This is a genomic window from Bifidobacterium sp. W8114 (assembly GCF_016101165.1).
In the GTDB taxonomy this organism is placed as follows: domain Bacteria; phylum Actinomycetota; class Actinomycetes; order Actinomycetales; family Bifidobacteriaceae; genus Bombiscardovia; species Bombiscardovia asteroides.
In genome coordinates this window covers 288,358-339,437 of record NZ_JACFRA010000001.1, presented here as the reverse complement: position 1 = coordinate 339,437, position 51,080 = coordinate 288,358, and the positions used below count along the sequence as shown (strand labels likewise).

Annotated in this window: 33 protein-coding genes (2 of these 33 only partly in view); 19 read left to right on the top strand and 14 right to left on the bottom strand. The window is 57.6% G+C overall.

Annotated elements, in window-relative coordinates:
• The 7 genes from H3T89_RS01370 to H3T89_RS01345 form a co-directional block, all read left to right on the top strand.
• Nucleotides 1-3,595 carry the 3' portion of an RCC1 domain-containing protein gene (locus H3T89_RS01370; RefSeq protein WP_442859981.1) on the top strand. The gene continues 50 nt to the left of window position 1, outside the view, so the window shows 3,595 of its 3,645 coding nt (coding positions 51-3,645); its start codon lies beyond the left edge, outside the window; it ends in the stop codon at nucleotides 3,593-3,595.
• 485 nt (nucleotides 3,596-4,080) lie between these two features.
• Nucleotides 4,081-4,227 carry a hypothetical protein gene (locus tag H3T89_RS08850; RefSeq protein ID WP_232348371.1) on the top strand — a complete coding sequence of 49 codons (147 nt, stop codon included), beginning with the start codon at nucleotides 4,081-4,083 and terminating at the stop codon, nucleotides 4,225-4,227.
• Nucleotides 4,228-4,465: 238 nt separating this feature from the next.
• A complete protein-coding gene (locus tag H3T89_RS01365) occupies nucleotides 4,466-7,693 on the top strand; it encodes an RCC1 domain-containing protein (RefSeq protein ID WP_332461038.1) in 3,228 nt (1,075 codons plus the stop codon).
• Nucleotides 7,694-8,170: 477 nt separating this feature from the next.
• On the top strand, nucleotides 8,171-9,205 hold the full coding sequence (locus H3T89_RS01360; RefSeq protein ID WP_198216006.1) for a LacI family DNA-binding transcriptional regulator: 1,035 nt from the start codon (nucleotides 8,171-8,173) through the stop codon (nucleotides 9,203-9,205).
• Between the two features lie 54 nt (nucleotides 9,206-9,259).
• The gene (locus H3T89_RS01355; protein ID WP_198216005.1) at nucleotides 9,260-10,243 is read left to right on the top strand and encodes a ribokinase; all 984 of its coding nucleotides are present in this window, start codon (nucleotides 9,260-9,262) and stop codon (nucleotides 10,241-10,243) included.
• Nucleotides 10,244-10,646: 403 nt separating this feature from the next.
• Nucleotides 10,647-13,388, top strand: a complete 2,742-nt coding sequence (locus tag H3T89_RS01350; RefSeq protein WP_198216004.1) for a DUF7134 domain-containing protein — start codon at nucleotides 10,647-10,649, stop codon at nucleotides 13,386-13,388.
• Nucleotides 13,389-13,665: 277 nt separating this feature from the next.
• A complete protein-coding gene (locus H3T89_RS01345; RefSeq protein ID WP_198216003.1) occupies nucleotides 13,666-14,355 on the top strand; it encodes a response regulator in 690 nt (229 codons plus the stop codon).
• Between the two features lie 19 nt (nucleotides 14,356-14,374).
• Here the strand turns inward: H3T89_RS01345 and H3T89_RS01340 are convergent, their stop codons facing one another.
• The 5 genes from H3T89_RS01340 to H3T89_RS01320 form a co-directional block, all read right to left on the bottom strand.
• Complete coding sequence (locus H3T89_RS01340; RefSeq protein WP_198216002.1) at nucleotides 14,375-17,029, bottom strand: FtsX-like permease family protein; 2,655 nt, start codon at nucleotides 17,027-17,029, stop codon at nucleotides 14,375-14,377.
• Between the two features lie 31 nt (nucleotides 17,030-17,060).
• Entirely contained in the window at nucleotides 17,061-17,945 is an 885-nt protein-coding gene (locus H3T89_RS01335; protein WP_198216001.1) for an ABC transporter ATP-binding protein, read from the bottom strand.
• Between the two features lie 421 nt (nucleotides 17,946-18,366).
• A complete protein-coding gene (locus H3T89_RS01330; RefSeq protein ID WP_198216000.1) occupies nucleotides 18,367-21,060 on the bottom strand; it encodes an ABC transporter permease in 2,694 nt (897 codons plus the stop codon).
• 11 nt (nucleotides 21,061-21,071) lie between these two features.
• The gene (locus H3T89_RS01325; protein ID WP_015022017.1) at nucleotides 21,072-21,959 is read right to left on the bottom strand and encodes an ABC transporter ATP-binding protein; all 888 of its coding nucleotides are present in this window, start codon (nucleotides 21,957-21,959) and stop codon (nucleotides 21,072-21,074) included.
• A 192-nt stretch (nucleotides 21,960-22,151) separates the two neighbouring features.
• Nucleotides 22,152-23,471 (bottom strand): O-acetylhomoserine aminocarboxypropyltransferase/cysteine synthase family protein, encoded by a 1,320-nt coding sequence (locus tag H3T89_RS01320; RefSeq protein WP_198215999.1) that lies wholly within the window; start codon nucleotides 23,469-23,471, stop codon nucleotides 22,152-22,154.
• A gap of 287 nt (nucleotides 23,472-23,758) precedes the next feature.
• Here H3T89_RS01320 and H3T89_RS01315 point away from each other — a divergent pair, with 287 nt between their 5' ends.
• The 6 genes from H3T89_RS01315 (at nucleotide 23,759) to H3T89_RS01290 (ending at nucleotide 31,199) form a co-directional block, all read left to right on the top strand.
• Nucleotides 23,759-24,649: a pyridoxamine kinase gene (locus H3T89_RS01315; protein ID WP_110417332.1), complete on the top strand. Its 891-nt coding sequence runs from the start codon at nucleotides 23,759-23,761 to the stop codon at nucleotides 24,647-24,649.
• Between the two features lie 270 nt (nucleotides 24,650-24,919).
• Nucleotides 24,920-25,543 (top strand): TetR/AcrR family transcriptional regulator, encoded by a 624-nt coding sequence (locus H3T89_RS01310; RefSeq protein ID WP_198215998.1) that lies wholly within the window; start codon nucleotides 24,920-24,922, stop codon nucleotides 25,541-25,543.
• Between the two features lie 82 nt (nucleotides 25,544-25,625).
• A complete protein-coding gene (locus H3T89_RS01305; protein WP_198215997.1) occupies nucleotides 25,626-26,621 on the top strand; it encodes a DUF5692 family protein in 996 nt (331 codons plus the stop codon).
• A gap of 810 nt (nucleotides 26,622-27,431) precedes the next feature.
• Nucleotides 27,432-27,950 carry a YraN family protein gene (locus tag H3T89_RS01300; protein WP_198215996.1) on the top strand — a complete coding sequence of 173 codons (519 nt, stop codon included), beginning with the start codon at nucleotides 27,432-27,434 and terminating at the stop codon, nucleotides 27,948-27,950.
• Nucleotides 27,950-29,536: a YifB family Mg chelatase-like AAA ATPase gene (locus H3T89_RS01295; protein ID WP_198215995.1), complete on the top strand. Its 1,587-nt coding sequence runs from the start codon at nucleotides 27,950-27,952 to the stop codon at nucleotides 29,534-29,536. Before H3T89_RS01300 ends, H3T89_RS01295 begins: the two co-directional genes overlap by 1 nt.
• Nucleotide 29,537: 1 nt before the next feature.
• A complete protein-coding gene (locus H3T89_RS01290; RefSeq protein WP_198215994.1) occupies nucleotides 29,538-31,199 on the top strand; it encodes a DNA-processing protein DprA in 1,662 nt (553 codons plus the stop codon).
• Here the strand turns inward: H3T89_RS01290 and H3T89_RS01285 are convergent.
• Nucleotides 31,115-31,459 (bottom strand): MGMT family protein, encoded by a 345-nt coding sequence (locus tag H3T89_RS01285; protein WP_110417336.1) that lies wholly within the window; start codon nucleotides 31,457-31,459, stop codon nucleotides 31,115-31,117. The genes H3T89_RS01290 and H3T89_RS01285 overlap by 85 nt on opposite strands.
• A gap of 78 nt (nucleotides 31,460-31,537) precedes the next feature.
• Between H3T89_RS01285 and H3T89_RS01280 the strand changes: the two genes are divergently transcribed.
• The 3 genes from H3T89_RS01280 to H3T89_RS01270 all read left to right on the top strand — a co-directional run bounded on the left by H3T89_RS01280 (nucleotide 31,538) and on the right by H3T89_RS01270 (nucleotide 35,530).
• A complete protein-coding gene (locus tag H3T89_RS01280) occupies nucleotides 31,538-33,439 on the top strand; it encodes an FAD-dependent oxidoreductase (protein WP_198215993.1) in 1,902 nt (633 codons plus the stop codon).
• 128 nt (nucleotides 33,440-33,567) lie between these two features.
• Nucleotides 33,568-34,779, top strand: a complete 1,212-nt coding sequence (locus tag H3T89_RS01275; RefSeq protein WP_332461039.1) for a succinate dehydrogenase/fumarate reductase iron-sulfur subunit — start codon at nucleotides 33,568-33,570, stop codon at nucleotides 34,777-34,779.
• 73 nt (nucleotides 34,780-34,852) lie between these two features.
• Entirely contained in the window at nucleotides 34,853-35,530 is a 678-nt protein-coding gene (locus tag H3T89_RS01270; RefSeq protein WP_198215992.1) for an O-methyltransferase, read from the top strand.
• 18 nt (nucleotides 35,531-35,548) lie between these two features.
• On the opposite strand, the gene H3T89_RS01265 is transcribed toward H3T89_RS01270, so the two are convergent.
• The 6 genes from H3T89_RS01265 to H3T89_RS01240 all read right to left on the bottom strand — a co-directional run bounded on the left by H3T89_RS01265 (nucleotide 35,549) and on the right by H3T89_RS01240 (nucleotide 43,441).
• Nucleotides 35,549-36,316 carry a TIGR00730 family Rossman fold protein gene (locus H3T89_RS01265; RefSeq protein WP_198215991.1) on the bottom strand — a complete coding sequence of 256 codons (768 nt, stop codon included), beginning with the start codon at nucleotides 36,314-36,316 and terminating at the stop codon, nucleotides 35,549-35,551.
• Between the two features lie 323 nt (nucleotides 36,317-36,639).
• Complete coding sequence (locus H3T89_RS01260; protein WP_198215990.1) at nucleotides 36,640-37,395, bottom strand: ABC transporter permease; 756 nt, start codon at nucleotides 37,393-37,395, stop codon at nucleotides 36,640-36,642.
• A gap of 31 nt (nucleotides 37,396-37,426) precedes the next feature.
• On the bottom strand, nucleotides 37,427-38,341 hold the full coding sequence (locus H3T89_RS01255; protein ID WP_198215989.1) for an ABC transporter ATP-binding protein: 915 nt from the start codon (nucleotides 38,339-38,341) through the stop codon (nucleotides 37,427-37,429).
• A gap of 731 nt (nucleotides 38,342-39,072) precedes the next feature.
• Nucleotides 39,073-39,222: a hypothetical protein gene (locus tag H3T89_RS01250; protein ID WP_015022038.1), complete on the bottom strand. Its 150-nt coding sequence runs from the start codon at nucleotides 39,220-39,222 to the stop codon at nucleotides 39,073-39,075.
• A 442-nt stretch (nucleotides 39,223-39,664) separates the two neighbouring features.
• Entirely contained in the window at nucleotides 39,665-41,422 is a 1,758-nt protein-coding gene (locus tag H3T89_RS01245; protein ID WP_198215988.1) for an ABC transporter ATP-binding protein, read from the bottom strand.
• Nucleotides 41,423-43,441 carry an ABC transporter ATP-binding protein gene (locus H3T89_RS01240; RefSeq protein ID WP_198215987.1) on the bottom strand — a complete coding sequence of 673 codons (2,019 nt, stop codon included), beginning with the start codon at nucleotides 43,439-43,441 and terminating at the stop codon, nucleotides 41,423-41,425.
• A 175-nt stretch (nucleotides 43,442-43,616) separates the two neighbouring features.
• On the opposite strand from H3T89_RS01240, the gene H3T89_RS01235 reads away from it, so the two are divergent.
• Nucleotides 43,617-44,591 carry a helix-turn-helix domain-containing protein gene (locus tag H3T89_RS01235; protein ID WP_198203503.1) on the top strand — a complete coding sequence of 325 codons (975 nt, stop codon included), beginning with the start codon at nucleotides 43,617-43,619 and terminating at the stop codon, nucleotides 44,589-44,591.
• A gap of 997 nt (nucleotides 44,592-45,588) precedes the next feature.
• Here the strand turns inward: H3T89_RS01235 and H3T89_RS01230 are convergent.
• Both H3T89_RS01230 and H3T89_RS01225 read right to left on the bottom strand, forming a co-directional pair.
• Nucleotides 45,589-46,824, bottom strand: a complete 1,236-nt coding sequence (locus H3T89_RS01230; RefSeq protein WP_269749193.1) for an MFS transporter — start codon at nucleotides 46,822-46,824, stop codon at nucleotides 45,589-45,591.
• A 1,518-nt stretch (nucleotides 46,825-48,342) separates the two neighbouring features.
• Nucleotides 48,343-48,933, bottom strand: coding sequence for a helix-turn-helix transcriptional regulator (locus tag H3T89_RS01225; RefSeq protein ID WP_015022045.1), 591 nt, complete (start codon nucleotides 48,931-48,933; stop codon nucleotides 48,343-48,345).
• Between the two features lie 818 nt (nucleotides 48,934-49,751).
• Here H3T89_RS01225 and H3T89_RS01220 point away from each other — a divergent pair.
• On the top strand, nucleotides 49,752-50,207 hold the full coding sequence (locus H3T89_RS01220; protein WP_143740777.1) for a hypothetical protein: 456 nt from the start codon (nucleotides 49,752-49,754) through the stop codon (nucleotides 50,205-50,207).
• 155 nt (nucleotides 50,208-50,362) lie between these two features.
• On the top strand, nucleotides 50,363-51,080 hold the 5' portion of the coding sequence (locus tag H3T89_RS01215) for a nucleoside hydrolase (RefSeq protein ID WP_110417350.1). The gene runs 227 nt beyond the window's last position; 718 of the gene's 945 nt are visible here — the first part of the coding sequence; it begins with the start codon at nucleotides 50,363-50,365; its stop codon lies off the right edge, out of view.

Below are 51,080 nucleotides of genomic sequence, written 5' to 3'. Positions count from 1 at the left end.
CCCGCCCCCCCCCCCCCCCCGCCCCGCCCCCCCCCCCCCCCCCCCCCGCCCCCGCCCCCCCCCCCCCCCCCCCCCCCCCCCCCCCCCCCCCCCCCCCCCCCCCCCCCCCCCCCCCCCCCCCCGCCGTCAGACCCCTCGCGTAGCTAAGCAAACCACCGGCATTCTCCCGAGCAACGCAACCCGCACACCACTGCCCACACCGTCACCGCTGACACCTTCCTCGCCGTTAGGCACCACCACACCGAACCCGGACACCCCGTCATCGCAGACGGGCACGCCTGACGACACAGGATCCACTTCACCCAAGCCATCCGATAAGACGGATGATCAAACTTCGCATGTGGTGCGCTTCGACCCCGCCGACGGAAGCACACCCACACAGGCGAACGTGAAAACCGGCACCCTCGTCACCCTCCCCCCGCAACAGAACCCGCAGCGTCCCGGCTTCCGGTTCGACGGGTGGACACTAGACGGCCAGCCTTTCGACTTCCGGACCCCCATCCTGCAGGACACCACCCTGAAAGCCCAATGGGCCAAGGCGACGGACTGGACACTGAGCCCGGACCACGGACCCGCCACCGGCACTAGGCTGACCATCAGCCCGCCCGACAGGCAGGAACCTCAATTCGCCAGCGTCCAAGCCGCCGGAGAGCAGTTTATCGGCCTGACAGGCGACGGCCGCATCCACACCTGGACGCAGGACCACACACCCAGCCAAGTTGCTCTCCCCGCCCAGGCTCCCGACGGGTTCCGTTACCTGCAGGCCGCAGCCGGCAGCCACCTGCAGGCCGCGCTCGGATCCGACCAGCACATCTACACCTGGACCAGCGGACGAACAACGCCCACCATCCTCGACGCCAGCCAGAACACCAGGTTCACCAGCATCAGCATAAACGACGACCGGCTCCTGGCCGTGGACGAGAAAGGACAGGTCCACGCCTTCCAAAACAGCCAGGCCGACAGCCAGAATCAGAATCTGAAGCCCGCCGAACAGGTGACGCTCAGCCTGCCTGGAAAGACGCAGGCCGTCACCGCCGTCGCCTCCGGCAGCCAGGCTCTCATCGTGGACGCGGACGGCCAGGCCTGGACCTGGGAGACGAGCAACACCGGCAACATCAAACCTGAACCCATCAAACAGGACCCGGGAATGCGCACCGTCCAAGCCGCAGCCCTCGACCAAGGATTCCTCCTCCTGGACGCAGAAAGGCAGATCCATTACCTGGCCGACAACACGACCAGCATCTCAGCGGTCAGCCTGCCGGAAAGCAATAAAGCCAGCCGGATCAGCGCCAACGATAGCCAGGCCATCATCACCGACACAGACGGCCACCTCTGGGCCTGGAAGCCAGGCGAAACACCCATGCCCGCGGACAACGGGAGCAAGCAATACATACAGGCGGCCGAAGCCGACGGCAGAATCACCGCCATAGACGGGCAAGGCAACTTGTTCACATGGGGCCTGAACCCTCACAATGATCAGGGCAAGCCAGCAAGAATCGCCACTATCACAACGTTCACACTGGAATCAGCCAGCATGAGCGGCCAGGCATTGACGCTCAGCAAAACAGACGACACCTGGCAGGTAGAAGCTCCAGCCCACGAGCCCGGACAAGCCACCATCACTATCACCGGCAGACAAGACGGCCAGCCCTTCAGCAGCAGCCTCAAGTACACCGTCGACCAGCCGCTGTTAAGGGATATCCAACAGGATTCCACCCACACGGTCACCTTCGATACAGCCGGAGGAAGCCAGGCACCCCAACCCCAGCAAGTCGACTACCCCTACGGTAGGGTGAAGCGGCCCTCCCCCGACCCGAAGCGTGCTGGTTACCAGTTCTACGGATGGTTCATCGACAATGTCGCCTACGACTTCAGCAGGCCTGTAACCAAGGACCTCAGACTTACTGCCCATTGGTCGTCAAACAAGTGGACAATAAGCCCTGATACGGGTAGCCAAATCGGCGGTGAAACGACCACCATTACCCCACCAACCAATACAAATGGTATCAAGTTCAACCAGATCAGCAGCTCAAACACCGGTTCATTCTCACTGGCCGTGGGCAGCGACGGGAACGCATACGCCTGGGGAGACAACACGTATGGTCAGCTTGGCGACGGGACGGCCAAAAACTCCCGGTCTACGCCGGTGATGGTGAAGAAGCCTAATCAAGAGAGCTATCCGGACCTGCCGGCGGATTTCACCTACGTGCAGGTCAGCGCTGGAGGTCGGCATTCGCTGGCCTTGGGCAGTGATGGCTACGTGTACGCCTGGGGATACAACGGCTTCGGCCAACTCGGCAACAACACGAAAACGAATTCGTATGTTCCTGTGCGCATACGCGACCCCGCCACCCCCGCCGACACGAGCAAAGGGCTGCAATCCGTACAGGTCAGCGCCGGAGGCGATTTTTCGCTGGCTGTAGGCAACAACGGAAACGCCTACGCCTGGGGATGGAACTGGTATGGCCAACTCGGCAACAACACCAGCGGTTTCAGCGAGTATTCGCCTTTCCCGGTACTCGTGCGCACTCCCGACAGCCCTGCTGATGAGAGTATGGGGATGAAAGCCATACAAGTCAGCGCCGGTAACTTGCATTCGCTGGCTTTGGGCAGCAATGGATACGTGTACGCCTGGGGATGGAACAGCTATGGACAGCTTGGCGACAATACCAACGACATCTCTGAGGATTCACATTCGGCTTTCCCTGTGCGCGTGCGCGACCCCGGCAATCCCTTCGAAACGAGTACGGGGCTGAAAGCCATACAGATCAGCGCCGGATACGATCATTCGATGGCCGTGGGCAGCGACGGGTACGCATACGCCTGGGGATGGAACATCAAGGGCCAGCTCGGTAACAACACCACCAACGACAGCTACAGTGGGAATCCTTTTCCTGTGCGCGTGTGCGACCCCGCCAACCCCACTGATACGAGCAAAGGGCTGAAAGCCACACAGGTGAGCGCCGGATACTGGCATTCGCTGGCCGTGGGCAGCGACGGATACGCCTACGCCTGGGGATACAACTGGTATGGTCAGCTCGGTAACAACACGAAAACGGATTCGTATGTTCCTGTGCCCGTGCGTGACCCCGCCAACCCCACTGACACAAACAAAGGGCTGAAAGCCACACAGGTGAGCGCCGGATACTGGCATTCGCTGGCCGTGGGCAGCGACGGATATCTGTACGCCTGGGGAAACAACGGAAACGGTCGGCTCGGCGACGGCACCACCAACGGCAAGTTAGCTCCTGTGTCGGTGGTGTTCAACCTGCAGCCGGTGATCGCCGCAGCCAGGTTCGACGCCAGCCCCGGCACGCATCTGACTCCTGTCAGCAACAGCGCCACTGTACTCACGCCCGCACATCAGCCAGGCACGGTCACGGTCAGCGTGGACTACACGATGGGCGGCGCAGGAAACACGCTGACCGACACATCCCTCACCTACACATACACGCCTACAGGTGTGCTCCCCCAGGCCGGCGGTGAGGGCATTCTGCTGGCCCTGGCCACCGGCATGACCGGCATGGGCGGGATGCTGGCCTCCCACCGCCAAAGGAAAGAAACGAAGCGATTCCTACATACTTCACACGAGTAAGAAGGCTGGCAGGTGGGTCAACCCCCGTCCACCCGCCTCAACGGGGGCGCATGGAGGAAAGTGTCATACAAGGCTCAATCCCCAAGGAGCCGGCACTCCTCCTGCGCCCCACCACATTTCTGATGGCGGAAATACGAGCAAGCTGCTCTTTTCCTCGGCCTGAGACAGATATTGACGTGGCCAGACTCGCCAAGGTCACATGGCTCCAAGTCAGATCGGTTTCCGTACTTGCTTCACGGCTGGGCATAATTGTTTTGAACAACCGCATTCCCCCAACCTAGCGGGATCATCGTCACCTGGAGGCTATTGGCTTGTGTGTGTTGTCGGCGGGCTGGGTGGTAGGGTGAAAAGCGGGGGATGTCGAGAAGACGGCTGGCTTGCGCCATTGGCTCCTGCGATGTGATGCAGGGTTGGCGCTGGCAGGCAGAACTTGAGTAGGCAAGCGGTGTTGATACCGCTTGGTGTCTGGTGAAGGGGTTTTGGTGATGCATTTGGTTTCCCGTCTGCGTCGCATCCTGGCGATGATGATCGTCCTGCTGGGAATGCTTGCGGGCCTGGGCGTCGCATCCGCCCAGGCGGATGCTCCTGTCCTCACCGGGGGGGGGGGGTCGTCAGACCCCTCGCGTAGCTAAGCAAAACTCCGGCATTCTCCCCAGCAGCGCAACCAGCACGCCACCGCCCACACCATCACCGATACAATCCACCACACCGTTAAGCCCGACAGCAAGCCCAAACACCCCGTCATCGACGACGGAAACACCCGACAGCGCAGACTCCGCTACGGCCAAATCAACCAAAAAGGCGGATGATCAACCTTCACACACAGTGCGCTTCGACCCGAACAACGGCAGCACACCCACCCAGGCGAGCGTGAAGACCGGGACGCTCGCCTTCCCTCCGCAGCAGAATCCTCAACGTGATGGCTTCCGGTTCGACGGGTGGACACACGACAACCAGCCTTATGACTTCCGGACCCCCATCCTCCAGGACACCACCCTGAAAGCAGAGTGGACCAAGACCGCGGACTGGCGGCTGAGCCCGGAGCACGGGCCCGCCTCCGGCGCCCGGCTGACCATCAGCCCGCCCGACAGGCAGGAACCTCAATTCGCCAGCATCCAAGCCGCTGGAGACCGGTTCCTCGGCCTGGCCGGCGACGGCCGCATCCACACCTGGACGCAGGACAGCACACCCAAACAGGTTCCCTCCCCCGCCCAGGCTCCTGCCGGGTTCCGCTACCTGCAGGCCTCAGCAGGCAGCCGATCGCAGGCTGCTTTGGGATCCGACCAGCGGATATACACCTGGGCCAGCAGACAGCCCACGCCCGCCATCCTTGACGCCGATCGGAACATCAGGTTCACCAGCATCAGCATGAACGACGATCGGCTCCTGGCAGTGGACCAACAAGGACAAATCCACGCTTTCCGGACCAGCCAGGCCGACAGCCAGGGCCTGAACCCGAAATTCTTGGAGCAGGCCGCCATCAGCCTGCCCGGAAAGGCGCAGGCCGTCACCGCCGTCGCCTCCGCCAGCCGGACCCTCATCGTGGACGAGGACGGGCAGGCCTGGACCTGGGAGATGAGCAAGACAGGAAGCGGCAAGCCCGTCCGCGTCAAGCAGCAGCCGGAAACCCGTATCGTCCAGGCGCAGGCCCTCAACCAGGGGTTCCTCCTCCTGGACACGGACGGGCAGGCCCGGTACCTGGCTGGCAGCACGACAAGCATGACCCCAGTCAGCCTGCCGGACGGCGCGCAGGCCAGCCGGATCACCGCCAACAAGGACCAGGCCGCCATCACTGATGCGGACGGCCACGTCTGTACCTGGCAGCCCGGCAAGACCCCCAAACGCGCAGACAGCAGGAACCAAGCCTACGTGCAGGCCGCCGCTGCCGGCAACAGGATCAGCGCCATCAGCAGGCAGGGCGGCATGCTCACATGGAGCATGAACCCTCAAAACAACCCAGACAAGCCAGCAAGAGTCAGCACCGCCACAGCGCCCATCCTGGAATCAGCCAGCCTGGACGGCCAGCCGCTCAACCTCAGCAAGACCGGCAGCGCCTGGCGGGCTGAAGCTCCCGCCCGCAAGCCGGGACAAGCCGCCATCCTCATCACTGGCAGGCAGTACGGGCAGCCTTTCGCCAGGAGCCTTGCGTACACGGTCGACCAGCCGCCGGCACGGGCTGCGGAACCAGGATCCGCGTTCACGGTCCGCTTCGACACAGGCGGCGGAAACCCCAAACCAGCAGACCAGACTGTCCCCGCCCCGTACGGGAGGGCGAAACGCCCCTCCCCCGACCCTGAGCGGGAAGGCTTCCTGTTCGACGGATGGTTCATCGGCAATATCGCCTACGATTTCAGCAGACCCGTCGACAAGTACCTGACCCTGGCCGCCCACTGGACGCCGGCAAGCCGGAACAGCGGGTGGAGCATCAGCCCTGATAAGGGCAGCCAGCTGGGCAGGGAACCCACGACCATCACCCCGCCCGACAGCGCCAGCCGCGGCATCAGATTCAGCCAGATCAGCGGAGGAAGGGACTACACCTATGGTTTTTCCTTGGCGGTGGGCAGCGACGGGAACGCCTACGCCTGGGGATCCAACTACTATGGCCAGCTCGGCAACGGGACGAGAGACGACAAGCATGCGCCGGTCATGGTGAGAACGCCTGACCGCAAGGCGTACCCGGACCTGCCAGCGGATTTCACCTACCTGCAGGTCAGCGCCGGAGGCTCTCATTCACTGGCCCTGGGCAGCGACGGCAACGTTTACGCCTGGGGAAACAACAGCAATGGCCAGCTCGGCGACGGGACAACCAGCAGCTATCAGACTGCGCCGGTCAGGGTGAAGACGCCCGACCGCAGCACGTACCCGGACCTGCCGGCGGATTTCACCTACCTGCAGGTCAGCGCCGGATATTATCATTCCCTGGCCCTGGGCAGCGACGGCAACGTTTACGCCTGGGGATACAACGGCGATGGCCAGCTCGGCGACGGGACAACCACCGATCGGCATGCGCCGGTCAGGGTGAAGACGCCCGACCGCAGCACGTACCCGGACCTGCCGGCGGACTTCACCTACCTGCAGGTCAGCGCCGGAGGCTCTCATTCACTGGCCCTCGGCAGCGACGGCAACGTTTACGCCTGGGGATACAACTACTATGGCCAGCTCGGCGACGGGACAGGCAGCTACAGCCAGTCTGCGCCGGTCAGGGTGAAGACGCCCGACCGCAGCATGTATCCGGACCTGCCGGAGGATTTCACCTACCTGCAGGTCAGCGCCGGATACTGGCATTCGCTGGCCGTGGGCAGCGACGGCAACGTTTACGCCTGGGGACACAACGGCAATGGCCGGCTCGGCGACGGGACAACCGTCAGCTACCGGGCTGCGCCGGTCAGGGTGAGGACGCCCGACCGGAAAACCTACCCGGACCTGCCAGCGGACTTCACCTACCTGCAGGTCAGCGCCGGAGGCTCTCATTCACTGGCCCTCGGCAGCGACGGCAACGCCTGGGCATGGGGAGACAACCAGTATGGCCAGCTCGGCAACAACAGCAGCGGCAGCTATGCGAGTTCGTCTGTTCCTGTGCGCGTGCGCGACCCCGCCAGCCCCACCGACAGGAGCAAAGGACTGCAAGCCGCACAAGTAAGCGGCGGATGGAGTCATTCGCTGGCCGTGGGCAGCGACGGGAACGCCTGGGCATGGGGAGGCAACGGCTATGGCCGGCTCGGCGACGGCAGCACAGACAGCAAGTCGGCTCCTGTGCCGGTATCGTTCAACCTGGCTCTGGTGATCACCGGCGTCAGGTTCGACCAGACCGCCGCATCAGGGCTGACGCGCGGCGACGGCAATAGCGTGACCGTGACCACGCCCGCACACCAGCCGGGCACGGTCACCGTCAGCGTGGACTACACGCTGGGCGGCGCACCCCAAACGCCGGACACTAGCCTCAGGTACACGTACCTGCCAGCAGGCGTGCTCCCCCAGGCAGGCGGGCAGGGCATCCTGCTCGCCCTGGCCACCGGCATGACCGGCATGGGCGGGGTCCTCGCCTCACGCCGCCACCGGCAGGAGACACGCCGACTGCTTCACGCTTCGCACGAGTAAGAGCGGCCGGGCGGCGTATCAATCCCCCCGCCCCCGGCCCATCAAGGGGGAGCAGGGAGGACAAGTGCCACTTTAGGCTCAACCCCAAGAGAGCCGACACTTCCCTCCCGCGCCCCCACCACACTTCCGCAGGCAGAAGCCGAGGGCAGGCATGCACGCCCCCGTCCCCGCCCGGGAGAGGAGGAAACACGGCCAGACCGGCCAGAAGGCCTAACAGCCCCAAACCAGCCCGGCCGCTGTTCATCTCCCTACCCCAGCATAATCGCGCAAACAGCAGCTTCAGCCCCTAGCATTCAGCCACGCCCGCCTTCACCCACAGCCAAGCCTCGGCGGGCATGCAGTGAAAGTTGCGGTATCGTTACCGCACTGATATAACTGAAGGCTGTCAGAACCGTTCGCCTGCCCATGGCGGCGGTCAGGCAACCGCCGAGGTCGGCAGTCCGGCCCGGCGGCCGACCACTTCGACGAAAGGCCATGATGGCATACGCGACGATCAGGGATGTGGCCCAACGGGCCGGTGTCTCCGTATCGACGGTCTCCCGAGCCCTCAACGACTCCGGGCGCATCTCCCCCGCCACACGACAGCGCATCAACCAGGTCATCCACGACCTGCACTATGTGCCGGACTCCCGGGCCCGATCCATGCACTCCGCCCACTCGCGCACCATCGGCCTGCTCATCCCCGACATCCGCAACTCCTACTTCGCGGATCTGGCCTATCTGATTCAGGGCCAGCTGCTCAACCATGGCTTCCAGACCCTGATCTGCACCTCCACCCAGGGCGACCCCGGCGAGGATCGGGCCCAGGTGCGCAACCTGCTGGGCCAGCACATCGACGGAGCCATCATCGTGCCCGGGCCGCGTTCCTCGCGCACCCTGGAGGAACTGACCCGACGCGGACTGCCCCTGGTCTGCGTGGACCGTGCCGCCGAGGGTGCCGCCGGACGCGACGGGCGGACAATCCCCTACGTGGACGCCGACCCTAAGCCCGGTCTGCGGCAGGCCCTTGAGGATCTGCACGCCCAGGGCCACCGACGCATCACCCTGGTGCCCGGGCCACTCAAGGAATCGGCCACCTTCCGGGAACGTCTGGACGTATACCGGAACCTGCTGGCAAGCATAAAAGACATGGACGACCCCCTGGCCGACCAGGTTGACCCCGGCACCTTCGACCCCGACATGATCGACCTCTGGGCCCGGCAGGGAATCACCGGCGTGCTCTTCGGATCCTCCCTGGATGCCATACGCGCCATCAAAACGGCCCAGTCCCGGGGAATCAGCATCGGCGAGGACCTGTCCATGATCACCTTCGACGACCTGCCCGTCTTCCGCATCCTGACCCCGGCAGTTTCAACCATCTCCCAGCAGATCGACACCATGGGGACCCGCTGCGTGGACATGCTCCTGGCTCTGATGGCAGGCTCGCCCGTGCGGTCGGTCCGGCTACAGACCAGCTACCGCCACTGCGCCTCGGTGGGGCGCCCGCCCGCGCACACCGGCCAGGATCCCTGAACCTGTCACAGTGTGATTATCAAGGCGGACAAGCTCATCAAGGAACGGAGAAACATGATTAAAGATATGGCGGCGGCATCCGACCAGGTGCTCAAGGGACTGGATACCATCACAGGATCCATCTCGGTGGTCGGGTCCATGAATGCGGACTACACCGTCAACACCGACCGGCTGCCCAAGCCCGGCGAGACCATCAACGGCGGTCCCCTGCAGGTGCTGCCCGGGGGCAAGTCGGCCAACCAGGCGGCGACCGCGGCCCGCATCGGCGCCCAGGTCAGGCTCTTCGGGGCCGTGGGATCCGACTCCAACGCCGACTTCCTGCTGGGGCAGTTGGGCAACGCCGGGGTGGACGTCTCCCATGTGATGACCGTGCCGGGAGCCAGCGGAACCACAGTCATCACCGTGGATGCGCGCGGCGAGAACACCATCGTCTACTCCCCCGGCTCCAACGGCAAGGTGGATGTGGACTACGCCCATCGCTCCCGCCAGGCCCTGACCTCGGCCAAGGTGCTGGGCCTGTGCCTGGAGAGCCCCATCGAGACGGTCACCGAGGCCGCGCGCATGGGCCACGAGGCCGGCATGACCGTGCTGCTCAATGACTCCCCCTTCCGTGCCGACCTGCCCGCCGACCTGATCGCCAACTCGGATCTGATCCTGGTCAACGAGCATGAGATGGCTCAGCTGCTGGGCATCGACGAGCCCGAGGACGGCGACTGGCTGGGGGCCGACTGGGACCGGATCAACCAGACCATGCGGGACTTCGGCTTCTACCGGGCCATCGTCACTCTGGGCGGCGAGGGATCCATGGTGCTGGACCAGGGCCGGACCTACCGGATTCACGCCGTGCATGTGGACGCCGTGGACACCACCGGCTGCGGGGACGCCTTCATGGGCACCGTGCTGGCCGGCCTTGCCTCCGACATGACCCTGGTGCAGGCCGCCCAGCTGGCCTCCTACGTCTCCGCCTACGCCGCCACCGGGCAGGGGGCGCAGGCCTCCTACGGCACAGCCGAGCAGATTCGGCTGCGTTTCTCCTGAGATTGGGCGCTCGGGGGCGGACCATCAAAATCAAGCCATCGGGATTAGTCCACCGGGGTCTTATGACCGAGGTCCGTTGGTCGGGGTCCAACGATTAGGCAGGTGGACCGCTTTTGGCCCCTCCCCGGCTTTGTCAGGCCGACGAACCGTTGTGGAATGCACGACGGGGAGTCGGCCTGACTGGTATTTGAGTGAAGGAACGGCATTAAGCCCCTCGAGGTGGCTAAACCGATGATCAGTAACCACATCTGCAAAGCCACAATCCTTCGACCAATCATCAAGCACCCACCCCCGATTGTGACTGCTCCGAATCATCCACCTTGCGATAGCCAGGGACCATATTTGACCACATCATCCCTCGGACTGATGGCGCCTCCCATCACCCACGAATATTGTTGGTTCCATGAACACAGTCAGTCAAACAGCGCAGCGGCCGATCACCGGGTCCAACGGTCGAACGCTGCTGACTGACACTCTCCTGGCCATCCTTCTACTTCTACTGGTGAGCGGCCCCACCTCCGCTTCCGTTCCAATAGATGGAGCCCTGATCCCCTCGCAGAAAATCCAAATTCTGATCTGGACGATCCTGATCATAGCGCCTGTCATTATCCGTCGCCGATTCCCCGACCTGGCAGCCGGGCTCTTCATCGCTGTGGCTCTGGCTCAGCTCCTGTTGGGGCCTGCCATCATGCTCGCTGATGCAGTCTGCCTGGTAATGGTCTATTCCTGTCTGCTCTACGGACGCCCATCCCTGCGTCGACTCTACCTGACCTTGACCTGGGTCATGATGTCCTTAGCCTGCCTGGCCTTCACGTTGGTCAATTCGGGGTTTCTGCCTCCAGGCAGGACACGGCAGGACCGCACCTTCATGTCGCCGAGCTCATTTAAAGAGCTGACGATCAACTTCCTATTGAATTTTCTGTTCGATGGGCTTCTGCTGCTCGTCGCCATCATTGCCTCCTACTGGACGCAGACCAGGCGGGATGCCCTTGACGAGGCCCGGCAACGCAACCACGCCTTGGCCCTGCAGGCAGAACAAAGCGCGGCCCTGTCTGCAAGCGCTGAGCGGGCCCGCATGGCCCGTGATATGCACGATGTCGTCGCACACACCCTGTCCATTGTCATCGTGCAGGCCGATGCCGGCAGATATGCTGCCACTGCCGATGCGAACCTGGCCCTCAAGACCATGCGCACGATTGATCAAGAGGGCCGTCGCGCCCTACGTGAGCTGAGCTCGCTCTTCGGCAAACTCAGGGCTCCAACCAACCCGGCGGCCGAAACCAGCCAAAAAACAACGGATTTCCCCCCAAGTCAACACCAGTCTTCCCCAAAAATACTTGACCAATCTCAAGCAACTGCCCCAACGAGCTCTACTCGTCAATTTGCGAACGCGCATGATCGCAATTCAGTTGATGCAGAACTTGCTCAACCAAGACAAGCCAGCGGTCATCTTCCCACAATTAAAGAGACTCCAACTGTTAACACTGCCAAGGCCAACGTTGATACGGCCGGCAATGCACATACTTGGCCCTCGGCTGCCACCTCTTCAAGCAATCCACCGACCAGCTACGGATCATGGACAGACCTGATAGATGCGGCTCGACTCACTCAGCCAGAATCACAATTCAGTCGACGAGTCGAAGGCCGGCCCCAACCGCAAAGGTTGGATCGCAGCCGCGCCATAACTGTTTACCGGGTCCTGCAGGAAGCATTGACCAATGTTCGCAAGCATGCCGCTCCTGCTTCACACGTGTTGATTGATGAACGGTGGTTCACGGACGGTTTGAGCCTGACTATTGACGACTACCCGCTTGACCTTGCCACTACTCTTTCAGATTCTCAGCCGCAGATGGAACAACCTGAGCATTCAGGCTTCGGCCTTTTGGGAATGCGGGAACGACTGACGTCTCTGGGAGGCAACCTTCAGGCTGGTCCCAAACCAAATGGCGGTTACCACCTTCAGGTATGGATTCCTTTTGTCGCTCCGCCAAAATCCGACCCCGAAATGGGAATATACGCAAATCGACAAGCTCGATGGTCCCTGCGCTCGATTGTCTCCAAGCTCTTCACTTGGTTTCAACGCCATCCATTGACAGCCGACCTGGGTTTGGTAATCGGACTCGTGTTGGTAGGGAATCCAGGTCAAGCTCTTTCTATAGCACCTGTCACGCCCCAATATGATCCGGGCCGACCAGTAAGGATCATCGCCACGCTAGGTATCACTTTGCCTCTGATTGTGCGCAGAGTCCGTCCCGGCATTTGCGCCGCCCTAGTGGCTGCAGTTGCCGCCCTGCTGCTGCTCTTCTCGCCATGGCTGCCAGAGGCTGCGATCTGTTCCCCAATCGCCGTCTATTCGGCAGTGGTTTACGGTAAAGACACCACCAGGCGATGGGTTCCATTCGCGGTCATCACGGATGTGGTTTTATGGGCTGCCAGATGTGTGGCCAATAACCAAGGGTGTCCCAACGTTCTGTCATACATTACAGAACGACCAGCAGAATCACCTTTTTCTGCGTCCAATTTAACGCATTTCACAGTGATGGCCGCGCCGGCCTTGATCTGTCTGCTGACCATTCTGATTGCGTCGCACCAACGCACTCGTGGTTCGGTCCTTATTCTGCAGCAGGAACGCGAGCGCGCGCTAAGCCAGACCCTGCAGGAAAGCCAGGCTCTGGCCGCCAATCAGGAACGGGAACTTATCGGCGCCACCATGCAGGTAGAAGTAGCTGACACACTAAATACAGTCATTGCATCCACCACTAAAGCCATCGGCGTGTTGAACGATTATCAAGTCAAGGGAGTGAGCCCTCCCCCGGAACAGATAGCACAAGCCTTCGGCGACATTGCAAGTCAAGGACGCGAGGCCCTGGCTCGGATGCGGCAACTGCTAACAGTCCTGCGTCACAGTTCCAGCACCGACCCGCATTCAGACACCGAGACCATCCATGACCCGAACAAGAGTGTTAATTCAGATGGGAGCCACAAGGTTGAATCCACCCACAAAACCCCACCTATGACAGCTCTTCACCCAGCCAAACCCCTGCCAGTAGATCTTAACGATCAGGTTGACAACCCTTCGCAACATTCGCAACGGGACAAGAAACCGATGTATGTCCAATCGGACACCAGGCATGGGCATTCTTGATAATGAGCACTAATGAGCACAGCAGGTAATCAGCACAACCGAAGAATCAAGCACCCCACGAATCATGCATCCGAACATTAACCTGCCCCAGGAATCAATGACTAGGGTAAGTCGTTTAATTATTTGACAGTTACTCCGGCAACGGATATTCAGGCAACACTTACAGCGATTGCCTTAGACACAAATCAAAATCAGCCGTAATTCCTGGCAACACTCAACTCAGATAAAATCTGAATGGTAGCGGTGGCTACCATCTAACGGAAAGAAGCAGGCAATCATGGAACGGACCAAACACATCAGCGTTGCCATCGTGGATGACCAGAATCTGGTCCGGGCCGGCTTTGCCATGGTCATCGGCTCCCAGGATGACATGACCGTGGTTGGCCAAGGCGCAGACGGCGAACAGGCAGTGGATCTGGCCTCACGCCTGCAGCCCGATGTAATCCTCATGGATGTCCGCATGCCCGGCGTGGATGGTTTGACAGCCACCCGCCGAATCACTGCCTTGTCACCTGACCGACCGGAGTCCAGGGTCATTGTGCTGACCACCTTTGATCTTGACGAATACGTCATGGCTGCCATAAAAGCCGGCGCATCAGGATTTCTGCTCAAGGATACCGAGCCTGAAACCCTCCTGTCCTCCATCCGTACAGTTCACCGGGGCAATGCGATCATCGCTCCTTCGGCTACAAAACGCCTGATCGAACACATGGCCCATGACGTGCCTGCGGCCGGGTCCATGCCATCGGGATCGACCTACCGCGATCCCGAAGTGGACCTGCTCACTGATCGCGAGCTGCAGGTCCTGATTCACATAGCCCAAGGTCTGAGCAACCAGGAGATAGCCGACAATCTGGGGATCTCACTGCCCACAGTGAAAACTCATGTCACTCACATTCTCCAGAAGATCAATGCCCGCGACCGCGTCCAGGCGGTGGTCTTCGCTTACGAAAACCATCTGGTATGAACCTGGACGTCATGCAGCATCAATCGTCACCAAGAGCCTCAATGGGTGAAACCTTGACTGCCTCCCTGGCTGGCAGCACACTGGCTGCCACAGCAGCCAGCAAGGCCACTGGCAGTATCAGCACAAAAGCCGACCATGGCACGGTGAAAGTCACGGACCCTAAGGGCACAAAGACCTGGTAGGCTCCTATCCATCCGAAGAGCGTTCCTAGAACGATTCCAGCCAGACTGGCTCCCAGGGCTATCATGCAGGCCTCGACTCCCAAGGATCGACGAACCTGGACGCTGCTCATGCCGATTGCCCTGAGCGTGGCAGTCTCACGACGGCGTTCCAGCACCGACATCATCAAAGTGTTGGAAACCCCTATCAGGGCGATAATCACAGCAACGCCCAGCAACGCCACCATGATTGCCAACAAGGAATCGATTCTTTCGCTCCATGTCCTCATTTGCGTCAGCCCTCCGCTCATAGCCATGTCGTCATGCTCTCCTACAGCCTGACGTATGTCATCCAAGAGCAGTGCGGTATCGCGATCTCCCTGCGTCCTAATCCAGATTTCATGCGTCTTGGTGTCAATCCCAGCGACATTCCGGGAGTCCGTGATTGCATAGACGCCACTGGTATCCAGCCCGCCGAATCCGGCGAAGACCCCGGTCAATGTTCTTCTTGCATCTGCCTCCTTTTCACGTTCGTCGTCCGCCTGAGGATCAGCTATCGACAACTTCAGCTGACTTCCATCCCGGTAACCGGAATGCTTGGAAATCGTTCTGGTCGACACCAGTAGCGCATCCGACCTTTGCATATCTGGACCCAGATCGGCATGAAGCACTCGCCTGATCCGTGAAGCATCCAAGGCATAGACAGTCATGGAAGCTTGTGAGGGGCCTCCTGACTCGACCTTGGCATTAAATCGCTGCACCAGCTCTGCATCTGCAACACCTTCGACACGCTCAATGGCCCGCACATTTCTCTTGTTCAGCCCCTGACCAGATATTTCAATATCCACGGAATAACGCTGATCAATATCCTTGAACAAAGTACGTTTAGCGGTTACCGCACCCGTAGCCAAAGTGGAGACCAGAGTTACGCCAATCAGCAGAGCAACACCTGTGGCAGCGACTCGTGAGGGATTTCGAGCGATATTCGCCACTCCGACCCTGCAAGATGGTCCAATCTTGGACACAGGTTTACCCAAACAACGCAGAAGAGCCGGAATCCATCGCCGAGCCCCTACCAGCGCACTCAGAAAGATCAGCAAAACACCCAATACTGCGAGACCTAGCAATCGTTCCTGCTGATTACTGGTCTGGACTGTGTCGCCAGAGTTTGTCCGGACTAACTCCCCTACGCGCCAAGATGACCAGGTCACCAACGCCAGACCAATGACAGCCAGCAGGATACTGATTCGTAAACCGGTCCGATTCCTGCTGCCCTGCTCCTGATAATCCACTGGCTGCAGGGCTTCAAGCGGTCTGACTCTGATAGCCCTATGACTAGATCCAAAGGCAGCCACCAGGGTTGCCAAAACACCGAGCACAAACGGAACCAGGAGGGAGGAGAGTGTAAGCAGGAGTTCAAACTTCATGGTGCCCGAATGCAAACCAAGGCAACCGGCAAGGCCCATCAAGCCCATGGCCAGCAGGATGCCGATCAGGGACGATATGACGCCAAGAAGCAGGGCCTGCTGCAGCACGCCTACCCTGATTTGCCGTCGATCAGCACCAATAATCCTCAGCAGGGCCAGATACCTGCGCTGTCTGGCCACCATGATCTGGAAGGTGTTGGCAATCACCAAGGCAGCCACCACCATGGCCAGCAAACCAAAAGTCATGAGGAAAAGAGTTGTGATGTCCACACCATCACCGGTCTGCTCTCTGAGCAGCCTGTCCTCTATGGTACGACGATCCTCCAGCTGGTATCCCTTGGGAACGTATCGCCTGATATTTTGCAGAGTGTTCTGAAGCTCCTTGCCTTGGCCATCAACCTGCAGATAGACATTATTCACAGGAGGAGACTCCGGTCCAACTATTCCCGCCATACTCAGCAGACGCTCAATCCGAGAATCCCTCAGCACCACAGCTCCACCGAAGGCATCGTACTGTCGACCACGGCTCTTGCTGATGCCTGAGATGGTCAAGTCCACGGTTCCTTGGTCAACAAGGCGTTCTTTGCTTGCAGAATCCTGAGCACTATCGCTATCACTACCTGGCAGCATCAAGGTGGACAGATGGAGGCGCACCTTATCACCCAGGCCCGCCTGGAGCCTGTCGGAGACGGGATGCGGCAGCACAACCTGATCATCTGAATCCGGCCATTGCCCCCGGACCAGATCAACAGGCATGAGTTCCTGCCTGGCACTCACAATGGCCAGAATCCCCTTGCTGGATTGACCGTTCGCTTCCGTATCCACCAAGAGGCTGACATCAGGGCGCAGACCACGAACCCCCTGCAAGTTCGACAGTCCTTTGCCGTCAAACTCGTCGAACAGGATTGGCTTGTCCTGATCCTCTCTGGAGGCCACAACATAGTTGGCTTGACCAGCATCCACGCTGATCTCGCGACGCATGGAGGCTTTCGCCACGTTGCCAAAAAGGAGCGTCAGGCACATAAAGAGGGTGCCGATAACGATGGCCAGACCAGCCGGCATCATCATACGTGCATCGCGCTTCATCATCGTACGGGTTATCCGCCACACAGTGCACCCCCTAGTCCCGTACCTGGGAATCGCCTGCAGTGCCAGCCGACACTTGTTCAGCCAGAAGGTCATTCATGGCCTTCACTGTCGGATTCTGTCGGTCCGCGACTATCCGTCCGTCGGCAAAGACCAGCGCACGATCGGCGTAGGATGCGGCATAGGCATCATGCGTGACCATGATGACGGTCTGCCCCAGCTCGCGGACCGAATCCCGAAGGAAGCTGAGCACCTCGGTCGAGGAAGCCGTGTCCAGGTTTCCCGTAGGCTCGTCCGCAAAGACGATCGAAGGCTTGGTGATGAGGGCCCTGGCGATTGCCACTCGCTGCTGCTGGCCACCCGAGAGCTCGCTGGGCCGATGGTCCAGCCTCTCCGACAATCCCAGAGTCTCTACCAGCTGCTCCATCCATGAGGTGTCGGGCCGAACGTCGTCCAGTACCAGCGGCATGAGGATGTTCTGTTTGGCAGTGAACATAGGCAATAGGTTGAAGCTCTGGAAGATGAATCCCAGATGCCGTCTCCTGATAAGGGTCAGCTGACGGTCGTCCATTCGTGTCAGGTCGACTCGGCCGGCCTGATCAATCGATGGATGGTGACGATCTCCGCTCTTCGAATGCAGAAGATCAGCGCCCATATAGACATGACCTGAGGTGACAGTATCCAGACCAGCCAGAACGTGCATGAGCGTTGACTTGCCCGAACCTGAAGGACCCATGATGGCCGTGAACCGACCTTGTTCGAAATTCACGTCAATTCCACGCAGGGCATGGACGGCGTTCGATCCTTGCCCATAATCCTTGGTCAGCTGCCTGGCGCTGACGGCCGGCTGACCCACGATGCCTGGACCTGCTCTGTCGATCAACCCTTGTGAAGACGAATTATCCGCTTTGTTCTGCATGGTGCTCCTTATCCGCGAGGAAACCTTTCTCCCGTCAGCTTCCGACCCTATGCGGCCATCGGCTGCCGCGATATGCTCCCTGGGAGCGATGAAGATAATCATCCTTACGGATGAGTGCGCTGAAGAAGTCCTCCTGTTAGGCTGACACCATCCAACTCAACGCGGGGCTGCGGGAATGGACATCTGCGGAGATGAAGCGAATCATGTTCAGCACAAGAGACATGAGTCACAAGACATGCAACCATCGGACCAAGGAATTGAGGCTGTTGCCTAGATCTCCTTGATTGACTACAGGAATAACGAGCTTCCTTAGCTCAAGCTGAATCGTTTCCGAGCAGCATCAAGGAAATCATCACCCGGTAGAATGAGTCATTCATTCCCGACGCCGACCAAAGCATGCCAGGATGAAGGCTGCTTGCCGTCATTCCTCAGCAAGAGCCACGACCGGTGGGGTCCGGTTGACGCGCCTTGCGGGCAGAACACTTGCCAGAATCGCCGCTACGAGCGCCACCAGCAGAATCACCAGCCCGGTGGACCAGGGAATGGGGAAAGCCACCGTACCCAGAGAGGAGAATATCTCATAGGCTGCAGCCCAGCCGAAGAGCAGGCCCAGGACCATGCCAGACAAGGACGACCCCAGGGCTATCAGCCCTGATTCCACAGCCAGTGACCGTCTAATCTGCTTCCGGGTCATCCCAATGGCCCGCAGGGTGGCGGACTCCCGCCGGCGTTCCAGCACCGAAAGGGAAAGCGTATTGGCCACGCCGATCAGGGCGATGGCAACCGCCACCGCCAGAAGAGCCAGGATGATCATGAGCAGGCTGTCGATGGTCCGATCCCACTGCTGCTTCTCAGCCAACCCACCCTTGACGGAAACAGCCGAATACCCAGAAAGCGCGTCTTTCACCTTGTCCATGAATGCCGAGACTGTTGGCGAGCCATCGATCTTGGCCCAGATCTGCACCGTCTGAGGCTGAATGCCATTTAGCAAGGATGAGTCAGTCAGGCCATATATATTGTTGGCATCAATTCCCTGGAAAGGCGCATAGACACTGGTCACGAAGAGTCTTTGAGCCACCGATGCGGATCCGCCATGAGCGCCGCCTTGAATCGGGTTGAGTATATTGAGTCCCAGATTCCCGCCGTCATGAAAATCCTTCTGTTTGTCCATGAGGCTTTTTGGAAGAAGAAGGGCATCTTGTCCGGAAAGATCCTTGCCGACTTTGGCGTTCAGGAGACAATCGATCTTGTGTGGATCCAGAGCGAAAATAGTCATTCCCGCACCGTTCTCGCCACCTGATTTGACCATGGCGGCATATTGGGGCACCAGCTCGGCCTGCGCAACCCCGTCGATTCGACGAATGGCGTTCAGAGCCTCGGCATCCAAGCCATCAGCGCTGATCTGCAGATCGACCGAGTAGTGCTCATCCAGCATGTCGGCCATGGTCTGTTTGGCGCTGGCGGCGCCTGTGCTCAGAGTGGCAACCAGTGTCACACCAATCAAGAGGGCGGTACCCGTAGCCGCCACACGGGAGCGGTTCCGAGCGATGTTGGCCACAGCGATTGTGGACGAGGGCCCGATTCGAGAAACCAGGGACCCGACTCCCTTGAGCAGGAAAGGAATCCAACGATTTGCACTGAAAAGGATGCCCAGGAAGGCCAGGACAATGCCGATGACAGCCATAGCAGCAACAATGTTCGGCCCATCTCCGGATGGCTTGCTGGCCTTGTCTGCCGTAACATTGAGCCTGACCTGCCAGAGGGACCAGACCGTCATGGCGACGCCCAGCAGAATCATGGCCACGCTGACAAACAGACGTATCCTGCTCGTCCGCTTGTTCTCCAGAAGATCGGCAGGCCTCAACGCCTCCAAAGGACTGACCCTGGTGGCGGCCCAAGAGGAGCCAAGGGAGGCCAGGACCGTGACGACGATGCCGAAAACGAGAGGCACCAGGATAACCGCCGGAGTCAGCTTCAATTGGAAGTAGAGGGAACTTGTATGAGCCTTGGCTGCACCCAGAATGGCCATGATGCCGATGGCGGCGCCGACCCCGATAAGGGATGCCACAGCGCCCAGGATGATGGAACGCATCAGAACGCTGGCCCTTACCTGGCTCTTATTGGCGCCTATCGTCCTCAGGAGGGCCAGGTAGCGACGTTGCCGAGCGACTATGACCTGGAAGGTGTTGGCAATGACTGTGGCAGCCACAAACATGGCCAGGGTGCCAAAGACCAGAAGGAAGGTGGTGACGGGGTTTTGGGAACCGCCGAGCGCGGTCTTGACCAGTCGGTCCTCCATAGTGTGACGGTCCTCAAGGGAATAGCCGGAAGGCATGAGCTTGCGCAGAGAGGCCAGACTCCCATCAAGGTCGCTGCCCTGCCCGCCAACATTCAGGTAAACGTTCTGGGCATACAGGTTACCTATGCCACCAAGACCTGCTGTAACCATAAAGACATCTATGGTCTTGGGGGTCAGCACTATTGCGCCGCCCGACTCGCCAAATTCGCCGCCCTCGTTGCCCTGGTTCGAGCTGACGCCCGACAAGGTCAGGGGCTTCGATATGAACCTGCCCGCCACCTGGTCAGCGCCGGCCTGCCCTTTCGGCCCAAGGTCCTCGGCGACATACAGCATGTTGGGCGACAGGTTCAGATTCACCTTGTCGCCCAAGGAGAGCTTGAGCCTGGACACAGTCGGCCCGGGTAGGACCACTTGGTCATCGGCGCTGGGCCAGGTTCCCTTGGCAAGACCGACCGGCATCAGTGATGAATCCGCCATGGGAATGGCGATCACGCTCTCGCTTTTGATCGTGCCGGCGCGGACATCCGCCATGAGCTGCGTGTCTGATCTGACTGCGTGAACGCCTGGGACCTTTGCCAGCTCCTCGGTTTTGAAGTCCTTCACCCTTTTCTGGTCAGGATGGCTCCCTTCCGCGGGGATGATGGCGTAATTGGCCTGGGCAGCATCGGATGAGACCATCCACCGCATGGAAACGTCCATGGTGTTGCCGAAGAGGAAGGTCATGGCAATAAACAGTGTTCCGACAACAATGGCGATGCCGGCAGGAACCATCATGCCCAGGTCATGCCGCATCATTTTTCTGGCAACGAACCACACAAGCATTCCCCTCAGCGATGAGCAGCCGAGCCAGCTGTGGCTGCGGATCCCAAGACCTCCTCGGAGAGCAAGGCGTTCATGGAATCCACAGTGGGTCTGTCCTGGTCGGCCACGATGCGCCCATCCGCAAATACCAGAGCCCGGTCGGCAAAGGAGGCCGCAAAAACATCATGCGTGACCATAATGATGGTCTGCCCCAGCTCGCGGACCGAATCCCGCAGGAAGCTGAGCACCTCGGTCGAGGAGGCTGTGTCCAGGTTTCCCGTGGGCTCGTCTGCAAAGACGATGGAAGGTTTGGTGATGAGTGCCCTGGCAATGGCCACGCGCTGCTGTTGACCGCCAGAAAGCTCGCTGGGTCGGTGGCTCAGCCTCTCCTCCAAGCCCAGGGTCTTGGCCAGAACATCCAACCAGGCTGTGTCCGGCTTGGCCCCATCCAGGATCAGAGGCATGAGGATGTTCTGCTTGGCCGTAAACATGGGCAGGAGGTTAAAGCTCTGGAAAATGAAGCCCAGACTCTGGCGCCTCAAAAGAGTCAGCTGATTGTCGTTGAGCTTGGTCAGGTCGACCACTCCCCTCCGCCCTCCATGACGGCTGGTCCGCCTGCCCTTCACCCCGGCAGCATCGGCGTTCAGGTAGACGTGTCCGGAGGTAACGGTGTCCAAGCCGGCCAAGGTATGCATGAGAGTGGACTTGCCCGACCCGGAGGGACCCATGATGACCGTGAACCTGCCCCGCTCGAATTCGACGTCGACCCCCCGCAGGGCATGGACCAGGTTCTCCCCACTGCCATAGTCCTTGGTCAGTCCCTTGGCCTTGATGGCCACCTGAGCTATCTGCCTCGGTTTCCCCGCACCGGACGACGAATCAGAAGACGCCCTCGTCTTTGCTCCATGTTTCATGCCCCCATCTTACCCACCAGAACATTTCCGCCTGACCAGTCAGGTACTGTCTGCCACTGGAGAAGGAAGGGGAGGCATATACAAAAGTGCCCATCGAAACGTAATGAGGTTTCGACAGGCACCTTCTGTTTTCTCGCCTTCTCGGTCGTATATCACGCATATACGTGACCAGGAAGGAAGTATGATTGCCGGTTACTTGGCCAGACCGGACTCCTTCAATGCCTGGAAGGCACCCCTGAGGTCATCCAGAATGTCCTCGATGTTCTCCGTGCCGATGGAGAGCCGGATGGTGCCGGGATGGATGGCCTGATCCTCCAGCTCCTCCGGCGTCTCCTGGGAGTGGGTGGTCGATGCCGGATGGATGGCCAGGGACTTCACATCAGCCACGTTGGCCAGCAGGGAGAACAGATGCAGGTTGTTGATGAAGACCCTGGCCGCATCCTTGCCGCCCTTCAGATCGAAGGTGAAGATGGACCCGGCGCCGTTGGGGAAGTAGCGCTTGTAGAGCTCGTGGTCGGGGCGGCCCTCGATGGCCGGGTGGCTGACCGACTCCACCTCCGGCACGGTCTGCAGATAATCCACCACCTTTAGGGCGTTCTCAACGTGGCGCTCAACCCTCAGCGAGAGCGTCTCGGTCCCCTGCAGGAGGAGGAAGGCTGCAAAGGGCGAGATGACGGCGCCGGTGTCACGCAGGAGGATGGCGCGAATGCGGGTGACGAAGGCCGCAGCCCCCAGATCCTGGTAGAAGCGCAGACCGTGGTAGCTGGGGTCGGGTTCGGTCAAGGTGGGGAACTTGCCGGGCACTGCCGCCCAGTCGAACTGTCCGCCTTCCACGACGACCCCGCCCAGGGTGGTGCCATGGCCGCCGATGAACTTGGTGGCCGATTCCACGACGATGTCAGCTCCGTGCTCCAGCGGCCGGAACAGGTAAGGAGTGGCGAAGGTGTTGTCGACGATCACCGGCAGGTTGTGGTCATGGGCGATCTTGGAGATGGCCTCGAAGTCGGGCAGGTCGGCGTTGGGGTTGCCGAAGGTCTCGAAGAAGACCAGCTTGGTGTTCTCCTGGATGGCCGATTCGAAGTTGGACGGGTCCGAAGGGTCCACGAAGGTGGTCTCGACACCATCGCGGGGAAGGGTGTGCTTGAGCAGGTTGAAGGTGCCGCCATAGATGTTCTTGGAGGACACGATATGGTCCCCGGTCTGGGTGATGTTCCGGAAGGCATACTCCACGGCTGCCGCTCCCGAGGCCACGGCCAAACCGGCGGTACCGTTCTCCAGGGCGGCGATCCTGTCCTCGAAGACCCCCTGGGTGGAGTTGGTCAGACGGCCGTAGATGTTGCCCGGGTCCTTCAGCGCGAACCGGGCCTCGGCGTGGTCGAAGTCATGGAAGACGTAACTGGTGGTGGCGTAGATGGGCACGGCCCGGGAATCAGTGGCGGGGTCGGCCTGCTCCTGACCCACGTGGAGCTGAAGCGTCTCGAAATGGTACTTGTGCGGGTTCTGGTCGGTCATGTCGATTCCTATCTGTTTCTGATGAATGAAGTACCCGTGGGAGGTTCATCCTTGTCTGAGTTCTTGACTGTGACCATAAGCGGCCCAAGCCCACCAGTTCAAGCCAGAAAGGACTTTTCGATATCGTCCTTTTTTATAACAGCTTCCAAAAGGTTGAAAGCGGGCCTTTTTCATCTCGGTATTCCACACGCGGCGGTGCCCGTTTAACCCCTCCGCTGTAGAGTCGAGTAAGCAACGGAGAAGGCTCCGCTGCGAACAGCCTCAGCAGGCATGAAGGAGTTCGAAAGATGGCCGGACAGACTGACGATCAGAACAGGCTCTACCAGCGCGACAGCAAGTACATACCCCGAGTCGCCGCCGTGCATGACATGTGCGGGTATGGCAAGTGCTCGCTGACTGCCGCCATCCCCATCCTTTCGGCAGCCGGATGTGACGTGTGCCCGGTGCCCACAGCCCTGTTCAGCGCACACACCATGTTCAAGGACTACACCTTCCACGACACCACCGAGATGCTGCCGGGATACCTGGATGCCTGGCAGAAGGAGGGTGTCGAACTGGACGGGATTTACAGCGGGTTCCTGGGCAGCGCCGAGCAGGTAGATATCATTCAGCGCATGTATCGGGAATATCCCAAAGCCCTGCGGCTGGTCGACCCGGTCATGGGCGATGGCGGATCCATGTATCCCACCTACACCGAGGAGATGTGCCGGGCCGTGACCAATCTGGTCGATGGAGCCGACCTGCTCATGCCCAACTTGACCGAGGTCAGTCTGCTGACCGGCATCGACTACGAAGGCCAGGACCTCGACGATGCCCAGGTTGGCGAGCGTCTAGGTCGTCTGCTGGACATGGGCGCGAAAAACGTCATCATCAAGGGCATCGACCGGAAGGACGGCAAGCTGCGCAACTTCGTGGCCTCGGCAGATCACGGCGGAGTCAGCGGGCGCACCGAACTGATCCACGACAAGCTGCCCTTCATGATCCACGGAACCGGCGATGCCTTCGCCTCCAGCCTCTGCGGGGCGCTTTTTGCAGGACGAGGCCTGGCCGATGCCGCCCGGATCGCCGGCGAATTCGTCCGCTCGGCCATGCAGCATACACGCAACCAGCCTGACTATCAGCAACGCGGGGTCAGCTTCGAGCTGGACCTGGGCCTGCTGACCGGATTGGTCGGCTAAGGCGGTCGCCTGCACCTGAGGTCATGGCGTCATAAATATAAATCCATTAATCACAGGTTTCCATAGGACCCCGGAGCATTTTGCGCTTCGGGGTCTTCCTATAACCCCCGTCCTCAGCATGAGGTGAAACTCGGTATCTGCCTATAGATAGACATCCAGACGAAATTGACACTTTGTCAAAGTCGGTTTTATACTTGAGCTGTCAATGTTGACATAGTGTCAAAGTTCAGTTCCTGGGGTCGTCAGACTCCGGAAGGACAGGAAGTAACCATGCAGGCAGCAGCTACAGAAGACAAGTCAGCTTTCGCTCCGCGACCTTCACGCAAGAGGTCCAGGAAAAGCGACGAAATCGTCCAGGCTGTGATCGATATCTGCAGGAACAAGGGATTCTCCCACATCACCATCAAGGACATCGCCAAGCAGGTGGGGATGACCAGGTCCCTCTTCTACCACTACTTCCCCGACAAGGAGACCCTGGCCCAGGCCATGGTGGACAAGTCCGTCAACCAGGTTCTGGGCCGAATGGAGGAATGGAACAGGAAGCGGACACCCGGTGATGTCAAAGGAGCTTTGGAGACCGTCGTACAGGTGGCCCGGTCGATCATCGCCGACAACAGCCCGCTCCGACAGCAGATGATCCACTCGGGCAATGGAGGGCTCTACACGCGATTCGTGGACCAGGTCTCCACGGCCATAGCCGACTACTTCTGCCGGACGGCGGTTCAGGACTTCGCCAGGCACCACCAGGATCAACTGCCCATCGACCATGTGCGCGAAATGCTGATCGTCCTGATTTCCGGGTTCATCACCCTCCTTAGGGTGCAGCCGGACACCAGCGACGAAACCTTCATCCGCATGGCCGCCCAGACCCTCCACCTGGAGCCCTACCTGTAAGGCGACGGTGCCCTTCCCGACATCCGCTGCCAAGAACCAAACCAACGAACACCTGACACAGAACAGAAGAAAGGACATCGTCATGTTGTTCCAAGTCTACGGAGCCAATGCCCCCTACCAATGGTTGGGCTGGATTCTGGTCTTCGCATGCCTGATCGGTCTCAACGAAGTCGCCAGGCGGAGCAAGACGGGAGGCATCATCTGCTTCCTTGCCATTCCCGCTGCCCTGACCGCGTACTTCCTGACCATCTACGTCTCGGCGGCCTTCGGTGCCGATTGGGCGCTGCATAACCCAACCTACGTCCATATGACCAGCTGGTTCCACTATGCCAAGCTCTATGCCGCCACCGCCGGCTGCATCGGCTTCATGGCCCTCAAGTACGGGTGGGGCAAGATCGGCAAGTCCCACTGGTTCAAGTGCTTCCCCTTCATCATCGTCGCCATCAACATCCTGATCGCAGTGGTCTCCGACTTCGAATCCGCCTTGCGCGGATGGGGCGGAACCTGGGTGTCCACCGAGGGTATCACCCTGATGGGCGGCTGGCACAACATTTTCAATGGGGTGGCAGGCCTGATCAACATCTTCTGCATGACCGGAATCTTCGGCATCTATGCCTCCAAGGACCGTCGCGACATGCTCTGGCCCGACATGACCTGGGTCTTCATCATCTCCTACGACCTGTGGAACTTCTGCTACACCTACAACTGCCTGCCCAACCATGCCTGGTACTGCGGCCTGGCCCTCCTCCTGGCGCCCACCTTCGCCAACTTCCTCTGGAACAAGGGGGGCTGGATCCAGAACCGGGCCAACACCCTGGCCATCTGGTGCATGTTCGCTCAGGTCCTGCCCATGTTCCAGGATTACTCGGTCTTCTCAACCCAGTCGGTCAACAAGGCCGGGGTCAACCTGACGGTCTCCATCCTCTCCCTGGCCGCCAATGTGCTCGCACTGGGCTACATCCTGGTTCGTGCGCGCCGTCAGCACATCAACCCCTGGACCCGGGAGGTCTTCAAGGGCACCAGGGACTTCGATCAGGCCATTGCCCGTGCCGACATGAATGTGGTCACCGCGGCCTGATTCCTTCAACCGGTCCATTAGGCGCTAACCGGGTGTGACGTGGTTTCCAAGGGGCCGCGTCACACCCGTCTAATTCGCTTCAATCAGAGCATCTTTATCGACCAGAAATCCGATCGCTATCTAACCAGTTAGCCGTATTGTTCATAAGGCAATTCAACAAGAGGAGCACGGAAGGTGCTTCTCAGGAATCCACCGGTTGCGCCTCCTGGTCTCCTTCAATTCTTTTTAATGTCTGGTTCCCTCATCCAGCTGCAGGACAACAGCGGAAACCGTCACCGGCTCTTTTTGGCATGTTCGCTGAGTCCTTTGCCTGTTGCCCTGCTTCCCTCGCCTGCTCGCTTTTCCTTGGGCTGCTCGTTTCTGCTTCCTTGGTTTCTGCTTTCTCTCATTTCTATTTTCCATCATTTCTATTTTCATCTCTGTTTCAATATTTTTCTTTTTTGTATCCACCTCCCTTACTGATACAGAGATGAGTACAATCGATACAAGGTCAGCATCGGAAATTCACTCGTTCGTCCACCTTCTTGCTATCACAGGCTCGTTCGACCACATGCCTGGTTCGACTAGTCACCGACTTCCTTCCAGTGGTCTCCTGGAAACATGGACACACAAGCACTGACCAGACCAACCAATCACCACACAGTCATCAATGACGTGAACGAGAGAACTGATGCCGAGGCTATAATTGCAGACCCATCGATCGCACAGCCCATAAGCGCTCTGCCCGATTTCAAAGAATCCGCTGATGATCCAGAAAACGTGCAATCTTGGACAAATGAATCAGATACGAGCAACCATGAATCTATCGGCATGGAACTGGCAGATATTGAACGACAAATCAGGGCCGGTGACATCAACAGCCGAGAGCTCGGACGATTGGGTGAGGACTACGCCTGCCAGTGGTTGCGGCAACGGAACTGGAAAATCCTAGCCAGAAATTGGAGAAGCCGGTTCGGCGAGCTGGACATCATCGCCCTGGATTCCGAGTCAATTCTGGTATTCGTAGAGGTCAAGACCAGACGCACCGGTCGGTTCGGTTCCCCGGAACAGGCTGTCGGTCCGCGCAAGCAGACCCACCTGCGTCGCGCAGCAGTCCAATGGCTGATCAGCCACGACCGAGATCCCGGCGCACGACATCGTGGCACCCGTTTCGATGTCATCAGCCTGTCAGTCAAGTCCGACCCTGACAGCCACATGCATTGCGAGGGCGCCTATCCCCTCGCTTCCTATCAGACTTCCACCCAGGCTGTCAATGGCTCCAACCGTTCAAGCAGAGGCGGTTGGAATCCGGGATCAGTCTTTCTCAGACACACCAGGGAGGCCTTCTGATGCGTCTTGGATCTGCTGAATCCGTGGGATTGATAGGTCTCAAGGCCTTTCTCATCCACGTGCAGTCCTTCATCTCCCCAGGGCTGCCTTACTTCTCCATCATCGGCCTGCCGGATGCCTCCTTGTCGGAGTCACGCGAACGGGTCAAATCCGCCTGCTCAGCCTGTGGATTCCGGTGGCCGCAGACCAGGGTCACCGTCAACATGTCCCCTGCTTCAAAACCCAAGCATGGCTCCTCACATGATCTGGCCATTGCGACCAGTGTTCTGGAAGCCGGCGGGGCATTGCCGACGGAAGGCCTGAATCATACGGTCATCCTGGGCGAACTCAACCTGGACGGCACGATTCTGCCCATCAATGGTCTGCTGCCTATCCTGACGCAGGCCAGAGCCCAGGGAATCACACGGGCTTTCGTCCCTGCAGACAACCTTGACGAGGCCCGTCTGGTTCCAGATATCGAGGTCGTGGGACTATGTCACCTGGGTCAGCTTATCCAGGCCTTGGGCGGGCGAAGCAGGATCACCGTCCCCAAAGCAGACAGCCGCAAGAACGCCGACAAGTCAACGGCCATAACGAGTATGCACCCCAGTAACCCGGGTCATGAAGACTACTCCTCCACCAATTCCGACCCATCTCCGCCCAAGCCGGACATGGCTGACGTAATCGGCCAAGAGGAGACCAAGTGGGCCATGATGGTGGCAGCAGCCGGCGGTCATCACATGCTCATGGTCGGCCCTCCAGGAGCCGGCAAAAGCATGCTGGCTGAACGGCTTCCCGGCATCATGCCCGCCCTGGATGCTGTTCAACAGCTGGAAGTGGCCTCCATCCGATCCCTCTGTGGCACGCTGAGCCAGTATGGCATCACCGATGTGCCACCCTTTGAGGCCCCACATCATACGATCTCCATGGCTGCAATGGTCGGGGGCGGCGCCGGACTGGCCACCCCTGGTGCCATCACCCGTGCCCATCGCGGGGTCCTCTTTATGGACGAGGCTCCGGAATTTTCTCCACGGGTGATCCAATCCCTGCGCGAACCACTGGAGATCGGGCGTATCTTTCTGTCCCGGGCCAAGGGCAACACCACTTTCCCGGCTCGTTTCCAGCTGGTCATGGCTGCCAACCCCTGCCCCTGCGGATACGGATACGGCACCGGCGAGCGATGCACCTGCACAGCCCGCGAGCGCCTCCGTTACTGGAACAGACTGTCGGGACCCATCATGGACCGCATCGACATCCAGACCACAGTCCCGCCGGTGACCGACCCGGGATTCGATGACCACCGTCCACGCCAGCGCAGCGCTCAGATCCGCAAGCGTGTGACCCGCGCCCGCCAGACGGCAAAAGAGCGTTTTCGCAAGGAAGGTTGGATCTGCAACGCCCAGATCAGTGGCGAATGGCTGCGCCGGAACACATCAGCCAGGGCACGTTCGGTCGTTGATCAGGCCCTGCGCAGGCAACGGATCAGTCTGCGCGGTGCAGACCGGACCATGCGCCTGGCTTGGACTCTGGCAGACCTGGACGGGCGGACCAGCCCCGACGCCGACGATGTGACCACCGGCCTCCTACTCAGGACAAGGGCCGTCTAAGATGACCGGACCCTTGATGAAGACCATGCCCGACGGCCAGCCGCGATCGATGACCATGGTCGAAAGCGACTGGCTTGCCAGAACCGTGCTAACTCTGGCGGCAGATGGCCCCGATGCTTTTATGGTTGCCTGTCTTCTGGGCTCGGCCCGAGCGGCCGACTTGTGCCGAAACCTGATTGAACTTGAAGCGCCGAACACGTCGGAGAATGACGGCCCTCATGATGCAGCTCGCAAGAGACTGGATGAACGCTTTCTGAAGGGGACGGCTCGGTGGGGACGGCAAACGAGCCCTGAAGACCTCATCCGGTTCCACAAGATCAGCAACTCCTGGCGAAGACGCCTGACACCCTTACTGGCCATGGACACCGACCAGGTGCGAACCATGATGACCGGCGGAGGCCGATTCTGGGTGATGACCCCAGGCGATCCGTGTTGGCCAGGCCAAGTAGATGACCTGGCACGCCGCTCTGATTGGGCTCCTCCCCTCTGCCTGTGGGGACAAGGCAATCCTGGAACATTGACCAGCTGTGATCGTCCCTTGGCCGTGGTCGGGTCAAGAACATGTGACGAATATGGCCGATCCATCGCTCACCAAATAGCCAGACAGGCTGCCGGCGAAGGCCACCTGGTCGTCTCCGGCGGGGCCATGGGTACGGATGCCGCCGCCCACTGGGGAGCCCTTGCCGCTGATGGCGGACGTACGGTCGCCGTTTTTGCCGGAGGCTTGCTGCATATGGGTCCCAAACGCAACAGCCGTCTGTTCGAGAACATTGAGGCAGATGGCGGCGCACTGATCAGCGAGCTGCCGCCCGCCACAATCCCCGAGGCGCGTCGGTTCCTACTACGAAACCGGATCATCGCCGCTCTTGCCTCTACCATCGTAGTGGCGCAGGCACGGCACCGATCCGGTGCTCTGAACACAGCCAACTGGGGCGTGGAATTGGGTCGCCGAGTGCTGGCTGCTCCTGGTAGAATCGACCAGCCGGAAAACACCGGCTGCAACCGACTCATCCATGAGGGGAAAGCGGAGCTGCTCCTGTCGGCATCCGATATCCGAGACATCTGCCACCCTGCCCATGGACCGTTTCACCCTGGCAGGTCCGTCCGTCAAGAAGCCTCCACTTCAGTCAATACCGCCGAATCACGTGATAATCAAATGAACAGGCAGAGCAGGCAGCGCACACCGACGATTGACTCCAATCATCCGACGCAAACCATCCACGACGGTCAACTGCACTCAACTGTGCTCGAACAATCCCGGACCGGTAGAGACGGACCTCCAACCCACTCTCAGCACAGAGAGGATTCTTCAATTCCGCCATCAGATTTAGCGACTGACAATGAATGCAAAAAAGCGGATGACGAGCGCCTGACCAAGGAAGAGGCAACAGTTCTGGCAACGATCCGCAACTGTCAGCGTCGGAACGGTCCGCCCATGACGGGCCGGCTTCGCGCTGAACTGGCTGAGCAGGGACGTGGGCTCTCCGTCAGGCATTTGATGCAACTGCTGGGATCCCTGGAGATTCGTGGCCTGATCAAGCTGCAGGACGGATGCGTCGTGGCTGAGCACCCGAAGAGTCAGGCCTGCCAGCGACAACAATCCAAATCCACTACCCAGCCGTCGGCGCCAGCCGGATCATCGCCACGGGGAGGAACAAAATGAACACCCTCATCCTCCAGCAGCCGACGCTGACGTTCAGGACCGCCAAAGGCGAATCCCGGGGCCAGAGAACCATCACGGAAGACCACACGATGACAGGGAATCACCCCAGGTTCAGGATTGTCATGAAGCGCATAACCTACGAACCTGGCGTTGCGCGGATGTCCAGTCAGGGAGGCGACCTGGCCATAGGTGGCCACCTTGCCGCGAGGAATCCGCCTGACGACCTGATAAACCTGCTGGGAGAAGGAAAGCTCGGTCATGAAATCCATTCTGCCCGCCCAAGCAGACATGGACTTGACGGGACGCCACTATCAACGGGTCGTGACAGTATCAATGGTATGAATCCGCAGAAGGTCAAGAACCGCTATGATGCCGTCATCGTCGGAGCCGGAGCGGCCGGGCTGTCAACGGCTCTGGGACTGTATAGAGCTTTAGAGGACACAGAGAGCAAAAGCAGTTTAATGCCAAGGATCCTGGTCGTTTCCAAGCTGCAACCTCTACGCTCCCACACCGGCTCAGCAGAGGGCGGTATCGCGGCCAGCCTGGGCAATCAGGAAAAGGACGACTGGCATTGGCACTACTACGACACCATCAAGGGCAGCGACTGGCTGGCTGACCAGGACGCCGTGCGGATTCTGGCCGAGCAGGCCCCGGGCATCGTCATCGAACTGGAACATGACGGAGTGGCCTTTTCAAGAACTGAAGACGGTCACATCGCCCAGAGGAAGTTCGGAGGCCATACTGCGGATTATGGTGGCCATCCAGTCAGGAGAGCAGCCTATGCAGCCGACCGTATCGGCCACCAGATTTTGCACGCCCTTTGGCAGCAGTGTCTGCGTCAGGGAGTCGAGTTCGCTGAGGAATGGTATGTGACTGATCTGGTCGTTGACCCGCCCGCTGACGACGAATCCGGCGGCCATGCCCGAGGACTGATCGTCCTGGACACCCATGCCGGCAAGCTGCAGACCATCCAAGCCGACAATATCGTCCTGTGCACGGGCGGGGCCGGCCGACTCTTCCATACGACCTCCAACTCCTGGGATCTGACCGGTGACGGCATGGCGCTCGCCCTGCAGGCCGGCCTGCAGTTGGAGGATGTGGAGTTCATCCAATTTCACCCCACCGGCCTGGGCCACACTGGCATCCTCCTTTCGGAGGCCTCCCGGGCAGAAGGTGGCGTGCTCAAGAACAGTCAGGGACGAGCCTTCATGCAGGACTACGCGCCGGGGCACGGAGACCTTGCCGCCAGGGATGTGGTCAGCCGTTCCATCATGGCCGAGATTGATGCAGGTCACGGAGTGGCCGATCCATCGGACCCTGACGGACCTCATGATTGCGTCTGGCTGGACATGACCGGCATTGACGGCCAGCGCATGACTGCTCTGCTCCCCCAGGTCACCGAAACCATCCATCGCTACGCCCATCTGGATCCAACTGTGGATATGGTTCCGGTCAAACCCACCGCCCACTACACCATGGGAGGCATCCCCATCACCGATCGGGGCCGCGTCTATCGTTGGCGGGATGGCCGCCGTCGAATCGTCGACGGACTGTACGCTGCTGGGGAGTGCTCCTGTGTCAGCGTTCATGGAGCCAACCGGCTGGGCGGCAACTCACTGCTGGATGCCTGCCTCTTTGGCGCCAGAACCGGACAGACCATCGCCGCCGCCATGGCCGATTCCGACAAGCCAAACGACATGGCCGACGCACCTTCACTCACGCAGGTCCTGCAAAGGCGTCAGGCCTTCCTGGATGAGTTGCTGTCTAAAGCAAGTAAAACCGACCCCTCGGAACCAGCATTGGCTGACGACCAAGACGAAGAATCCAAGCCCGATGACGATGCTAACCTGAACAATCCTTATGGGCTGATGGATCGACTGGGACGGCTGATGGAGGAGGCCGTTGCCGTCCGATGCGATCAGGGCAGCATCGAAAAGGGTTTGCGCGGCCTGGATCAACTGGATGACGACGCCAGACAGCTACGTGCGCACAGCGGTACAGCAGTATTCAACCAGGAGGTGACCGCCATCATGGAGGTGGACAACCTGCTGACCCTGGCCCGGGCTGTGCTGAACGCCAGCCTGCGGCGTCAGGAATCCCGCGGTGCTCTGTACCGGAGCGATTATCCGCAGCGCGATGACGAACACTATCTGGCTCACACCATGATCGATGCCAAGGAAGACGTCTCCTGGCAGCCTGTTCATATCGTCGACATGCCTCCCAAGGGCCGCAACTATTGATGGACACTGAGCCCAATCTGTCCAGTCAGGCATATACTCGACACCTATCCTGATCAGTCAGGGATTAGGATGGAGTCCGCGCACATCAATGGGCATCGGGCCATATCCCGGCAAGGACAGGAGCAACCGTGACATCACAGTCCACCGGCTTAGACGGATTCAAGGAATCCGCACCGGACCGCGATCCTCGTCCGGTGACCTTCCGAATAGCCCGGTTTACCCCACGACCTCAATCAGAGCGTCCGGCACGAACCAACCCATTCGCAAAAAGCAACCCTTTCGCCGCAACGAGCAACCGACGGGCCCGAGGCCGTCGTTGGACGCAGGAGTATACGATCCGCATTGCCCCTCAACGCACTGTTCTGGATGCCCTTCTGCAGATCAAGCGAGAGGTGGATCCCACACTGAACTTCCGGTACTCCTGTGGACATGGCATGTGCGGGTCGGATGCCGTACTCATCAACGGCCGCCCGGATTTGCTCTGCACAGCCACCATCGCCGACTGCCTGTCTGCGTCCAAGACCATGCCGAACGCATACACCTCACCCGGTGTAGCCACTGGAAGCCTACAGGCTCAACAGCCTCCTGCCTTCCGTCACACTCGTGCAGCGACCCCCCAAAAGGCCGTATCCCCGTCGTCGTCGCATTCGGATTCGGTCTCTGACACAACAGCCACAGACTTCTCGGCCACAGATCCTACGGAAACTGCAACCGCTACAAAAGCTACAGACCTTACAGATCCACCACACCCGACTAAAACATCAGGCCATGCAGAATCTTCAGCAGTGGAGATTCGCCCGCTCCCCGGCTTCACCCCGCTCAGAGACCTTATAGTAGACACCGATGCCATGTTTGAGCAGATTCGACGCTTCAAGCCTTATCTGCTCCATGATGATTACTCTCCTGATAGCAACCAAAATCACACCGTATCCGGTCAGCAGCAATCCCATGATTCCGCCCAGGATCCGTTAGCCAAAGCAGCGAGCCAAGCAGCCCAATCAAAAGCGGCCGATACACAACCATCGTCGGAATACCGGCAAACCCCGGAGGAACTGTCCCGGTATGAACTGCTCAGCACCTGTATCGCCTGTGGGCTCTGCCAGGGCGCCTGTCCTATTTATGCGGGCGGTGAGGCCTTCGCCGGTCCAGCAGCCATGATTGCAGCGGCTCGATTCATCAACGATTCCCGCGACAGCCATCGGCAGGAACGTCTTGAGGCCATTGACCAGGTGGACGGAATCCAGGCATGCCAGTCCATACGGGCCTGCACCCGACCCTGCCCCAGAGGCATCGACGTGGGTGAAGAGATGTGGAAGCTGGTCGAAGCCGTCAAGGAGTAGTCAGACTCATGCATACACAGGGCGGCATGAACTGGCGACAGGCTTGTGCCCTCTAGTCGTTACCATGGTTAGCATGGACAAAACCTCGTACAACAACATCGCCAGAGGATGGGAATTCGCCGAGGCGAGCGCTCTGAATGTCGAATCCGACAAGTTGCAGACCTTGCGAAACAAGGCTTCGGAGACCGGATTCGCCCAATGTTCCCGGTCTCAAGGCGCCTTCCTGCAGTTCTTGGCTGGCCGGAACGCTCCGGCATCCATCATTCTGGTCGGCAACGGCTCCGTGGTCGAAGCCCTGCGCCTGATGACAGGCCTGCATGGTCATGGCCAGTTCACCGCCGTCGACTCCACAGCCCAAGGCACTTCTCTGGTCAAAAAAATATTCGCGGGAATGGAGAAAGCCCACCCCGGCATGAGGCTGCGGGCGGTCAACGCGGCTGCCCGAACCTACTTTCCCAGGCTCAACCCCAGCGACTACGACCTTATCGTCGTCTCGGGCAATGGGGACAACTACCAACAGGTTATGGACCAGGCCCCGCGCCTGCTCAAGGACCGGGGACAGCTGATCTTTACCGATGCCTTCGATCTGCTGGACGAGCCTGACAAGGGCGGCGTGCTCAACCCGGCCAATAGATCCGAGAAAACGACCACCTTACGCACCATCATGGAAGACATAAGCAAAGACGATGCCTGGGAATCCTGCCTGCTGCCCATCGGCACGGGCATGATCATGGCCACCCGCGCCCGCTGACTGCCGCTCGCCTAATTTTCAGGCACGGTGACGCAGGATAGCCTGGACAGCCTCTTCGGGATCATCAGTGCGGATGACCAGATCGGGGTCCAGATCAGAGATCATGCCCCGCTGCTTCACCGTGTCCGAAATCCAGTCGAAGAGCCCCTGCCAGTAGGCCCTGTCGAAGAGGACGATGGGCATGCTGGGTGCCTTATGGGTTTGGACCAGGGTCAGCACCTCGAACATCTCGTCCAGGGTGCCGAACCCACCGGGGCAGACGATGATGCCCGAGGAGTATTTCATGAACATCATCTTGCGCACGAAGAAGTAGCGGAAGGTGATGCCCAGATTCACCCAGCGGTTCAATCCCTGCTCCATGGGCAATTCGATGCCCAGGCCGACGGACTTGCCACCGACCTCAGCGGCGCCCTTGTTGGCCGCCTCCATGATGCCAGGCCCTCCCCCGGTAATGACTGCCATACCGGCCTTGGCCAAGTCGCCGCCCATCTTGCGAGCAGCAGTATAGTTGGGATCCTCCCTGCCGGTCCGTGCCGAACCGAAGATGGCGGCTGCCGGCCCCAGCTCCGCCAATGCACCGAACCCGTCGACGAACTCAGCCTGGATGCGCAGCACCCGCCAGGGATCCATATGCAGCCAGTCCGTGTCACCGCCCGATGAGAGCAAACCAGCATTGGCGTCCGCCTCAGGAATCATGGGCCCGCGCATGATGACCGGACCGCTGTGGTAGGTCCTGCCCAGGTCCGGGCCTTCGTCGTCATTGTGATTGTCAACCATATCCGCCATGTACGCATTCCTTCATCGGGCCCCAATCCGAAGGACCCGCTCGATCCTGTTCCGGCTCTCATGATAGCGGCCCCCGCCGCCCGGCTTACGGCAAGGCCAGATTTGTAGCAGAAGAGATCATGACAGCCGCTTACGGCAAAATGGACAAATAAAATCAGCTTGAGGGTATGGTGAAGTAGTTCCGGACATGGACAATGGCTGAGAGAAGAAACCTGGCTTGGCCCTCCAACCGTCTTAATGACTGGTGGCACAGACAACTTACAACCTACTTTAATAGTTCAACTTTCATACATGCTTAATAAATGACACTCTGTGTTCCAAACTCACTCCACATCCCATTTGAAACTACGAACCGCCAAAAATACAAGCACTGCAGTAACGGCAAGCACGATGGAGGTTGAAAGCGTGGCGCCCGTTTGCTGCAGAGGATTTTTTGATGCCCAGAAAATGAGATCTCCAAAGAGAGTCGACGGAATCCATCTGATAACATTCGTCAACCAATCCGGAAGGATGGCGAAGGGTATGGCCAGGCCACTGAGGAACAAAGCCAACAGTTGCACGAGAGCTCCCAAGTTGGTTGCCAACTGCGGTGACGAAAGCCAGCCACCCATTAAATACCCCAAGGCAAGAAACATGACCAGGCCCAATAAGGACACGACAAAAACTCGACCTACATCCCTAAAAGGAAGCAGATTCAGCAATACCGAAGCGCCTACTATGACAAGGATCTGCACGGTCGCCATAATGAGCCTTACAGCCAGATACGTCATCAAATAGTCTGTTTTTCGAATCGGTGTTGTTGAAAGTACCCGGAGGGCTCCTGATTGCCTGACTTCGGCCAAAGGACCTGCGGTCATGGTCAAAGCTGTACCGGTCACTGCCAGAAAGAGCGCCATGGGCATAACGAATGGGCTGAAGTCCGGAGCATCAGCCTGTCCTTTCATCATCTCGGACATGAGAAGGAACATTCCCGCCATGGCAAAAGGGAAAATTATGACAAAAATAAAGTATGAAGTGTTCCTGATTAGTTCACGAGTCTGTAGCGCCAACAGGGGGCGAAGATCCCGTTTTTGTGTCATCTGGAGTCCTACCAAAAATGAGTATCATCAACTATTCAAAATCATGCCCGGTCAACTTCACGAAGGCGTCATAAAGGCTGGGCTCGTTCATACGCAATTGGGAAACCGCAGGATTGCTCGACAGCACAGCAATAACAGGATCCGTATCGTCGGCACGTATTGAGATGGTTGTCTTATCAACGACTTCCGGTACTCCAAAAGTTCGAAGCACGCTTACAAGGTCCGATATTCCATCTGGCGTTACTTGGCAGGATATCAGCGTTCCATTGGCATGTCTCCTTATGAGTTCCTCCGGGCTGCCTTGGGCCACAGACCGACCATGATCTATCACCGCAACTTCGTGGCACAGAATCCTCGCCTCATCTAAATCATGTGTCGATAAGACAATCGTCGTACCTTCTTCAGCCAAAAACCGGAGCACCTTCCAAAGGTCGTCTCGAGCCATTACATCAAGACCAGTGGAAGGTTCGTCAAGTATGGCTAATTTCGTCCGCCCTATGATGCATAAACCAACGTTCAGTCGCTGTTTTTGTCCACCTGATAATTTCGCTACTTTGCGGAGCAGCAATTCGTCCAAGCCCATCCATTTTGCGACTTGATCCACGTCGCGCGGGTGATCATAAAGACTGGCCCAGAATGACAGTATCTCCCCCACTCTTTCCTGGGGAAAGATTGTGGACTCCTGGGGTTGAATACTCACCCGCCGATGGATCCACTGCGAGTAGGTCTGCGGATTTCTGCCGAATATGCTGACAGTTCCGGAAGTCGGTTTTCTCAAGCCGACAGCCATTTCTAGCGTTGTTGATTTTCCGGCACCGTTAGGGCCCAGCAGACCAAAGATGCCCCCTTCAGGGACGGTTAAATTAAGGTGATCAAGCGCCTTGATAACCCCTGCTGGCGTTTCATACTCTTTGACTAGATTGCCAAGTTCTATAGCAGCATTCATTGGTGCCACCCTTTATGGTAGGTACAGCGGTTCGTTAAAGTTTCATTGCATTGAGCGGCCAAACCTGCCAGACACTCTACAAAAACAATAGCACCAATGGTGATTGAAATATATCAGCATCAGAACCACTAGCAGTTATGACCTAATGTTCAAGTACCTGTCCACAAATCTAATGAGGAAAAGGTAACTCAACGCATTGACAAATCGAGCGAACCACCAGTATCTGCCACACATTCATAGAAAGAAGAAAAAACTCACTTATTAATTCGATCAGCCATCGGCAATACGGAATCTCTGCGGTTCCCCTAATAAGACATCTGCAGCCCCCCCCCCGCAGCCTCTCTGGCAAAACAAAACACTATCTCCCAGAACCTGGTTTCCTCATCCATGGCTTCAGCAAGCGATTTGCTCAAATGCCTGAATCTCAAATGCCGGAATTCCCCGAGCGGAAACAATGTGTCTCGCAGGTTGCTGGGCGTTGCTTTTGCCGCAACGAGAACCGTTATCCGACTTCTACAGATGGAAGAGGCCATGTCAGACTCTTTTTATACTGGGAAGAATCGATCCCTCCCACGAAGCACCCCAAGCAGAACTACAAGTTGCTTGAACCTATCAGGTTTCCCCCATGCGCAGTACGTCCAGCCGCATACCGGGCACACTCAGTCCCACCCGACAGCGATCTGTACTTATCCTCACCCGATGTTGGCGGCCGACATTGTTTCACCGGGTGCTCATATAGCAAGCCAAACGGCTAACGCCAGGCTTGCTGCGCCCAATATGCACAGCACGAACCAGCGCTTGTCCTTCTTGCCCAATACGAATCCCCGAACAATCAGCGCCAAGCCAAGCAAAGCCGCGAATACCATAATCCAGAAACCCATGTTCTAGGCCTTTCGTTGCAGTTTGATGATTCGATCATGTTGGTCATTCAGTGAGGCGTCGTGCGTAACGGTGACGATTGTGGATCCCGAATCGCAGTTCAGGCCAAAGAGCAGAGCGATGATCCTCGACCTGTTCGCTGAATCGAGAGTGGCAGCGGGCTCATCAGCAAGAACAGCCTCGGAATTCATAATGACGGCCCGCGCGAAAACTGTTTCTGCTTTTCTCCCACCGGAGCATTTAAGCGGTTTTGCCAAGTATAGACCCAATGCCCAGAGAGTCCACCACCTGGTCGATTCTTCCCGAATGCCCCTTGCCTGGCGTCCCTGCCTAGAGCAGGGACAGCTTGATGTTGCCCGCGATGCTCAAGGACCTGATGAGCCTTGATTCCTGCAGAACGAACCTGATTTCCTGGCTCCTCCATGCAGCCGATCCAGGCTCTTTCTATAAGGACCAGCCTGCGCTCTCTCCCTGCAAGCGAACCATCCGCGCAAATTCACCATCTGCTGCCATAAGCTTCTGCGGGGAACCCTGCTCGACCACACGCCCATGGTCAAGAACCACAATCTTGTCAGCCTGCTCGACAGTGCGCATCCGATGGGCAATGACCATGACCGTCTTGCCCACCAGCAATTGCGATAGGGCCTCCTGCACCTGCGTCTCGTTCTCTACATCCAGGGAGGCGGTAGCCTCGTCAAGCAAGACGACCGGGGCATTCTTGAGGATGGCTCTGGCAATGGAGATTCGTTGACGCTCGCCTCCGGAAAGCCTGGAGCCGTTTTCCCCAATCATCGTCTGATACCCCTGTGGCAGGCGCGAAACGAACTGGTCGCAGTTGGCGGCCTTGGCCGCAACCAACACCTCCTCGTCACTGGCACCACTCCGACCCATCCGAATATTGCCCAAGACTGTGTCATCAAAGAGCATCACTTCCTGGAAAACCACGGCATAGTCTCGCAGGAGAACCTCCGGATCCACTTGGCTCACATCCACCCCTCCTACGGTGATGGAACCTGAAGCGGCATCCCAGAAGCGAGCCGCAAGGCGGGCGCAGGTCGATTTACCGGACCCCGAAGGACCGACCAGGGCCGTAATCTCCCCCTCCTTGGCAGTGAAACCGACATCCTCAAGAACCGGCTCACCTGCCGCCTTACCCGCAAGGCCGGGATAGGAGAAGGCAACGTGGTCGAAGACGATATCGTGCCCATCGGGATGGAATTCCGTACTACCCCCGGCTACAGGTTCCTCGGTGATGGAGCGGATCCGCCGGGCCGAGCCCTGGGATTGGAAGAGCTCCGAAACCAGCATCAGCGCCTGATCAAAGGGCGAATAGATCCGTGAGACCATCAGGAGGAAGAGGAACATGACCATGAAGTCGATCCTGCCCTGGATAATCAATCCGGCAGCCACCAGGAAGGTCGTTGCCACACCCAACCTCAAAACCACCATGGCGGAGTTCATTATAAGACCATTGGTCATCTCGGTTCGGACTGTAGTGGCTTCGGTGTCGTCGATGGTCGAGAAGAGCCTGTCCAGATACCTGTCTTCCTGGTTGGTGGCATGAATCTCCCGAACGCAGTCAAGCGCCTCCTGAATGCCGTCACTGACCCGCACCTGGGCCTGCCTCGTGCGCCGTGACGAGGCTTCAACAAATCGTCGAGTGGCAAAGATGATAGCGAAGGCCACCGGCACACTCCAGAACGCAGCCAGATCAAGAGCCCAATTGATGGGCAGAAGCGACAGGAATATCAGGACGGATGAGACGACTGCACCGTAGAGCTGGCTCAAGGCATGAGCATAGGCATGCTCCATGGTGGCCACGTCACCCAGGATGGTATCGGTCAGATCAGCTAGGTCACGCCGCCCAAAAAATGAGAGTGGCAGTTTGCGCAGTCTCTCGGCCAAGTTGATCCGCTGAGTTCCGGTCTGGCTGAAGACCGCACCGTAGGAGTAACTGTACTGGAACCAGGAGGAGCCGAAGAGAATGAGGGCAAAGACCAGGAGACCAGCTAGATAGGGCAAGATCTCCGGCAGGGGCGCCCCAGCTGTCAGGTGCTCGACGAAAGCCTTCATGACCAGCAGAAGGGAGGCGGTTCCCGCCATGATAATCAGATTGGTCAGTGTGGTCCACAGCGTTCCCAGAACCACGATCTTCATGCCCTGGTCGGACAGGGCGTACTTCTTCTTGAATGAGGCGAGCACTTATGCCTCACCTCCTTCCCTCTGCATGTCGAAATCACCGGTAAACGAGTCCGCAGCTAATGATTCGACACCGGGAACGTTGTGCTCATCACCCGCAGTGGAGCCTGCGGGTTTTTGACCAGCTCCGCCGGCAGCCTTCGGAGAGTTGTCGACCTTCCAGGAGACCGACCGTTCGTATTCAGACCAGAGACGGGCATAGGTACCCTGCGCATCAAGCAGCTGGCGATGAGTGCCCTGCTCAACCAGGCGACCCCCATCCAACACCAGAATTTGGTCGACGTGAGCCACAGTCGACAAACGATGGGCAATCATGAGAACGGTTCGCCGTTGACCCCCTTCAGCCCGGGTCAGTTTGGTCAGCGCCTTCTGTATCAGGACCTCGTTCTCGGGATCGGCAAAAGCGGTCGCCTCATCCAGGACCACAATGGGAGACTCCTTGAGGATTGCCCTGGCCAGGGCCACGCGCTGTGCCTCTCCCCCGGAAAGGTAGGTTCCTCCTGAACCGAGCATGGTGTCAAGCCCATTGGGAAGCTTGTCCACGATGTCCATGCACTGAGCCGCTCTCAATGCGTCCAAGACCTGCTCGGCAGTCGCCTCCGGTCTGGCTGCGCGGACGTTCTCCAGGAGAGTCGTCGAAAAGAGCCTGTTGGTCTGGAAAACGAAGGCGACCTGCCCCATCAGATCGTGGAGATCGATGGACCTGACGTCAATGCCGCCCACAGCGACCCTGCCCGAGTTCACATCCCAAAAGCGTGGCACCAGACTGGCACAGGTCGATTTCCCTCCTCCCGAGGGACCGACCAGGGCCACCACTCCACCCTCCGGCACCTTGAAGTCAATCCGATTCAGTGCTGGACGACCGCCACCCGGATAGGTATACGAGGCCTGTTCCAGGGACACATCCGCCGACTTCGGATGTCCCGCTTCGGCAGCTACCGTCAGGGACTCAATGCTGAGCACACCGGTGATTCTGTCCAAAGCGTCGTCGGCCTTGTTGAAGGACTCACTGGAGAACTGCAGACGGGTCATGGCTGTGGGAACCATGCCCGAGAAGACGGCGTAGAAGGCGAAATCGGCCAGAAAAGAGGTGAAGTCACCCCGCCCCGGAGCCAGCAGGATGGCTACAGGAATAAGGAAAACCACAGTCCCGTTCAGAGCCGTCATCTGAATGGTTTGGGGCAGGTGGCAGATTTGCATGGCATAGTTCCTTGCTATTCGGCTGTAATGTTCGATGGCCTCATGGAACGCCTTGAAGGAGTACACCGTCTGTTGGAAGACCTTGACGACCGGAATACCACGGACATATTCGGTCCCGGTCTTCGACATCCGCACCAGCGCATCCTGGTATTCCGTCATAAAGGACTGTCCCTGATCGTTCATCATGACACGGATGCAGACCAGGGCTATCAGAATGGGGAAAAGGCAGGCCAGGCCCATACGCCAGTCGAAGACCAGCATCAGTATCGGCATGCCCAGAATCATGGCGAAGGATCCAGCCGCGTCGGGGAGTATATGGGCAAGCAGATTCTCGGTGTCGGCCGCCGAGCCATCAATGGTGCGGCGCAACTCGCCTGAAGCATGGAGATCGAAATACCCCAGGGGCAGGCTCATCAGGTGGCTTATGGCCTCTTTACGCATGTTGGAGGCACTCCGGAAGGCTGCCAGATGCGCCATCAACAGTCCTGCACAGTACAGAATGACGGAAGCCGCCGCAAACCCCAATCCGGCCCATCCGTATATGGCAATTCCCGTGGCCTGGGACCATTTCGGCGCTACGGCGAGGAGGTCTTTTACTGCCAGCCATATGCAGATATAGGGTCCAAGGCTGGCAATCGTGGAGAGGGCGGACAGACCACAGCCGAGATAGGAGAACACCTTACGAGGGCCGGCGAAATCAAGCAGCCGCCTGAGGGAACTACGCCCATGCGACCTCTCACGATTAGGCGCACCTCCCCCACCCTGTGCTTTACCTTCTGCAGGATCCGGTTTGCTTCTCGAATCCGCCTGATCTGTGGTCATCTCTTTCCTCCAGGTTCATCCAAAACTCTTGTCGTTCGCTGCCATCGAACGTAATCTGAGAAGTCAATGCCCGGAAGACCGTCACAGAGCGCCGAATGAATCCATAAAAGGTGCGAACGAAAACGAAAGTCCGCCGAGATCGCCATAAAGCCGGCAGGATGAAACCAGGTGAGCCATGACAGACCACACGATATACTCCGAATCCCGCGAGATTCAGACCCTCTATCGCCCCCAGGCGGAGCAACTCGGCATGGAACTCCATCACCGATCGGGAGGATTGGAAGGGCAGGTCAATGGCGACATCTGTCAGGGAAGATTCCAAGCCAATCCAGCGGGTCCTCATTGCCTGGTCATATGGCACGACATCACCTTCCTGCGCGAGATGAATTTCAGCGAGTACGCCATGACCGACTACGCCTGCCTGACCCTGGATGAAAGCCCGGCATCCAACCACGCTCCCTATGGGTTGCAGCCATGTACGAAGCAGGAGGGCAATATGGTCTCCTTGGTACAGCAGGCGGGAACAGTCACCAACCATATGCCGGCAGGCTCCCGCTCGCGGACCCGGAGCATCTGCATCCTCCCCGACTATTTCATGGAGCTGGAAAACCAATGGCCCGGCCAGGTCAAGGGACTCTTTGACGCCTTCTGCCAACCCTGGCCATCCGATATTGCACTGGCCGCTTCAACCGCCCTGTCATCATTTGCCCCCGGAAGGCCGGGCCGGACGGAGTTCCTTATAAAAGCACACATCGACCTCCTCATGGCAATGTTGGCCCAGGCTTCCTCTGCACTTGTGCAAAGACACGAATCCTCACACGACCACGAACTGGTCCAGCAGGTCAAAACCCATATCCAATCCAACCTGGGCGGCAATCTCTCCATCGATCGGATAGCCCAATCACTGTATGTGGGACGCACCCGTTTATGCCTCGCCTTCAGGCATCAGACCGGAGTAAGTCTGGCCCGGTACATCAGAGAGCAAAGAATGGACCGGGCCCGCCGTCTTCTCTTGTCCACTGGTGAGGACATTGCCTGGATTGGCAGGCAGGTCGGATATATGCATCCCAGTTCATTCAGCGCGGCTTTCACCAGAGAAACCGGGGTTGCCCCAATCACTTGGCGCGAGCACTGCAACCGTGTTCGTTAGTCTCGCCGCAATCGAAGCTTCCGCAGTTGCGGATGTTCCCGTCCTGGCAGATGGGAACCATCTCACGCTCCTCCTCGCATATCGATCAGGTCCATATGGCTCTGCATCGAAACGAAGGAGCCTATCCGTGGCTTGCCGCTGCGAATCGTTATTTCTGGAACTTTCAGGCGTACATGGCGATTGCATCCAGGTAACGTACTTTTCCCGCTTTCACCAGATTGTGCAGAGCATCCATATCCTCTTCGAGGATGCAAGGCATTCCCAGCGGTGATTGATATAGAGGTCTACGTAGTCCATTCCCGGACGTTCTAGGCTATGGTCGATTTGCTGCATGGTGGGTTTGCGGGCATGAAGAAGACTTGGGGCAGTGGCAATTCCGTCCTACTTCGCATACCTCTTCAGGCCCTGGACCAGGTATCGTTCGGTATTCCCATGCGGATAGACATTGGCAGTGTCGAAGAAACTGGATGGGTCTTCGAGTAACATGATATTCTTCTTAGCGTTTATCCGCGATAACCGAACGCAGCCCCCGCCAGGCTTTCGCACTTTTCATGATGAACGCACGACCGGAGAAGTTTGATCAAAATCTGGTCCGCTCCACTTCATCGACAGTGGCACTCTGGGTGGAAGGATCATCGCAACAGCAGACTTCACCTTCTGTGTTCGACACTCTAGTGGCGCAAAATACGACCAAGTGGCCGCCTTTCGCTTTTAGGTTTGTATGAAAGTTGCATGGTACAGAACATATTGCGGATATCGATGAGACTCCAGAACGGTACCGGACATGGTCACTTCGGACTCCTTCATTGAGTCTCATCTTCTCCATGCAGCGTGGCTGAAAAGGCAGTGCGCCGGCACCAAACAGCAATGGACAAACCAGACGGAACTCTCATTACTTCACCGAGTCAAGCTCAAAATTGCAGTATCCCGCCGCCTATCTCAGATATACCCATTTTCTTCATCGATAAAGTCCTCATGGATACCCTTTATGGTGAAACTAATCATTACGCACCCTCACAAAAGTCATCAAGAATAGACTTATCATTGAGACTACAAAAAGTTCAACCGCCGATATTCCGATACCTAATCTTGAACCTATCTTATTGGCAACAAATCCGCCAAATAAATAGCCTATAGAATTCACCCCGATTAGAACTGCCTTGTATATACTCGTGACCCTACCAAGGTACTCTTGCCCAACTTCATTCTGTCGATTCGTGATTATACTGATATTAAGAATCGACTCATTAATCGCAATGCATGCAATTGAAGAAACTAAAATTACTAAATTAGCGCTTAATGCGAATACCGCCCGAAAAAGAGAACCGGCAATAATCGACAGTACCAAAAGCTGGCCAAACTCGATCTTTTTATTTAACCAATTTACTACAACCGTTCCAATCAAAGCACTGACTGCCGCGATTGACAAAATCAAACCAATTTGATCAGAAGAAAGACCCATTTGTTGACGTAAGATTATCAGACTATCGTTCTGGAAGTTAGCCGATGCTATATTAACCAAGGCGGCAAGCACAAGAGGGTACAGAACAGCACGGATTTTAGCAGTGTATCGCACCCCATCCTTTATATCTGTGAATACTGCATTTACACCGTGCTTAATAGAGGAAAACCTTGCAGAAGAGTCGCTCTGAGATATGAGGATTATATTATTCACCAGCAATAGACTGATTAAATAGAAAACAACAGATATGCCAGTCAACAAACTTTGAGGAATGAATTTATACAGCACTCCCCCTAGTATAGGTAGCGCGAAATTCACACCGTACTGTATTCCGTAAACTGTACTGTTTAATTTCGAAAAATTTTCTTTTTCAACCAAGAATGAAACAAAAGTAATTTCCGACACCGTGCTTAAGATATTCATCACACTTACTGCAAGCGAAACTGTGTAAATGATAAAAATCATAAATGCCGACGATGCTTTCAATGCCAAAGCGATAGCAAGAACCGAATAACTCAGCAGTCTGATCAAGTCACTAAAGATCATGATCTTCTTTACATCTAATCTGTCTATTATCGCACCTATCGGAAGACCCAAAATAAGGAACGGTATTGTTTCGATTGCAGAGATGAACGATAGATGTATTCCGCTACCTGTTATATCCAGCACTATGAGAGGTAATGCAAACATCATTAAAGAGCTCCCACAGTTATCTGTAACTACCGAGGAAAGATATAATCTGTTGTTCCTGTCCTTTAGCAAATTGTCCATGTCAATATCCGAGGCCTTTATCTCCAATTAGGATTACTCGATCTGAGTGAACGTCTCGTTCTAGAGCAACTACATCTGTGCAGATTGTTACTGCTCTCCTTGTTTCTCCACCGTTAATTCGCCCATGATCTCATTCGACTCAATCAAATAGTAGTAATTGTATACGTCAGAATTTATTTAAAAAACGGATTTGGATGACTAACAAAATCATTATTATCCTCTTACACCGAACCAATTGCGCAGGTAGGGCATGATTGGGGAATGAGTGAAAGTTTCCTATCAGTTGCTACCACTCCCCCGCATGCAGTAGTACCCGGCGAGGGGAGGGGGGGGGGGGCATAACTGCTCATTAGAATTGACGGTTTAGGTCTGCCGAACATGCTTTGTATAGAATTTCAAGGTTTCACCTGAAGACGATGGATTGATTGAATCCCTGGGGCGAGACCAGAATAGTTGCTCTAAATGATCAACTTTTGTTAACCTTGTTTATCTCAGATTAGAGACAATTGTCATATGCTATCTATCGTCTATCCTTATTTGCATTCACAAAAATTAGACTATTTGTTTATCTGAGCAACACGAAAGACCCTCGCGTTCTCCCCGGTTTTGCACAAAGGAACAACTTACATAGGAAGAAGTATAATTGTTAAAATATTATAGCTCGGATAACTTCTGATCTACAGTTTTGAAGTTGGCAACAATAATAGGATCGCTTCGGAGTACAAAAGTAACAAACCTTTATCAAAAAATTGATGAATAATTTGTATATCAATTTCGAAGTTTCTGGAAAGCGAACTTTTATCCAATGCAGGATTGCAATTAACAATCCCTTGGTTGAACCCTTGACCGTGCCAATCAGACCACGCTGCCTTAGGTGTGCGACCTTGCTGAAGAGCCTGCAGGAGTTCCGGAGGCCGTGTATCGGTTCGACCGTATACGGTCCTCAATCTCCCATGAACACTTCATCGTCTGCGTGGTAGCGGAAATGCTCGCGCCGGGCGGTGACTGCAATCCTCCGGCACGCCTGCCAGCATGTACCTTTGCTTGAAGCCCTTAGATATGAATTCATCGGGCACCTTCTCCTTCCCTGGCTCTTCGGCATGCATGGCCAGCAAGCACTTCATGGACGAAGAAGCCCTAGCTTCCCGTCATACCCGCCCGCCGTTGTGACCTGAGCGGACTTCGACCACTTGTCATGTATAATGACTTGCCATACCGGCATCCAAGTGTCAGATATCAATTCAATTCACTTAGCGATAACCAGCACGAACTCACGGTGGCGCACACTAACTCGTAGGAACAGGTATAAGCCAAACACAAGAAACAACGAATAGAAAAAACACGGCCACGACGCCGACCAAGCCACTGATACACGCAGGGACTGCCGGGATCCTGGTGATACCGGTGAGCACCCTGAGCGCCTGGAAGGCACAGAAAATGCCGCTTTCTTGTTGTGGCTTCATCAGGCCAGTTGGTACAGGTAAAGCCCCGTTTCCTATTGCCAGCCGAGGAGGGCTGTCACCAGAGCAGGGCCGCAAGAGCATACCCGGCAACAGCGCAGACCACCATTACGAGCAGCAGCAACAACAGCCTCTTGCGCAGGCTGGGCGCATGGCCTCGATCGGACCGGTCCACCTCCTCACCTGCCAGGAAAGCCTTGATCTCCCTGTAGGTCCGGATATCGTTTCGTCGTTTAATGTTCTCCTCAAGGCCGATGATCATTCCCAACAGGACCAGGAGGGCGAGGAGCCCCATGAGCGAAAGCGGCCACGGCCACTCCCGCTTGGCAACTGCAACCCCATACAGCGTCAGCCCATCCACGATGAAGATGGCCGCGGCCAAGCCATAGAGGATCATATTCAGGATCTTCATGCTTCGTACGTCTTTATCGAATGCCTGCTTCATGGTGTCGAGGTCTCCTTTAATCAGCTGATCGATGGTCACGTCGAAAAGGTCGGACAAAAGGAGCAGGTTCTGCACGTCCGGGTAGGTACGATCATTCTCCCAGTTGGATATGGTCTGGCGGGACACGAATATCCTCCCCGCAAGATCGTCCTGGGACATGCCTCGCTCCGAGCGATACCGGCGAATCTGACTGCCCAGTTCCATACCCCTGCCACCCGCCTTCCCCTGGCCGTCGTCCGCCGGCCGATCGTTGGTTGATGACCATGTGCCTGCATCATCGAGGCCTGCGCAGGTCCGACCCCTTCAAGTTATCAACACACCCCCTCCATACCAAAAATTCCCCCGCCAAAAGTTTTTGACACCCTTGTTTTTCAAGGATTATCAGCATAATTCAACCTAAACACAGGTTGGAGGGAAACACCCCGGACGGGTTATCAGCACCACACCAACCACACCCGCCTCCCGGCGCCCATTGCCAAGCCCTGAGTATCGTCATGCAATTACGCGATACAAGGATAAGGACATGCAGTCGGTGGGAGAAGACCCAGTCATACCCCCCAGGATCCGCGAGTTACATCGGGAGATTATGAAGGCGGAGGTGGTTCACGCACGGAAATCTACTATGTGCTGCGCATCAATAATCAATGGAGCCGGTTCATGGATAACCATCGGCGTAGATTCCAAAGGTCTTCTCCTGGAAATGGTGGCCATCTGCGAAAGCAATCCTAAGAAAGGCAGCTCGGATAAGTGGCTTACATACCGCGTCATGACACCGACATGAGACAATACAATACGTGAACTCAGAACCACTATGAGCCTGCCATGGAGTGGGTGGGAAACAACGGCTGCTTCGGAGTGGACAACCAGATACTCAACGCCATGGCACTCGGAAACCCCGACCGGGAACGGTATGTTCTATTTGCCTGACACAGGCTCCTTGGGTCCCAAGATCATCGCAGCAGCGTATTTCATCGTTTTCGCCAGATATTCCGAATGCCTCAGAGTACGCCGAGGTGTCCTCCATGGAAGTCGGATTCAGGAGGAAATCGCAGGACACCGACACAATTCGGGTCGACTTCACAAGCAACCGCTCCAGAAAACCGGTTGTGGCATCCTGGACAGCAGCACCGTCCAGTTCATCTTCCCGCCCCAAATATCAAGACAAGCTTTCTAGCCTCCAGCCCTATGCGTTCCTATATTATTATCGTCTTGCTCTCAATGCCCTTAATCAGCAGGTCATCAAGCCGTGGGAACAGGTAGGTCCTCACAAGTATTTTCCAGCCAGAACAACTTTTCGCCATGGACCCATCCATGTGAATCTCTACCCGTTACACACTCCTTTGGGCAAGCGCTGGTTCACGATCTGGCCCTTGGGCGGAACACCATTCTTGGCCCATAAGACTCTTTTGCTGAGTGCTCTACATATTTCATTTAATAAATGTATCGCGCGATATATGTTCGAACAGACGTTGCTTTGACAAGTTAGATTTAACGTTTTATCATGAATTTGTTGCGTTGATATAACGGTTTATCAATACAATGTAGTGTTTTGACGCAAGTTCAAGTCAGGGAGAAAGCCTGAGCTTGTTGAGAAATCGCTATTAAAGCCAGTCAGAGTAGAAGGAGCTTCACAATGGCGAAAAAGATGATTCTCGATTTGGACACAGGCGTGGATGACACCTTGGCCCTGAGCTACACCCTTGGGAGCCCTGACATTGATTTGTTGGGAATCTCAGGCACTTACGGAAATGTGGTGCTCAAGCAGGGCTTGCGGAATTCGCTGGCCGTTTTGAGTCTGCTGGGCCATCCCGAAATCCCGGTCTATCCCGGCATCGACCATCCAAGCGACAAAGACGAGTTTCTGACTCCATCCGCGGATATTCACGGCAAGAACGGCATCGGCGAAGTAGTAATTCCCGACTCCAATAAGGAACCTGAAACAACCAGCGCTGTCGATTTCATTATCGATTCCGTAAAGACCTATGGCAAGGATCTGGTCTACGTTCCCACCGGCCCATTGACCAATTTGGATGCCGCAATTAAGCGTGCACCTGAAATCGTCGACCAAATTGGTCAAGTGGTGTTGATGGGTGGAGCCTTGACGGTCTGCGGCAATGTCAATCCTTGGGAGGAAGCAAATATCTCCCAGGATCCGGAAGCGGCAAACAGAGTATTTCGGTCTGGTATCCCCGCAAAAATGATCGGGCTGGATGTCACCCTCCAGACGCTGCTGACCAAGAAGGAAACTCAGCAATGGCGCGACATGGATACTGCTGGCTCCAGATTCCTGGCTGACATGACTGATTTCTACATCGGCGCCTATGCGAAATTCCACCCTCACCTTCATGGAT

Bases quoted from the DNA above. Each gene is read 5' to 3' on its own strand.
- H3T89_RS01265 (WP_198215991.1), bottom strand. From the start codon at position 36,316: ATGGCGGATATGGTTGACAATCACAATGACGACGAAGGCCCGGACCTG.
- H3T89_RS01220 (WP_143740777.1), top strand. From the start codon at position 49,752: ATGGAAGTCGGATTCAGGAGGAAATCGCAGGACACCGACACAATTCGG.
- H3T89_RS01350 (WP_198216004.1), top strand. From the start codon at position 10,647: ATGAACACAGTCAGTCAAACAGCGCAGCGGCCGATCACCGGGTCCAAC.
- H3T89_RS01315 (WP_110417332.1), top strand. From the start codon at position 23,759: ATGGCCGGACAGACTGACGATCAGAACAGGCTCTACCAGCGCGACAGC.
- H3T89_RS01270 (WP_198215992.1), top strand. From the start codon at position 34,853: ATGGACAAAACCTCGTACAACAACATCGCCAGAGGATGGGAATTCGCC.
- H3T89_RS01230 (WP_269749193.1), bottom strand. From the start codon at position 46,824: ATGGACAATTTGCTAAAGGACAGGAACAACAGATTATATCTTTCCTCG.
- H3T89_RS01305 (WP_198215997.1), top strand. From the start codon at position 25,626: ATGTTGTTCCAAGTCTACGGAGCCAATGCCCCCTACCAATGGTTGGGC.
- H3T89_RS01325 (WP_015022017.1), bottom strand. From the start codon at position 21,959: ATGAAACATGGAGCAAAGACGAGGGCGTCTTCTGATTCGTCGTCCGGT.
- H3T89_RS01300 (WP_198215996.1), top strand. From the start codon at position 27,432: ATGGAACTGGCAGATATTGAACGACAAATCAGGGCCGGTGACATCAAC.
- H3T89_RS01335 (WP_198216001.1), bottom strand. From the start codon at position 17,945: ATGCAGAACAAAGCGGATAATTCGTCTTCACAAGGGTTGATCGACAGA.
- H3T89_RS01250 (WP_015022038.1), bottom strand. From the start codon at position 39,222: ATGGGTTTCTGGATTATGGTATTCGCGGCTTTGCTTGGCTTGGCGCTG.
- H3T89_RS01345 (WP_198216003.1), top strand. From the start codon at position 13,666: ATGGAACGGACCAAACACATCAGCGTTGCCATCGTGGATGACCAGAAT.
- H3T89_RS01320 (WP_198215999.1), bottom strand. From the start codon at position 23,471: ATGACCGACCAGAACCCGCACAAGTACCATTTCGAGACGCTTCAGCTC.
- H3T89_RS01225 (WP_015022045.1), bottom strand. From the start codon at position 48,933: ATGGAACTGGGCAGTCAGATTCGCCGGTATCGCTCGGAGCGAGGCATG.
- H3T89_RS01360 (WP_198216006.1), top strand. From the start codon at position 8,171: ATGGCATACGCGACGATCAGGGATGTGGCCCAACGGGCCGGTGTCTCC.
- H3T89_RS01310 (WP_198215998.1), top strand. From the start codon at position 24,920: ATGCAGGCAGCAGCTACAGAAGACAAGTCAGCTTTCGCTCCGCGACCT.
- H3T89_RS01255 (WP_198215989.1), bottom strand. From the start codon at position 38,341: ATGAATGCTGCTATAGAACTTGGCAATCTAGTCAAAGAGTATGAAACG.
- H3T89_RS01295 (WP_198215995.1), top strand. From the start codon at position 27,950: ATGCGTCTTGGATCTGCTGAATCCGTGGGATTGATAGGTCTCAAGGCC.
- H3T89_RS01280 (WP_198215993.1), top strand. From the start codon at position 31,538: ATGAATCCGCAGAAGGTCAAGAACCGCTATGATGCCGTCATCGTCGGA.
- H3T89_RS01340 (WP_198216002.1), bottom strand. From the start codon at position 17,029: ATGATGAAGCGCGATGCACGTATGATGATGCCGGCTGGTCTGGCCATC.
- H3T89_RS01235 (WP_198203503.1), top strand. From the start codon at position 43,617: ATGACAGACCACACGATATACTCCGAATCCCGCGAGATTCAGACCCTC.
- H3T89_RS08850 (WP_232348371.1), top strand. From the start codon at position 4,081: ATGCATTTGGTTTCCCGTCTGCGTCGCATCCTGGCGATGATGATCGTC.
- H3T89_RS01285 (WP_110417336.1), bottom strand. From the start codon at position 31,459: ATGACCGAGCTTTCCTTCTCCCAGCAGGTTTATCAGGTCGTCAGGCGG.
- H3T89_RS01260 (WP_198215990.1), bottom strand. From the start codon at position 37,395: ATGACACAAAAACGGGATCTTCGCCCCCTGTTGGCGCTACAGACTCGT.
- H3T89_RS01240 (WP_198215987.1), bottom strand. From the start codon at position 43,441: ATGACCACAGATCAGGCGGATTCGAGAAGCAAACCGGATCCTGCAGAA.
- H3T89_RS01290 (WP_198215994.1), top strand. From the start codon at position 29,538: ATGACCGGACCCTTGATGAAGACCATGCCCGACGGCCAGCCGCGATCG.
- H3T89_RS01355 (WP_198216005.1), top strand. From the start codon at position 9,260: ATGATTAAAGATATGGCGGCGGCATCCGACCAGGTGCTCAAGGGACTG.